This is a genomic window from Pseudoalteromonas distincta (assembly GCF_000814675.1).
Classification (GTDB): Bacteria; Pseudomonadota; Gammaproteobacteria; order Enterobacterales; family Alteromonadaceae; genus Pseudoalteromonas; species Pseudoalteromonas distincta.
Genome location: NZ_JWIG01000016.1, coordinates 1 through 57,671 on the forward strand (window position 1 = coordinate 1; position 57,671 = coordinate 57,671).

Genomic DNA, 57,671 nt, shown 5'->3' on the forward strand with positions numbered 1-57,671 from the left:
GAGAGTGGTGGCTTTATTGCTTCACCAAAATGAGCGATGAGTTGCGCATCAAGTTTATCTGTTTTTGCTTTTTGGCCAATAGCGCCTGCGAAACGTTTAATATTAACGGGATTAGCAACAACGAAAGGGATATTCGCTTGAGCACACGCCATAATAAAGGGGTGTTCAAGGCGCCCAGTTGCTTCAATAGTAACACGCGTTATTGGGTGCTTTTTTAGTGTTTTTATAGCGTGTTTAATGCCGCCGTCATTGTTTTCTACGGTGAAATATATATCTAACGGTCGGATGTAAATATCGAGTTGAGTTTTACCTGTATCGACACCGACGTTAATTTCATTTTGATTATTGAGTGTATTCATAATAAGCTGACTCTGCCTTGCGATTCGGGCTCGAGGCCCCGTTGACTATCCGAGTTTAATGCTTGGAGTTTATACAGCGTTCTTTCTTGTTATCGGTCTCTCAATAGAGGAGCCTTCAATCAATCGAACTACTGTATAAAAGGCTTTGGTTGCAGCCAAAGCTTGGGCCTCACATTACCCGAACTTGGTTAAAGTATTAATTAATTTATGGGTTTATTATCCATACAAGAAAATCAACAAGGACACGTAACAGTTGGCTACGCTTCGCTTCGCTACACAATTTTAGCCAACCATTACTTAGCCTGTTATTTAGGCGTTAGCTAACTTACCATACCGTTCAGCATTACATTTCAAATAAAAGGATTTAACTTGAAAAAAATAATACTATTCTGTCTACTTGCTTCTAATTCTGCTTTCTCTTCAGAGCGTGATCACGAAAAGTTTCTTTTAGAAGCAATAAAAATTGGAAATCAGGTTCAAGAAAAAACGAAAGGTAAAAGCTTAGTTGAGAAACTTCCAATCATTGAAAATTTTGCAAAAGAGTATACTGATAGCCCTGTTGCTTTAGATATTATAATGCAAGGCCTTGGTGTTAAATATTCGTTTGCTGGCTTACATAAAAAAGCGCTTGCTGCTAAAGATAGTACTGCTGAAAGTGAAACTTTAGCTCTTGAAGATTTAACAGACTACAAAGCAAAAAGCGCGGAAAGTGAAATATTAAAACGCTCGCAACTGCATCGGATTGTAATGTTCAATGAAGCTCACGATATTGCACAACATAGGGTGTTAACGTACCGTATGCTTTCAGGGCTATGGAAGCAAGGATATCGTTATTTTGCGGCTGAATCTTTAAATAGTTCAGCTTCATCACAACTTAATAAAGGATATGTTACTAACAATATTGGCTATTACACCCGTGAAAGTATCTATGCAAACTTAGTACTTAAAGCAAAAGAAATCGGTTTTGAAATAGTTTCTTATGATATGCATAAACCAAGTAAACTCAATACTACCGATGAACGGGAAACTAATTCTGCACTGACTTTAAAAGAAAAAGTATTTGATAAAGACCCTAATGCAAAAATCATCATCCATGTTGGTTATTCCCATATAAATGAAGAGGAATGGTTAGCGAGTAAACTTAAAAGTATTACCAACTTAGAAACACTTACTATTGACCAAACAACACGAATAGAACGAAGTAATACAGAATTTGAGCACCCAACATACACTAAAGCAGTTAATGAAGTGGGATTACAAGAACCATTTATCTTTGTAAAAGGTAATGAAACTTGGAGCTCTGATCCAAACAAATGGGATATATCTATTTTCTGGCCAAGAACAGGCTATTTAAATGGGCGTCCTAAATGGGCTTCTTTAAATAGAAAATCATATGAATTAGCCTCTATAGATTGTAATGATTTATACCCTTGCATGGTTGATGTCTTTAAGTTTAATCATACAGATGAAGTGCCCTTTGATAGAGTTATAATTTCGTCTAAAGAAGAGTTGAAATCAGTATTCTTGTCTAAAGGGAATAATATTGTTGTAACTAGTGATAGAAATGGAAAACAAATAAAAAAAATCACCATACAGAATTAAAGTTAGTTAACAACACGCCCTGAAGTGGGCAGCAAGCGCTAAAGCTCACTTTCCACCGCAAATTTTAATGGCGATGACCCCTTGCTTTTCAATGCCGTTAAATAAGTTGATTCATCATAGGGGGATGTGTTTTCCAGCACCTAAATAGTATTCTTATCCACTTGAATGCCAATGATCTGATGGTGGTATTATAGGGCTTTCCTTTGGCTCTTTGCTGCCAACTATCGTGGCCAAGTAGCGATGCTTTAGCCAAAAATAAATAACGTACAGATAATCTTGCTTATTCTAGAAAGAGTAAAAAAGGTACCCACACTAAATTTTTCAGCAATACCTTCCAAAACGTCAATTAAAACAACATCAAACACTTCTTTATATGCTGCGTAAAAGCACAGTAATCGATTGAACCAAAATAGGAACTCAGCTATGGTTTGTTTATCAATAAAAATAAATAAAAAAACGAGTTAATCTACAGGCTCGTTGGTACTAAAGGAGTATCTAGCATTGGATGATCTAATAACAAAAATCAAAAGTGTCCCTAACGAAATTTGGTGGAGAACACTTTCGTATATTATTTCCGCTTTTTTCCTTGTACCAAATATTACGATGATCATGTTTCTAATTTACATGGGAGAATATGACTTTTTCTCTTACGACTTCTTTACGGAGGGTGTATTTGGAATGAAATTGTTTTTCGTAACTACTGCTTTTTTCTTACTTATTAGTTCATTAGCAATATTTAGCCCTGTCTTATTGATTGTTGGAAAGGTTAAGAAAAAGAAAATCGATAAACAACTAATTGCCCTGAGTATTTTATTTACTTTAATTACTTGGTCGATCCTTATCTTAGAGTTTATTTCTGGTGCTGATACTGCTCGGATTTTCTTTGTATTAGGTATGTGTGCGGTTATTATTACTCATATTTCAGTGCTAATTTACTTCAAGGCTAAGGCACAATTTATCAGTTTAGGAGCTATTACTTTTTGTATAGTTTTTATGTCTTTTAATTGGTCTGCTCAATCCTCCAAAGTAATTTCAATTGGCTTACAGGCATTTGGCGTTGGTGGTGATTTATCAATAACAATAACTAATGCTCAATCTGGAGTTAAAACTAAAGGGAAACTAAAATTAATATCCCCAAAATTTATATACTTTACGCCTTCAACCGAAAAGGGCGTTGCTAGTTATTCTTTATCAAATGTAGGCTATTATGTTGTGGATAAAAAGTAGCTCTAACAAGTCGTAAAGCAGAACAAAAAAATCTGATTTTTACTGCTATGTCGCTTACTTTAGCAAATATATTTTGCCTATTTAAGGCAGCACTAGATATAAAAATATAAGGATGCATAATTGAATTATTTAAATTGGTTACAAAAGACATACCCAGAGCTAAATGAGATATCAAATGAAACTATTAACTCTCATATCGACAAAGCAAAGTCTGATACAGAGCTTTTTAGGGAATTCATTAAAGTACTAGGTAGCTTATTTTTTATTATCCCGTTCAACTTATACCTTTATATTTCGGGTATTCAGGCATCTAACAGCTCTTTATATTGGTTGTTGGTTGTGGCTTCAATTGCTGTTGGTGGTTTTATCGGGCTTTATTGCGAGCAAAAGGTAATTAAAAAACGTCTTAAAAAAATAATACAGTTAAAGGCGTTTTAAATGACTAATGATGAAGGGCAGTTAGGATGACCTTATTCTAACTGTTGCGGAAATTGTCAATTATAGAGTGGTAAACAACTTGGCTTTATTAAGCTTGATTCCTTTTAAAATAAAAAGCGGAATATTACGGTCAATAAAGGCATGAGTAAATTTATCTTAAGTTGATAGGAACTCAGCTATGTTTTGTTTATCAATAAAAAATAAAAAACGAGTTGTTCTACAGGCTCGTTAGTAGTTTAAGGAAATTCGACATGCAATTAATGGATTCGGTAATATTATTTTGTTTTATCATTAGTGCAATCTCTCTTTACTTTAGTTTTGGTTCAAAGTTTTACGATCCTGAAAAGGTTTTAATTGATATGGGCGATCAGGTGTTTATTTCGCACTTGCCCAAAGCTAGGTTACATAAAAAATATGGTAAAACTATTCCTAAATCTTTTGTTACCAAAATTCAATTAGCTGGAAATTATGTAACTTTATTCAATCACAGCGGTAATGCAATAGATATTTGGGCGCCTAAGGATAAATTAGCTAAACCCATATTTGAGCAAGCAAAAAGTATTTTTAAAAATGCAGAAGCGGTTGAATTAAACTGTTAATAAGCGGTTTAAGCAAAGCGACTACTAACTGTTTGCTTAGTTCTCTTTACTACACATTACGACAAGTTATCATCAGCCCCTTATGTAGGCATCGAGATTGTAGAATTTTTTTTTAAGAAAACAGCCTATTTTATTAGGGTTAATTGCTGGAGCTCGTTTTTAATTGAATTTGGCTATTGGAGTTATGCTTCAGTCTTGTTAAGCAACCAAGGATAGTTCAGTGTTAAAATGACCTACTAAGCATTTTATTACAGTATTGATTGCAAGTTCCCTTTCCACAATCCCCCCTAAAAAAATTAACTAAGGATCAAATAACAATACTTTAGTAAACGCTAGTTCATATTACGTCACGTAATATCCATACAGAACTTTAAGTTAAACATACGTTCGTGCAGCGTTCCCATTTTTATTTGACTCAATTTATTGGATATTCTTTTTATGAAATTAAAGTTATTTATCGCAATTATTTTTAGCACTTCGATGTCGTCTTACGCGACAGAAGCAGTAGATAAAACGGAGTTTTCATTCGAAGACTTAAAAGCCCTAGCAAAAGCCTCAGCCGAAAAGCCCTATACGCCAACTAAGGTGCCAGCGCCGGAGTTAATCGATAAAATTACGTATGACGAACATTGGAAAATACGCTTTAAAGAAGATGAAACCTTATACCCAAGTGGAAAAAAGGCACCTGTACAATTATTTTATCCTGGGCGATATTTTCCTGAGCCAGTAAGTATTTACATCAGAGACGATAAAAATCAGGTACAAAATGTACCTTTTAGTAATGATGTTTTTGATATGCCTGATGACAGCCCAGCTCACGATCTCCCAGAAGGGTTTGGATTTGCAGGCTTTAGAATAATGCGCCCAGATATGAAACCAGATTGGATATCTTTTTTAGGTGCGTCTTATTTTCGTACCGACGGGCCAGAGGGGCAATATGGACTGTCAGCCCGAGGTATCGCGATTAATACGGGCATGAATCAGCCAGAAGAATTTCCGCGCTTTTCTGCATTTTGGATTGGCCCCGCAGAGAAAAAAGGTGAAAGTGTGTCTGTTTGGGCATTGCTTGAAGGGCCTTCTATCACTGGTGCTTATCGATTTGGTTTAAGTAAAGATAACAAAGAAGCCAAAGGCCATATTACCTCAGTGAGCGCTAATTTGTATATGCGCGCCGATGTTGAACGCTTAGGCGTGGCACCGTTAACCAGTATGTATTGGTACTCACAAAAAGATAAAACAGAAGCTAAAGATTGGCGCCCAGAAATTCACGACAGCGATGGCCTGGCGATCCACACAGGAACGGGTCAATACGTTTGGCGCCCATTAAATAATCCTCAGTCGGTGTCGACCAATAGCTTTATTGATGAGAACCCAAAAGGGTTTGGTTTAATCCAAAGAGATCGTGACTTTAATAACTACCAAGACGATGGCGTATTTTACAATAAGCGTTCATCAGCGTGGATTAAACCTACTGACGATTGGGGAAAAGGCGCAGTACAGTTAATCGAAATTCCTACAAAAGATGAAACGTTCGACAATATTGTTGCCTATTGGGTGCCCGAAAAAGAGGCGCGCAAAGGTGATGAGTTTACCTTTTCTTATGATATTGAATGGCGTCCACTCGATCCAAAATCAAAAACGCTTGCAAGCGTTGTAAATACTCGCCAAGGCTTAGGCGGAATTCCCGGCCAGCCAATTCCTGAAGGCGTTAACAAAATGGTGATTGATTTTGAAGGTCCAGTATTTAAAGGCTTAGATAACAAAAGTGGTATAAAGCCGATTGTTGAAGCCAGCAACGGTGAAATACTAGAACCTATTGGAGTTTATCCGGTAGTTGGTACAAACCAATGGCGATTAGCGTTTGACTACAAACAAGCTAACAACAATCCGGTGAACATACGCGCGTATTTAGTTGATAAAAATGATGAAGCTATAACTGAAACATGGGTAAGTGATGCAAAGGTAACGATTAAATAAGACCTTAAATAAGCATTAAAGTAAAACGGGTGGCTATATTTTGATTTTCTGTCAATTATAGCCATCATAATGTCTTTTAAAACGCCAATCAAAACACCATTAAAACTCCCTTTTATATCCCACGTAATATACAGTAATCGATTGAATCAAAATATGAACTCGGCTATGGTTTGTTTATCAATAAAAATAAAAAAACGAGTTAACCTGCAGCTTGTTAGCTGTTTCGAGGGATTGTATGTTTTTTTTGAGTGAATTATTTTGTTGGGAGCGAGGCCGACAAAAATCAGGCTACGATAAAATGTTGATTTGTGGTGCTACGTGGCCAATTAAATTTGATACATATTTGCTTAAATTCCCACAAGGAAGTGAAATAGCACCACACACAGACAAAGTTGAATCTGGTAAACACTATCGATTGAATATAGTGCTTAAAAAAGCAAATTTAGGTGGTGAGTTTATTTGCAGTGATCCGATATTTGAAACAAAGCGAGTTAAGCTATTCCGCCCTGATGTAAGTGAGCATCAGGTATCAAAAGTTATAAAAGGTAATAGATATTTACTCAGCATTGGGTGGATAAAAGGGGGCTCTAAATGCTAGATTTAAGACCTAATTGTGAATGTTGTGATAAGAATCTACCTGCACAGTCCACAGAGGCTTTTATTTGTTCATTTGAATGCACATTTTGTTCTGGCTGTGCTCAAACGGTATTAAATAACGTGTGCCCAAACTGCTCAGGTAATTTGGTTCAGCGGCCAATTCGCCCTTTGGCTGCACTAAAAGATTACCCAGCATCGACTAAGCGGGTATTAAAAGAAAGTGGTTGTGCGCCAAACACATAAGAACACAAAGTATAATAATTACATTTCTGGGTATGGAGATCTGATGAGAAAATCCTTTGAATTTACTATTAAGTCAATCAAAGTTAAAATAATTAACACTTGGTTTAGTGGTGCTAAATTATATGTGAATGGTGACTTACGAGATACTGACAAAACTTTGTTAGCTATTAGGAATAATACTTTACTATCTGCAAATTTAGGTGAGTTGGGTGTTCTAGAAATCAAGCCATTATCGGGTTTAATTACCGTCGAAATGGATGCATATTTGGTTAATGGTACAAACATTCAACATGTATATAGCTCACATAAACGCCTTAGCCTAAAAGAGCAAAGGGCAGCCCGATAAAGCTACTTTAAATAACGTATATTCCTGCATTTACCTGCCTTCAGTAATAACCTCCAAATGACTTTGAGGAGGTTTAAGCCCCTAAGCATACCAAGTTAATATACTTGGTTTACTCGATTACCTTAAATCACTCACACTCTTTCACATAAAGTAAAAGCGCGCTGTACATTACACTGAGTGCCTTTGTTACATCGCTGTCGATAACCGCTTCTGCTGGGTGATGGCTTATACCGCCAGGGCTTCGTATAAACAACATGCCAACGGGGCAAATTGGAGCGATTGCCATTGCATCGTGCCCTGCGCCTGAGGCAAGTGAAGGCGATGCTTGGTTATTGAGTTTACATGCGCTTGAAAACAAATGCTGAATAGTGGTGTCGCACGCTACGGCATCGGCGGCATGCGTCCATTGCCAATCAAGCGTTAAATTGCGTTTGCTTGCTATAGATTGTGCGCTGCTTTGTATGGCGCTTAGTAAGTTAGCGAGATCGGTGTCGCTTTGTGCGCGTGCGTCTAGGCTAATGGTCGTTTTACCTGCAATCACGTTTGTAGCCCCAGGGCGAGACTGTATTTGCCCTACGGTGGCAACTTCGCCATTTTTAGCATTACTTGCTAGTTTTTCAATTTCGGTTACTAATTCAGCGCAGCCTGCTAGTGAATCCTGCCTCAAGTTCATTGGGGTTGTACCCGCATGACCGCTTTGGCCTGTTAGGGTAAGCATGGCGCGTTTTGCCCCTGCAATAGCCGTTACAACCCCTAACGCCTGATTAACCGATTCGAGTACAGGACCTTGTTCAATATGAGTTTCCCAGTAACCTAGTAATTCGTTTTTGTTTAGTGCGGCCTTTGCGTAGTCGTTAGGGTTTAGGCCAAAGTCGAGCATGGCTTGGCGCATAGTTATGCCGTTTGTGTCTTCAATGTTTAGCCACTGTGGGTCAAATTCGTTAGCGAGGGCTTTTGAGCCAATTAAAGTGGTGGCAAAGCGGGTGCCTTCTTCATCGCAAAAGCCCACTATATCTAAATGAAAGGGCAGGTCGAGCTTTAACTTATGTGCAAGCGCTGCAATTTCTATCCCTAGTAGTACACCTAAAATACCATCAAACGCACCTGCGTTTGGTACGGTGTCTAGGTGCGATCCTATAATTAAACGTTTAGCATGTGGGTTTGATGATTTTAGTCGCCCCCAAAGGTTGCCCACTTCGTCTTGCCACGATTGCATGCCTGCCTCAACCATCCAAGATGCAGTAACAGCGTTACACTCTTTGTGCTCTTTTGATAAGTACACGCGGTGAATACCGCCTTGCATTTGCGATAGTGCGCTGAGGGTTTTACAGCGAGATAAAGCGCGTGTTGCGTATTCATCAGCAAGTTCTTTATCTAATAAAGGGCAGTGTTGTGGGCTTACAATCGTCATGCTAAATCCTTTTTTTATTTATAATGGGCAAGGGCGGCAATAGCGGCTTCGCCTTTAGGGCCTTTATAACCGTTGGCATGCAAGCAAGCGTCTAAGCTTGCCAATGTTTGTAATACAGCATCTTTACGGGCGTTGTAACCCATGGTGCCAATACGCCAAATTTTGCCATGCAGTGGTCCAAATGAGGTGCCAATTTCTATTCCAAAATCGGTTAGCATTTGTCCGCGTACGTGATCGGCATTAATGCCCTCGGGTATATACACACCCAGTACGTTGTTCATTTTATGTGTTAAATCACCAAATACATTTAAGCCGAGCGCTTGAATACCCGTTAGCATGGCATCGCCATGTAATTTGTGGCGCGCTACGCAGTTATCCACGCCTTCTTCAATAACAATGCGAGCACATTCTGAGGCGCAATACAGCATGCTGGTGGCTTCGGTGTGGTGGTTGAGGCGCTCCTCTCCCCAGTAATTCATGATCATGCCTAAATCAAAGTAGTTTGAGCGTACAAATGGCTCGGTGCCGTCGGTATGGTCGGCCGTGCGAATACCTGCTTCTACCTTTTTACGTTTTTGGATCCACTCGGCGCATTTGTCGCTAAGCGTTAATGGCGCAGACCCAGAAGGACCGCCTAAACATTTTTGCAGGCCAACAGAAAGTGCATCGAGTTTCCATTCATCGGCAGGAAGTTCGTTACCCACAATAGAGGCGGTGGCATCGCAGTAAAATAGTACATCGTGCTTTTGGCAAATATCGCCAATATGCTCAAGAGGTTGGTTCATGGTGGTGGATGTATCGCCTTGTACCATAGCAAGTACATGGGGTTTTACATCAACAATGGCTTTTTCGATTTGCTCTGGCGTAAACACTTCGCCCCACGGTACTTCTATTGTGTGCACCTTTGCGCCAACGCGTTCTGCTATTTCAGCAAGTAGGTGGCCAAAGCGCCCCATAATTGGCACAAGTACTTTATCGCCTGGGCGTAAAATTGAGCATAATACGGCTTCAATCCCTGCGCGCGATGTGCCATCTATTAGCATGGTCCATTCGTTTTTAGTTTTAAAAATTTCGCGGTAACGTGCCATGGTTTCGTTCATAAAACCGGTCATTACTGGGTCGTATTGGCCTATAAGCTGCGCCGACATAGCACGTAAAACACGAGGGTCGGCATTAATTGGGCCTGGTCCCATTAATAAACGCTGTGGTGGGTTTAAGGTTTGAACTTGCGTGTTATTAAACATATTTTAGGCTCCCAGAGTCTGAATAAGCATGCGTATGCCGGTTATCATTAATACAACGGCAAAGGCGCGTTTTAGTTGTTTTTGATCCAGCTTGCTACCGATTTTTACGCCAATAGGCGCAAATAAAATAGTTAGCGGAATAATAAGAAAAAAGGCAGGGAGGTTAACCAACCCCCACGTACCTAGGGGAGCATCGGTTGGCGTTGTGCCAATACTTAATAAGGTAATAACGCCAGGTAGCGCAATCAATAAACCAAAAACGGCCGCAGTACCTACTGCAACATGAGCACGTACATTAAATGCGTTTAGCATAGGTACGCCAATAGTGCCGCCGCCTATGCCAATCATTACCGACAAACCACCTACAATACTTGCCATAACGCCTTGACCAAATTTACCTGGTAGTTGTTTTACAAGCGCGGGTGCGCCGGCTCTAAATAGCATGTTTAAACTGACTAAAATAGCAATACAGGCAAACATAAGTACCAGTGCATTACCGCGTATTGAGTGCGCTAAGTAGCTGCCTACAACGGCCATAACTAAAATAAATGGTGCCCAGTATTTTATTAGCGCAAGGTCAATATTCCCTTTGCTATGATGCGAGCGAATAGATGAAAGCGAAGTAGGTACTATGGTTGCAAGTGATGTAGCGGTGGCTATCATCATTGCCGATTCTGGGCTTACGCCAAAACCTTGCAGTAAAAAATACAGTACAGGGACGATAACAATACCGCCGCCTACACCAAAAAGTCCTGCTAAAATACCTGCAAAAATACCGGTTGCTATTAAGGCTACTATAATTGGCCATTGATTTATTATTTCTGACATTGTGTTCCTGCTGTAGTTACTGTTGCACGTCCATCTGAACGAGGATCTGTTGCAGCTTCAAGGCTTGTAGGTGTATCTAAAATAGCCCCAGCGTGCCCCATCATTTCGTTATTATTATCAACGCTTACCCAATCGTGGTCACGTTGATTTAATTCATGTTCTATATGAAAAACTAACTCTTTTTCAATTTTTAAATTTGTACTCGTATCGCCCCATGTGCGTCCAAGTAACCAACGAGGGTCGCTAATTGCTTGTTTTATAGATTTATTTCGCCACGCGTAGCCTGCAAAAACAGCGGCTTGAGTTTGTGGCTGCCCTTCACCGCCCATTGTTCCGTAAGCAAGTCGACGACCATCGCTAAACTTTGCCAGTGCTGGGTTAAGTGTATGAGCGGGCTTTTTATTTGGCGCAAGGGCATTATTATTGTTACTCGCAGCAATATCTTGATTGTTTAAACTAAAGCTTAAACCACGGTTATTCCACACAAAGCCGCCTTCACTCATTAATATTCCGCTGCCAAATTCCCAGTAAATACTTTGAATAAAGCTGACTAATTGCCCGTTTTTATCTCTGGCTGCCATCCACACAGTATCGCCAGGCTCTGCGTTAAATGGCCATTTTTTGGCTTTACTCATATCAATATTGTTAGCAAGTTCGCCTAAGCGATTATCGGTTAGTGCGTTTTTATAATCGTCTCCTAATGCTTCAGGGTCAGCCCAAAGGGTAGGGCGATGGGTAAAGCTTTGTTTAGTTGCCTCAACAATTAAATGTGTCCAGTCGGCATCGGTTTTAGCTAAATGCTTTAACTTATTTACGGCACCAATTATTTGTAGTGAATGCACGCCCTGTGTTGGCGCGGGTAAGTTGTAGCAATCAATACCACTGAGGTTTGCATTTAGCGCAGTAACTACCTCGGCTTTAGTATTTGCAATGTCACCTGCGGTGATTGAGCTGCCTGCTTTTGCTAAGTCGGCGGCAAATGAGTTGGCAAGTGCGCCTTCATAAAATGCGTTTAAACCATGCTTTGCTAGGTATTCAAACGTTGCTGCAAGTTTAGGATTTTTAAAATGCTGGCCTGCTTGTAAGGGCTTGCCATTGGGTATGTAGAGGTTTTTAAACGCGTCATTGGTATTGTTAGCAGCGGCTAGCTTTTCGCAGCCTGCTTGCAGGCTTTTTGTAACGGTAAAGCCCTCGCGCGCAAGTTCAATAGCGGGTGCTAAAATTTGTGACAGTGGTAGTGCCGCATGCTCATCTAGTTCAAGCGCTTTTTGCCAGCCGCGTATTGTGCCCGCTTGAGTAAGTGCGCTTAATCCGCCGCGCTCTGGTATTTGCGTGAGCGTGTTATAGGGCGTTGTATTAGTTGCTGCGCGGCCGCAGGCGTCAATAGCAGTGGGCGTTTTTTGATTTGGGTTATCGATAAGCCAAAAGCTGTCGCCACCAATTGAGTTCATATGTGGGTATACAACGCTAATAGCAGCGGCAGCCGCTACCATAGCCTCGGTAGCTGTACCGCCTTGTTTTAGTATATTTATACCCGCCTCAGTGGCCGAAAAATGAGACGTGGTAAATGCAATGTTGTGTGTGGTCATGCCAGTGTGTCCTGTTTAAAGTGTGCAGCTAGGTGCTTAACGCAAGCAAGTAGGCTTTTATCGTTACCGTGGCTCATCATTAATGAAAAACCATACGGATGATCATTTGCTAAATCAGCCAGCGGTAAATGCACTTGCGCTGAGCCACTAAGCCCTGCAATTGCCGAAAGCGTAATAATTTGCATGCGTAAGGCGCTTGTGTCGGCGCCTAATTTAGGTGCGGTTGTAGGTGTGGTTGGCAAAAATAAACAGCTGTTTGTATTTAGGTTTTTAGCTATTAGTGTTTGCCATTGGGTTTGTACTTTTAGTGCTTCTTGTTCTTCTTGATCAGTTAGGGCAAGCGCCATATTAAAACGTGCCGCAATTGCTGGAGCAAACTGGGGAAGTTGCCCCTGCAATTGAAGCCAATCTTTATGCGTTTTTGCGATTGCTCGCCCTTGCAGTACTCTAAAACTATCAGCAAGTTCATTTAATAAGCTGCTGTTAGGTAGTTCAAATTCTTTATGGTGCTTAAAATTAGGCTTGGTTTTTTCAAGCAATTGTTTAAGTGGGGCTTGTAAAGCAGGATCAACGAGTTCAAATAACGGCTCGCAAATAACTAAGGTATCAACGTTATTAATAGCTTGATTTGGTAGCAGTACATTACCTACATCGCTTAATAGCTCGGCGCTTTGGGTAAGCCAACCTATGGTATCAAAAGGGGGAGCCAACGGTATTAGGCCGTCTTTTTCAATAACGTTATGGCTTGGCCTTATGCCATATAAACCACAATAGCTGGCGGGTATTCTAATTGAGCCGCCGGTGTCGGTGCCTAAGCCAATATCAGCTAAGTTTGCAGCAACTGCAGCAGCAGACCCCATACTCGAACCACCGCAAGCATGCCCTTTTAATTTAGGATTTTGCGCAGCGCCATAATGTATATTATTACCCTCTAAGCTATAAGCTAGCTCGTCAGTATGGGTAAAGCCTATAAAGTTACAACCAGCGGTCATGAGCTTGTTAACCGAGCTTGCCGTATTTTGAGCCGGTTTAGCTGTTTTAAACCAGTGTGGGTTGCCTGCGCTGTTACGCTCGCCCTTTACTGCAAATACATCTTTTACAGCTAAGCGATTGTTTGCAAGCACTCCAGAGTGGTTTGTTTGCCACAGGGTAGGACCGTGATTGCAAAATATACCTTTGTTGTTTTTTTTATCACTCATTTGCAGCTCATTATCATAAAACTGACCAAGTACTTACTTATTAAGTTAAGAGTGATTAAAAAGCGGGCTGGTTATTATTATTATGAATACCAATTTTTTTAAAAACATGATCATTTTATCGGATTAAATAGCGCACTCACTGCGTCATTTTCTTCGCGTTATAATAGATCACTAATTTAATGTAATTGGTATAACTCCGCTTTTTAATCGGTAGTTTTGATTTTATAGTGCTTAGACTAAGCAAGAGGAATGCCATAAATTAAAATCCTGTCCAACTGGTCAGGTTTTGTTGGGTTATATGAGATTTGTAAATGTGGGCTATAGAAATAGTGAGATTAAAATGAGCTAAAACAAACCAATTTGGTGCGCAGATGCACCAAGTTGGTCTTTATTTATATGGTTTTGAGTGCTAAATAAGGGGCGTTTTACTGATGATTAAACCGTTAATATCGGCGTAAACCCAATCGTTAGGTTCTATGGTGGTGCTAAGCATGGTAATAGCTTGGTTTTTATCACCAAAGCCGCGCTTTAAGGTACTACGTGGTGTAGAGCCTAGCGCCATTACAGGTAAGTTCATCGTGGCAAGTATTTCTATATCTCGGCAACAGCCATTTATTATTACGCCTTCCCAGCCATTACTTAAGGCACGCTCAGCCATAATATCGCCTATAAACGCAAAGCGTTTGCTCGCAAACCCGTTTATAACCAATACTTTACCTTCACCATTTTCATGCAATATATCGGCGGCAAAAGAGTTGTCTTCTGGGCAGGTAACGGTAACTACTTTGCCATAAAACGTGGTTTTTTTACCAAAGTGATAAAGGCCGCTGTCTGCTACTTGCACGTTATCGCGATGATCGTCAAATAAATCGGGTGTAGTAAAGGATGTCATGGGTTAAGTCTCACTTTGCTCAGGTATTTTAAGACCAATACCTTTTAAAATTATGTGGGCAATTGATTGCGTAATTTGTGCCACATCGGTTTCGTCGTACTCTAATTTGTTCATTACGAGTAAAACCTCAGCCTGAAAGTCGGCGTAATATTGTGTGGTAGACCAAATAGTAAAGAGCAAATGGTAGGGGTCAATCTTATCCATTTTATCTGCGTCCATCCATGCTTGAAGTACATCAACCTTTTGTTTAACCCAAGGGCGGGTATTGGTTCTAAAGTAGTTTTGTAAATAGGGTGCACCGCGCAGTATTTCACTGGCAAATAAGCGAGATTGCATTGGCTGATTTACGGCCAGTATTACTTTGCTTTTAATATAGTTATAAAGCACGGTAGCTGGATCGTCGTTAATTGTGACGTTATCGAGCCCTAAGTTCCAATTAGCTATTATGCGGTCAATCACAGACTCGTACAGACCATCTTTACTTTTAAAGTAATACAAAATATTAGCTTTTGGCACCTGCGCTTCTTTAGCAACCATGCTCATACTTGCTCCGTCGTAACCTAATTGCGAAAACAATTGCTCGGCGGCATCTAAAATTAGTTTTTGGTTTTTCTCGCGTGTCACTTCTTTTTTATTTGGTTTTATTTGTGTGGTCATTATTGAGTTTGCGTGTTTAACGTATTGATTGATTGTAGCTTTACTGACCAAAAGGTCAATTACTAAAGAGGGTGAATGTTAAAAACAGGCGAGAGGTTTAAGCTATTAACTTTAGGGTCTGTTGATCTTTGCGGATTAAAATTTGTTCAAACTAGGGGCTATTTAATCGCGGCGCGAGATTTGTAACCTAGTGGGCTAAGTAAAAACCGAGCAACAAAGAGTAAGTAGCTCCTAGGAAGAACCCTTTGGGCAGCGCCTGTTTGGCATTAATGCTACGTTATCGCCCATTAATGGGGAATAACCACACTATATAGGCTCTGCCTTGCCTAAATACCAAACAGACTGCTGCAAATTTAACCTTGAAAGATCAACAGACCCTTATTGTTTAATTAAATAATTACTGTTAGTTTAGTTTCAAATTTACGAGTAGTACTTTTGGATTGGCAAATGGATTTTATAAGCAAAAATAAATACACGCTTTATGGAGTCGCGGCCATATTACTGTGGAGTTGCTTAGTTGCATTACTACGGGATATTTCTGAGTTGTTTAGCCCCATTGGTGGTGCGGCGGCTATGTATTCTGCCAGTGCGATATTTTTAATTTTGGTTATGGGAGTGCCCAAGTTTAGTGGGTTTTCAAAACGTTACTTGGTAATAGGTACTTTATTATTTGTATCGTACGAAATTTGTTTGGCGCTTTCTATTGGTATGGCAAATAGCCGTCATCAGGCAATGGAAATGGCGGTTATTAATTATTTATGGCCCACGCTGACTATACTGCTCTCTATTATTATTGGCCGTAAAAAAGTAAATTTCTGGGTTTACCCAAGCATGATCATTGCTTTTTTAGGCGTTGCTTGGTGTATTACGGGCGATCAAAAAATGTCACTCGATACGCTTGTTACTAACTTTGCTGATAATCCTGCTACTTACTTAATGGCATTAGCTGCAGCGTTTATATGGGCTATTTATTGCGTAGTAACGCAAAAGCTGAGTAATGGTAAAAATGCCATTACGTTATTTTCTACTATTATTTCGGCGTTGTATTTATCTATTACGCTGAGTGTTTCGTTTTGGCAGGGGGTTGTGCTGGTAACAGTGGGCTCGCTAATTTGCTACTTTGTAACGCGAGAAAAGCCTAAACAACCTCAAATAGCGTCTGCAACATAAGACTAATTTTATTAAAAATAAGCCCTATTATTTTAGGGCTTTTTGTTGCGTGCAGATTATTTTGCATTATTTACCTGCGCTAGTAACTCTATAACTTTTTGTTGACCAAATGTTTGTGCAAATTGCTCGGCTGTTTGACCTGCTTTGTTTTGATGCGCGTTATCGCAATCAAGTGATACGAGTGTTTTAGCTATACTAAATTCACCTCTAAAAATAGCGGCCATTAGCGCTGTGTTGCCACGGTTATCTTCTAAACAGGCATTAGCGCCTAAGTGTAAAAGTGTGTTAACCGTGTTTTTATTGCCATGGTAAGTAGCAATCATTAACGCGGTGTAGCCTTTATTGTTGTAGCTGTCGATAGGAATACCGGCATCTACAAATTGCTCTATTACAGCTGTGTCGTTTGTGCGTGCTGCGGCAAAGTAATAAGCAAATAAGCTATCGTATTGAGTTTTTGCAGAATGTTGGGTTTCAGATTGCGTACTGGGTGTTTGTGTATCTGATGTATTTTGAGCGTAAACGCTACTGGTAAAGCTCAGTAGTAGAGCGACTATAATTAATAAATTACGCATAACAATTGTCTCTTATAAAAGAGGAAGGGGTTTATTCCTTCCTCATGGTTGTGGTTTAAATAGCTATTTAGTTGGGACTAATTGCTTTTAACTAGTTGCTTATAAGTTAGCGGCTAGTTGTTTAACCATTTTAAGGTCGCCGTTTACAGCTTTAGTTAAGCGTGTACCGTACTCACTATCAGCTTTGTAAAAGTGACTAAGCATTTTGTGTTTAACACTGCTGTTTTGCACTTTGCCTAAATCGCCTGCTAGGTTATTAATTAGGTTTGTACGTTCTTGCTTGCTAAAACCACGGTATATAACACCTGCTTGCGCGAAGTTTTGCTGCTTTTTAATCGCGGCTTGTTGTACAAAGCCTTTTAGCTCTGTGTTACTTCTACGTGCAATTGGGTTTTCAGCTACGTTTTCTTGGCTTGGCTGGTAGTTCACATTGCTTGTAGTGTTACCAATATTCATTGCGCCGTCTTGGTTGTAGTTAACCACTTCAACTTTTGCACGGTTAATTGGCAGTTGCTGGTGGTTAGCACCTAGGCGGTACATTTGTGTATCAGCGTAAGAAAACATACGACCTTGTAATAGTCTGTCTTCTGATGGCTCAATACCTGGAATAATGTTTGCCGGTGCCATTGCTACTTGTTCTGTAGACTGGAAGAAGTTAGTTGGCATACGGTTTAGGGTCATTGTTCCTACTTTAGTTTCTTTAATGTCTAACCACATTTTTGTTGCATCTAATGGGTTGTAATCAAAGTCATCAAGCTGCGACGGATCAAGCGTTTTAATGTATAGATCCCACTTAGGGAAGTTGCCTTTACCAATTTCGCTGTAAAGGTCGCGTGTTAAGTGTTGGAAGTCTTGGCTTTGCACTTTAGCTACTTCTTTTGCGTCAAGGTTATCAATACCTTGTTGGCTTACCCAATGAAACTTAACGTATTTAACATCGCCCGATTTGTTAATCATTTTGTATGCATGTACACCCCAACCGTCCATTTTACGAAGACTTGCTGGTGTACCGTAGTCGCTGTAAACCCACGTTAGCATTTGTGTAGAACCTGGTTCGTGCGAGAAAAAATCGAATACGCGGTTAGGATCTTGAATGTTATCAACCGGTGATGGCTTTAACGAGTGAACCATGTCTGGAAATTTAATCGCATCGCGAATAAAGAACACCGGTAAGTTGTTACCTACTAAATCCCAGTTACCTTGGTCTGTGTAAAACTTAGTTGCAAAGCCACGTGGGTCACGCAGTGTTTCTGGGCTGCCTTTTGAGTGAATTACTGATGAAAAACGAACAAATACATCTGTTTCTTTACCAGCTTGTGCAAACGGTGCTGCAATTGTTAAATCGTCTAGCTCTTTTGATGCTACAAACACACCGTGTGCGCCGGTACCACGAGCATGCACAACACGCTCAGGAATACGCTCACGTGCAAAGCGTTGCAGTTTTTGAATTAGTTGCACGTCTTCTAGTAATACACTGCCACGTTCGCCAGCAGTAATTGAATTTTGGTTGTCGCCAACAGCTGCGCCGTTATCTTTAGTAAGAGTTGTTGCTGCGCTTGCCGGTAATGCCATCGCAAGTGCCAGTGCAGTTAGTGTTAATTTTGTTTTGTTTATTTGAGTATTCATTGTCGACCTCATCTATTTAAAAGTGCCGGCAGTGGTGCAGGCTGTTAATCTGTTAACGATAATATTAATTTTATTAACTTCGGTAAAACTGATTAATTAGATTGATGTGATTTGTAAAACAGATGAAATGAATTTGCAGATACACTTTTTACATTAATGTAATTTTTTTACTACGACCTTAGTCGCAATATGCTTTTATAAAATTTATTAAATACAAAGGTTTTTAGTTTTATCTGGCGGTATTTTCACCAAGCTGGTGCGTTTTATACTTACAGTGTGTTGACATATTCGCACAATAAAGGGAATATGCTCAACCAGTGAGCTTATGCTCATTGCTGAGTTGCACTAAAAAGTTGCACAATATTAATCGCGCTTAACTCGTTATACTTAAATTAGCTAAACCAAACAGTGTTAATAAGGTGACAAGATGAATACTAATATTGAGCTAGTGATATTTGATTGTGATGGCGTTGTTATTGATAGCGAAATTTTAAGCGCACAAGTACTCATTAATATGCTTGTTGAAAAAGGCGTTGAGATTGACCGCGCTTATGTACAGCAACACTTTTTAGGCTGCAACTTTAAAACAGTAAGCCAAAAAATAGCGGATGCATTTAATGTCACTCTTCCTGAAAGCTTTGAAGGTGACTACCGCGAGGCACTATTAAACGAATTTGAAACCGGACTAACCACGACTGATGGTATAGAAGACGTACTTAACAATTTAGCTGTGCCTATTTGTATAGCTACTAGCAGTAGCCCAGCACGCACCGCAAAAGCGTTGAGCGTAGTGAGTTTAAGTAAGTACTTTAGCGATACGGTTTTTACCAGCAGCGAAGTTAAGCGTGGTAAACCGGCGCCTGATTTATTTTTACATGCAGCTAAGCAAATGGGTGTAAAGCCAGAGCATTGCTTAGTAATTGAAGACAGTAAAGCCGGCGTAAATGCAGGAATTGACGCCAATATGCAAGTACTGCATTACAGCGGTGGGCAACATATGCAAGGCTCTGTTAATCATGTACACAGTGCTTACCCAAATGTTGATCATTTAACGCATTGGCAAGATTTTTTTAGTGCATACCCTGAACTTAAAAAGCAGTAAACACGCAGCTTTTTAAATACACAAAGTTTTAAACGCGATTTGCTCGCCTTACTCACTGACAGGCAAGCAAACGCAAAATATAAATGTAGATGGTTTTGCTTTACTAAAAATAAAACAAAACGTGGCAAAACATCATGCGTTTATAAACCAAATTATAAAAGGCAAAGTATTTAGGTATTAAATATTTTGCTGTTAACAATAGGAAATACCATGGCAACGAGTCCACACACACAAACATTTAAAGATGTAAACGAAGAGCAACTTCCTGTTGCTAATAATAAGCTTCACGGCTGGAAGCATTTTGCAGGGCTATATGCCGGCGAACATGTTGCGGCTACTGAATTTGTTATTGGTGCAACGTTTGTTGCATTAGGCGCTTCAACCATCGACATTCTACTGGGTTTATTAATAGGTAACCTGTTAGCAATGTGTTCTTGGTGGCTGATTACTGCACCCATTGCAGTAGAAACCCGCTTAAGTTTATATAACTACTTAAACAAAATTGCTGGTAACTCAATGACCAAGCTCTATAACTGGGCTAACGTGGTTATTTTTAGTGTTATATCGGCCGCGATGATCACGGTATCCTCCACCGCCGTGCGGTTTTTGTTTGATATACCTGCGCAACTTGATTGGTATCCAAATAGCTTTTGGTTTGTAGCCATTGTTTTAGCTGTTGGCTCTATTGTTGTATTTGTTGCGATGTATGGCTTTTCTACGGTTGCTGACTTTTCAAAGCTGTGTGCGCCGTGGCTATTTGTTATATTTATTGCAGGCTCGTTCGCGTTATTCCCTGAGCTTTCAAATCACGTACTAGGTTCTACCTCTTTAACTAGCTTTAGCGACTTTATGACCATAGGCGACTCCTCCATATGGACGGGCACCAATGCCGATGGTGAAAAGGGCATTGGCCTATTAGAAGTGATTGGCTTTGCATGGGCTGCTAACTCAATTACTCACTTTGGTTTAATCGACATGGCTATTTTTAGATTTGCTAAACGCAAAAGCTATGGTTTGTTTTCTGGTGTGGGCATGTTTTTTGGCCATTACTTAGCGTGGATCTCTGCCGGTATTATGGGCGCAGGTGTTGCGGTATTACTTAAAACAACTATTTCATCACTTGATCCGGGCGATGTTGCATACCATGCATTAGGTTGGACTGGTTTTGTTATTGTAATTATTGCCGGTTGGACTACAGCTAACGCAAACCTTTACCGTGCAGGCCTTGCAGCACAATCTATATTTGTTAATCAATCACGTGAACGCACAACCGCTATTGTAGGTGTTGTAACCGTAATTATTGCGTGTTTCCCGTTTGTATTTTCTCAAATGCTTCCGCTACTTACATACGCAGGCTTATTAGTTGTACCAGTAGGCGGCATTGTGTTTGCTGAGCATGTGTTATTTCCTAAAATTGGCCTAACACGTTACTGGGCTAAATATAAAAATATTACCCGCAGCGTACCGGCTATAGCATCTTGGGCGTTAGCACTTGTGTTTGGCTTTGGCTTAAACGCAATTGATGTAATGTCGTTTTACTACTTGTTTATTCCTACATGGATTTTCACCATTGTTGTTTACACGCTTTTAGCTAAAAAATACGGCGCTGGTGACGATTACACACAAGAAATTGCAGCAGAAAAGCAAGAGCAACGTGATATCAAAGAATATCAAGCAGCTGAGGCTAAAGACATTCCAAAGCCAGTAATTGACAGCTCTGTATTTACCAAAGTACTTAACGCGGTTTCTACTGTTTCATTGGTTATTATTTTTATATTTGCCAGCCAAGTGATGTTTTTCAGTGAAACTATGAGTATGTACAGCGCTAATAAATCGCAATTCGAAATAGCCTGTTTTATTTGTACAGTTATTTATTTTGTTACTGCGTACTGGTCGTTAAAGCGCCATAAAGTACTCAATACAGCATCGTAATTACTTATCGTAATACAGTATCGTAATTTATATTTTATCTTTGTTTAGTAAGGTCACACCATGACACAATACCAACACACTGACGCTCTAGTTACAGGGCTAAACCAACAGAGCTTGGCTCAATTACCAAGCCATGTTGATACACCAACCTACGACCGTAGCGCAGTTAAAGCCGGTATTGTACATATTGGTGTGGGCGGTTTTCATCGTGCTCACCAAGCAGTGTATGTTAACGAGCTTTTAAAAACTCCGGGCTCTGAGCAATGGGGTATATGTGGTGTTGGTCTTTTAGAGGGTAACCGTGGTCTGCGTGATATTTTAAAGCAGCAAGATTACCTTTACACGCTTACTGTTAGACACCCAGACGGTACAATAGATAACAAAGTAATTGGCTCAATGATCGACTTTTTGTTTGCTCCAGAGGACAAACAAGCGGTAATTAATAAGCTAGCGCACAGCGATACTAAAATTGTGTCGCTTACTATTACTGAAGGCGGTTACAACTTTAACCCTGCAACGGGCGAGTTTGATTACAGTAATCCAGATATTATTAACGACATTAATAACCCGAACGACCCAATTACAGCGTTTGGCTACATTACTGCTGCGTTAAAATTGCGTAAAGAGCAAGGCCTAGGCGCGTTTACAGTTCAGTCGTGCGATAACATTCAGCACAACGGTAACGTAACACGCAAAATGCTTTTAGCCTTTGCTACAGAACAAGACAAAGACCTAAGCGAGTGGATTGAGCAAAACGTATCGTTTCCAAATGCGATGGTTGACCGTATTACACCGGTATCTAAAAAGAGTGATATTGATTACGTGGTTGATGCATATGGTGTTAGCGACGAGTGGCCAATTACCTGTGAGTCGTTTACACAATGGGTAATAGAGGACACATTTAGTGACTCTCGTCCAAATTGGGATGTTGTTGGTGCACAGTTTGTTACTGATGTAACGCCTTATGAAACCATGAAAATACGTTTACTTAATGCAGGGCATTCTGTGCTTGGTTTATTAGGTTCAATCCATGGCTATGGCACTATTGACGAAACGGTATCGGATGAATTATTTGCCACATACCTACGTGCTTTTATGGATAAAGAAGTAACCCCAAATCTTGAACCACTTGAAGGCATTGACCTTGAAAGTTACAAAGATACGTTAATAGAGCGATTTGCTAATCCTAATATTAAAGACAGCCTAGCGCGTATCTGTAGTGAAAGCTCAGCTAAACTGCCTAAGTTTTTAATTGCCACAATTAACGAAAACCTAGTACAAGGTCGAGATGTATCACTGGCAACGCTTGTTATTGCTACTTGGTGTTTATACAGCGATAAAGGTTTAACTGAAAACGGCGAGCAACTTGAAATTCAAGATGCTATGCACAAAGAGCTTAATTCTTACGCGCAAGAGACTCAAACTAGCCCGATTGCATTTTTAAAGTTAACGAGCTTGTTTGGTAAGCTTGAGCATAACGAAACGTTTACTGCTGAATATAAAAAGTCGATTGCTGCGTTGTATGCACCTAATAGTAAAATTAAAGCCATTATGCAGGCTGTACTTGATCAAAAGAGTAACTAATTATGAGCATTTTAATTAATCATAAATCAGGCGAAAACGTAAGTGTTAGCTGTTTTGGCGAAGTGCTGTGGGATTGTTTTGATTCAGGTAAACGCTTAGGTGGCGCGCCACTTAACATGTGTGTACGTATTAACTCACTAGGCATTAAAGCCGACATGATCAGCGCTGTTGGTAACGACGAGTTAGGCGCTGAGTTACTAGGCGAAATTACTAGCAAAGGCGTAAGCTGCGAATACATTGCTATTAATAGTGACAAAAAAACTAGCACGGTTGAGGTAACGCTCGACAGTGGGGGCTCTGCAAGTTATGAAATAGTGGCAGACACTGCGTGGGATAATATAGCGCTTACCGATGAGTTGCTTAGTAAAGTTAAAAGTAGCGATGTATTTGTATTTGGCAGCCTAATTGGGCGAAGCGAAGCGTCTTTAGCTACGTTAAATCAACTAGTTGATGTAGCAAACTTTAAAGTATTTGACGTAAATCTACGTGCACCGCATTACAAGCTAGAAACACTTGTAGATTTAATGAATAAAGCAGACTTTATTAAGTTAAACGATGAAGAGCTATACGAAATTGCAAAAGCGATGGGTTGTAAGTTTCATTCGCTTGAACAAAATTTAGCGTTTATAGCACAGCAAACAAATACCGATTACTTATGTGTAACCAAAGGCAGCCACGGTGCTTTATTAACAATCAAAGGCGAAAATTTTTATAATTCAGGTTATTTAATTAGCGTAATTGACACTGTTGGCGCAGGGGATTCGTTTTTAGGTTCGTTAATTTATCAACTTTGTAGCAACGACGACGCGCAATATGCCGTTGACTTTGCATGTGCCGTTGGAGCAATGGTCGCCGAAAGTTCTGGTGCAACACCTACTTTAACGCATCAACAAATTAGTGAGTTTATGAACCCACTTTAAAAAAACATTGTGTGTGAAAGCGGTTATACGTAAAAGTTTAACCGCTTTTTTTGTGCCTAAAATAAGACATAGGCGATAAGTGAGTGTTAAGTGCGCAGGTTGCGTAAATAGTGGCTTATATCGATTATTGTATTAGCTAAACGTCTTATTGTTTGAGGGTTAAAGCTTTGTTATCGTTCGTCGATTATTCACGGATTGAAAAGGCGGGGCGACACACAATGCGCTCTATAACTAAAATACAAAAAGAGAAACGTGCTTTATGATCATCTTTTTTATCTGCCTCACTATTTTAATACTGGGCTATAAGTTTTACAGCCCATTTGTTGAAAAACAAGCCGGTTTGGATTCAACTGCTGACACACCACAAAAACGCTTTAGCGAAGGTGTTGATTACGTAGCTATTCACCCTGTACGAGCATTTTTAATTCAGTTTTTAAACATTGCTGGCGTAGGTCCAATATTTGGCCCAATTTTAGGTGCTTTATACGGACCCGTTGCACTAGTATGGATTGTACTTGGTAATGTTTTAGGTGGCGCTGTACACGACTTCTTCTCAGGTGTAATGAGTATAAAAGAAGACGGTAAAAGCCTACCAGAAATCGCAGGCCATTATTACAACGTCGTATTTAAAGGCTTTATGCTTGTATTTACTGCCATGCTACTGTTTTTTGTAGGTGTAGTATTTATTATGAGCCCTGCAGGTTTGCTAAGTAACCTTGATTTTTTTGAAGGTACAATACTGGCAAACAACACCTTTTGGGTACTTGCCATTTTAGCGTATTACTTTTTAGCTACCTTGCTACCAATTGATAAAATTATCACTAAGTTTTACCCAATTTTTGGTGCGCTAATGATTGTAATGACAGTGGCAATTGCTATTTCATTACTTATTAATGCGCCGCACTTACCTGTACCAAGTGACTTTTTAGCTTACTTTGAAGCTGATCACGCACATGACTTTTTAGAGCCAAATCCAGATGGATTACCAACATGGCCATTGTTATTTATAACAATTACCTGTGGTGCTATTAGTGGTTTTCACTCTACTCAAGCGCCAATTATTGCGCGCTGTTTAACTAACGAAAAATACGTACGTCCAGTTTACTACGGCGCTATGATGTGTGAAGGTATTGTAGGTTGTGTATGGGCACTTGCTGGTATTGCAGCGTTCCCAGATGGTTACGCTGGCTTAAAAGCATTGCTTGATCAAGGTGGTCCAGGTTTAGTTGTTAACCATGTAGCTAACAGTTACTTAGGTGTATTTGGCGGTATAATGGCAATTATTGCAGTAGCCGTTTTCCCAATTACTTCTGGTGATACAGCGTTCCGCTCATTACGTTTAACAGTTGTTGATGCGTTTAATATTCCACAAAGTTTACGTAATCGCTTATTAGTGGCGGTGCCTATACTTGCTATAGCGTACTTTATGACTAAGCTCGATTTCTCATTAATTTGGCGCTACTTTGCATTTTCAAACATGCTGCTTTCTACAAGCGTATTATGGCTTGCTACTAAGTACTTGTTTGACCGTGGTACATTCCATTGGATTGCCAGTGTTCCTGCTGTTATAGCAACAGCGGTAACGGTTTCTTATATTGGCACTGCAGCAATTGGTCTTAACTTATCAAGCGATTTAGGTAAACCTATTGGCGCTGTAGTAACAGTGATTGGCTTAATTGTTTTAGCGATTGTGCACTCTAAGCATAAAGTTAAACCAACAGCGGTTTAATAATCACATAAGTTATTTCAAGCATTAAAAAAGCGAGCTATTGATTATCAATAGCTCGCTTTTTTTGTGTACTAAATTTAGGTATTACTGAGTTGCAAGTTCAAAGTAGCTATTATCGTCGAGCGTTTTGCTTATCATCATAGCGCCCTCAAGCAGGCTCACTGTTTGAATAGCTGCTTGAGCGGGGTTAGGCTCACCATTAGCTAAGTGTGCAGCGCTAAGCCATGTTAGGTTTTGATTAAAAAAGCGCTTTACTTCAAGGCGTACTTTATCTGGAAGGCTATCGCTTTCGGCTCCTAGCAAACCACATAAACACATTTTTTTATCGGTTACTAATGCACGTCTAAAAAGCTGTGTGTACACATCAATAGGATTTTTACCGTTTGCTTTAAGCTCGCTTGGCTCGCCTAACGCTGCTAAAAAAGAATCAGTGTATTGATGAGCAAGCTCTGCACCTAAATCGGCCTTAGTCGGAAAGTGATAGTGCACACTGGCGCTTTTAATGCCGACTTCACAGGCGAGCTCTCTAAAACTAAAATTACTGTACCCGCCAAGTCGCACCTTGTTTTCAGCTGCTTTTAATAACGCTTCTTTTTTACTCATTTTTAATATTTCCTATCTACAGTAATACCAGTTTTATTAAAAACATGATCATTGTATCGCATTAAATAATTCACTAACTGCGTTAAAAATTATTCATACAGAATAACTAGATGTCATGATTTTCGCCTTGTTATTGCGCTATTTTCCTAGCGCAATAATGGATCACTTATTTAATGCAAATGGCACAGCAAAATTATCGACCAGTAGGTAGTTATTTACAAGCGTTTTTACTATTAAGCAACTCCATAATTTTATTATGAATTAAGTTAAATCCCATAAATCAGAAAAATTTAAACGTTGACTTAAATTTAGTTTAATATTATAAATTACCTATCGGTAGGTAGGTTGCTGCCATTAACTCACTTTTAAACAATAAAGATAGAGATTGCTATGAAAATTTATGATGTAGAAAACTTTCCAAATCCACTTCGTGTTCGTATCGCTTTAGCTGAAAAAAATGCCACTTCAAATGTTGAGTTTGTACCTGTTGATTTATTAAATGGTGAACACAGAACAAAAGCCTTTTTAGCTAAAAACCCCTTAGCAGGTGTACCCGTATTAGAGCTAGATGACGGCACGTTTATATCAGAAAGTACCGCTATTACTGAGTATATTGATACCGCATTTGAAGGCCCATCTTTAATGGGTGAAACCGCAAAAGAGCGTGCAGTAATTAACATGATGCAAAAGCGTGCAGAATCTATGGTGCTTGACGCTGTGGCAACTTACTTTCATCATGCAACTGATGGCTTAGGTCCTGAGCTTGAAACATATCAAAATGTGGCTTGGGGTGAAAAACAAGGCGAAAAAGCGCGCCAAGGGTTTAGCTATTTTAATGATGTACTAGCGCAATCGGCGTTTGTTGCTGGTGAGCAGTTTAGTATTGCTGATATTACATTGTATGCTGGGCTGGTATTTGCTGGATTTGCACAAATAGCAATCCCGAATGAGCTTACCCATTTAGTTGCATGGCAAGAAAAAGTAGCAAAACGCCCAAGTGTTGCGGCTTAATTAGGTTATTAGTTTAAAATTTAAGTGAAGTTACGCTTAGGAGCCAAATATGAAAATTGCTGCCGATTTTAGTAAACGAGTTGTGGTACATAGTGAATCGCTCCCGTGGGTTGCATCGCCAATGGCGGGTGTTGATAGACGAGCGCTCGATAGAGTGGGCGACGAAGTTGCTCGCGCAACGACCATTGTTCGTTATGCACCTGGCAGTGAGTTTTCGCCGCATGTACATACAGGCGGTGAAGAGTTTGTTGTGCTTGAAGGGGTATTTCAAGATGAACATGGTGACTTTGCGGCAGGTTCTTATATCCGTAATCCACCGCAATCAAAGCATAAACCGGGGTCTGAAAATGGCTGCGTTATATTTGTAAAGTTATGGCAGTTTCAACCAGATGATCGAACGCACGTGCGTTTGCAAACAAACTTGATGCAAAGTACGGTGCATCCTAGTTTCAAAAATGTTGCCGTAACCCCTTTATACAAAGACGACTTTGAAGAGGTAAGCTTGTTGCACTTTAAGCCCAACGTCTGCATGGTTATAAGCGCAAAAGGTGGAGCTGAGCTGCTAGTACTTGAAGGCTCATTTGATGAGCAAGCCGATACCCTTGTAAAAAACAGTTGGTTAAGAGTGCCTATTAATAGCTCCGTTAACGTTAAAGCGGGAAGTAATGGTGCAAAAATATGGCTTAAAACGGGTCATTTAACTGATGTAGAAAACCAGATATCTCGCGTACAAAATGCGTGATTGAGTCGTTTATTTGAGACTATTTATTGATTTAGTTCAGGACTAATTAATTTTAGAAGGTGTACTTTTACCACTCAGCCTATTTAAGGAGAGCAGTAATGGTACACACAACACATGGTTTATCTATTGGTCTTGAACGTGCAGGAAGAGAGTTTTTTTTAAAACTTAAAGCCGTTGGTACGCTTACTCACGACGACTACAAAATAATTACCCCAATGATAAACTCAGCTCTTGGCGAAGTTAAGCACCCAGTTGTGAATGCATTAATAGACGGTAGTGAACTTGAAGGTTGGGAACTACGCGCAGCGTGGGATGACTTAAAATTAGGTGTTAAACACTCTAAAGAATTTAAAAAAGTAGCTATTTACGGTAATAAAGAGTGGCAAGCTCGCATGGCCAAAATAGGTAACTGGTTTATTTCGGGTGAGGTTCAATACTTTGAAAATGCTACCGCAGCCATAGATTGGTTAGACGAATAATAAATCCCTTCTTTCAAAAAATAGCGCTTACAAAGCGCTATTTCAACTCTTAAATAAAGGACTTATAGCGAACGTTTAATAGTTTTCGCTTATTGTTAAGTATCAATTTTATCAAAATACGTTACTAAGCTGTCAATAAATGAACGAAGTGCAAGCGACTGATGTTTCCTAGAGCGGTAAATACCATATATGCTCAAAGTTTGTGGTTTAAGGTGTGGTAGTAAATGTATTAACTTTCCATTATTTATATATTTCTGCGCAGTAAACTTAGGTTGTAGAGTTATTCCTTGATTATTAAGAGCAGCTTTTAACAGTAAGCTCGAATCATTAGCACTGAAGTTACCAGCAATCGCTACAGATACGGGTTTTTCAGGGTGTGAAAAATGCCACATACTTTTTTCAAACCGTGAATAGTTTAAACAGTTATGGCGACTCAAGTCATCCGTAGTTATAGGCTTAGAGTTTTTTTCTAAATATTCTGGGCTTGCACATAATACTGAATGGCATTTCCCAAGTGGGCGAGCAATTATATTAGGATCTAAGTCATTGGTAATTCTAATTGCTAAATCTATTCGCTCTTCTACCAAATTTGTAACGTGATTACTAATTTGTACATCAATACTGACTTCGGGATGAGCGTGTAAGAATTGTTGCAACATATCTGGTAGTACATCATGTGCTAAAAAAGGCGAGCACGACAACCTAATTTGCCCGTTTAATCTGTTATTACTTTCTATCGGCGCACTAATGTTTTGGGCGATGGCAATGAGCTCTCGGCTGTGATTAAGTACTTTTTCACCCTCTGATGTGAGTGTTATTTTTCTTGTTGACCGATGGAGTAGTTGGGTATTTGCCCACTTTTCCATTTGATTCAAATACCGTGTAACGATAGATCTAGACATATCTAAAGCACGGGCAGCACCGGCTAGACTTTTCTGCTCTACAATTTTTATAAATACATCAGCTGCAATAATTCTATCCATTCACTTTGCCTATATGTTCGATTTATGCAACAGATAGTTGCATTCTGCCTAGTTTTTCATTCTTAAATTGCAACATACAATAGCCTCATCTTAACGAAATAACAAACAGGCTACTGAGAATGAAAAAAGTTAAACACGTATTAGCAGCAACAGCTTTATTAGCAAGCACATTAATGCAACCGGTATTAGCGCAAAGTGAATTAGTTGTTGATGTATATAACCCACAAGACAAAAGTATTTTTGCTGTTTCATCAAGCATTATAAGTGGTAATAACGAAGTGTTATTAGTGGATGCCCAATTTCAGCGTAATGATGCACAAGCATTGGTTAAAAAAATAAAAGCGAGCGGTAAAACATTAACAGCTGTTTATATTAGTCACAGCGACCCTGATTTTTACTTTGGTTTAGATGTAATTAAAGCTGCTTTTCCAAAAGCAAAGTTATTAGCGACTAAATCAACAGTAGAGAATATTAAACGCTCAATGCAAGGAAAGTTAAATTATTGGGGGCCTATTTTAAAGAGCAATGCACCTAAAGAACTTATTTTGCCAGAAGTAATGCTATCAAATAGCCTAACTATAGATGGGAAAGAAATTATTATTAAAAATTTACAGCATGATCCAAAGCATACTTACCTTTGGATCCCTTCTATAAAAACAGTGCTGGGTGGGGTTGTAGTATTTGATCAAATGCATGTGTGGTTAGCCGATTCGAGCACTGCTGCAGAGCGTCAAACTTGGCAGTCAACATTAGATAACATTGAGAATTTAAAACCTCAGATTGTTATTCCAGGTCACTTTTTACAGGGCAGTAAACAAGACCTTTCTGGTGTGTCATTCATGAAAGGGTACTTAAATAAAGCGGATAGCGCTGCAAAAAGTTCAAAAAACTCAGCTGAATTTGTAGAGAGTATGACTCAAGCTTACCCTGATTTAGGTGCAAGAAGCATTTTAGAGTTGGGCTCAAAAGTGGTTATGGGTGAGATGCAATGGCACTAAGTGCCCTTGCGTTAAGCAATTATTTAGATAGGAAATATTAATGAAAAACGTAACGTTACATATAATTGTTGACCCTTTATGTGGTTGGACTTACGGCAGCGTGCCCTTGATCACCGCTGCTGAAAATATTGATGGTTTAATTGTAAAAGTACACAGTGGAGGCATGCTAACAGGTGATAATGTAAAATTAGTGACTTCTGCATGGCGTGAATTTGCACTTAAAAACGACAGTGTCATAGCGAAGAAAACCGGTCAGGTATTTGGTAGTAACTATACTGATGGGCTTTTAAAAACCAACGATATTATACTCAACTCGGCTCCGGCTATTACCGCTATATTAGCAGCGCAAGAGCTTGGTATATCAGGTGGGAAAATGCTTAATAGTATTCAACATGCTTATTATGCTCAGGGTAAAAACATTATGCAGCTGCATGTACTGACTGATATTGCATTGGAGCTGGGTTTAAACAAGGCCTTATTTGAAACCCACTTTAATGCGCTAGAAGGCGATGCAACAGATCAACATATAGCACAAAGCCGCGGCTTATTGCACGATATTCATGGGCAAGGTTTTCCTAGTGCTGCATTTGAATTTGACACAGGTAAGTGGCAAAAAGCCGATATAGCCCATTATTATGGAAAAACTGAGCAGTGGGTTACCTACTTACAGCAATCAGTTGCGCTAGTATAGTGTGATGAAATTTCTAAATAATAAAGCTGTTTATATTACAGCTTTATTGAGCTTCCTTTTTATAGTGCAAGGGTGTGCAAAAATGAGCAACATAGACATAATTAAAAGTACGTATGAAGGCAAAACATCACAAGAGAATGGGCAAAATTTAGTTGCTCATGCAAGTGATACTATTACTTGGAAAGAGGCTGACGGTTTTGCTTATGCTGGTACATACCATGGTATGAATGATATTACTGAACATGTTTTTCAAAAGCTTGTAAGCGAGTGGTATAACTACACGTTTACGCCACAAAACTACTTATCCCAAGATAATACTGTTGTAGTGTATGGCACGTACTCTGGTACTTATATTAAAACGGGTAAAAAAATGCAAGCTAGGGTCGCGCATATTTGGCAGCTTAAAAATCAAAAAATAACGCACTTTGAACAAATAGTGGATAGTAAAATGGTGTTTGATGCTATGCAGTAACTACGCGTTGCTGCATATATTTGAACTTAAAAAACATTAGGTCTATTAAAGTACATCAGCCAACACAGGTAATGCCGGAAATGCCCCTTTAGCTAAACACGCTTTAGAGCCACATTTAAGAGCAAAGTGCAGGGCGCCTTTTACGCTCGCTTTATCATTTAGTTTATCTGCTAGTGGTAAATCACTTCCTAAGTTATTTAAGTAGTATAAAACCCCCGCTATAAATGCATCACCTGCGCTTGTTGTATCTACGGCGTTTATTTTTGGTGCCGATTCGTTAAGTGTAAATGCGCTGTGGTAAACCGTGGCAGGCTCTGGTCCATCGGTTAAAAACACCAGTTTTACTCCGGTATTTAATAGCATTTGAATGTAATCATCGCTCGTTGTATCGCTATGCTGAGCTAAAAAATTAAGTTCGTCACGCGAGAGTTTTACTATGTCACAATAGGTGTAACAGGCTTTTACATTGCTTGCTATATCGTTTGTGTTTTCCCACAAGCTGTAGCGTAAATTTACATCAAAACTGACGAGCTTATTATTCGCTTTTGCAAGTTCTAGCGCTTTAACCGTTGTGTTGGCAATTGCTGATTCGGTTAATGTGTTTGAACAAAAGTGTAGTGTGCTTATTTCTTGCCAATTTATATGCGCTAAATGCGCCTGGGTTAATAGTACATCGGCTGTATTATGGCGATAAAAGCCAAAACTACGCTCGCCGGTTTCATCAAGGCTTACTATAACCATGGCGGTTTGTGAGCCTGCAATGGTAAATAAATAGTCTGTATTTACATTGTATTGCGCTAATGCATTACTTAATTGATTGGCAAAATGATCGTCCCCTTTACCACCACAAAATGCAGCTTCTGCGCCGAGTTTTGCGTAGCCAACAGCTACATTGGCAGGCGCGCCACCAGGTATAGGTAAATAGGCTGAGTTATTAGCATCTTGTGGCAGCATATCAATTAATAGCTCGCCTAAGCACAGGAGTTTAGTCATTTGGAATATCCTAAAAAGCCTAGCAAGGCTAGGCTAAAAAACGTGAAGGGTGTTATTTATTCATACTTTAAAAGGCGCTACAGTGACTACTCACCGCAGCGCAATACACACATTTAGTTAAAAGCGTATTTTAAAGTTACCGACGTTGTGCGGCCGTTAATAGTACGGGCACGGATAATGTTATTTTCAGGTACTGAACCTTCTTCTGCTTCTGTAATACCTACTGTATCAAATAGGTTATTCACATTAAGCGCAATATTAAGGTTTTCAGATAAGTCATAGCTTACAAAGCCATTTACCTGTGTGTAGCCGTCAAATTGCAAGTCGTTATTATCTTGAGCGTATGCATCGGTAGTACCAATGAAACTTACCCCTGCAGCGCCTTTTTCATAGTTGTAACGTGCCATTAATGAGTAAATTAAATCGGCTTGACGACGTGGCGTATTACCTACAACATCTGGGTTAAGCGCATCTTTTGCTATTTCTGCATCGGTCCAAGTTAAATTACCGCGAAAATCCCATGCATCAATAAAGTAAGTAGATTCTATTTCAATCCCTTTTGCTTCGTATTCACGGTCAAAAAACGTTTGTGATGTTGCTTCAAAATTTTGCTCTTCAGTTTCGGCAAAAAACGCAGTAGCAAACACTGATAATGAATCAAAGCGCTTTTTAACACCAAACTCAAACTGGTTTACTTCATCAACAGCGTCTTCTTTTGCAACAGAGCCGTCGGCGCGTACTTTACCAAATAAAAGACGGTCAGCATTTGCACGCCCACCTTTACTAATACGTGCAAACGTAGCAAGGCTTGGGTCAATTTGATAATTAGCACCAATTGAATAAGAAGAATAGTTCCAGTCGTAATTTACTGGGCTGGCGTTTGCTGTATCAATTCCAGCAACGTTTTGCTCAGGGATTGATATTTCACCGTCGCGGTTCATATCTACAGTTGATGTTACGGCACCTGCATAGTTACCGCGAGCTTCGCCACTGTCGTAACGGGCACTTGCATCAATGCTTACGTCGCCTAATTTAGTAGAGAATGCAACGTATGGTGCACGGGTGTCGTACTCTGTGTCGTAATCACGTTGGCAACAGTTTCCCCAGTAAGGTGTGCCATATGCATATAAACCATTTTCTGAAAATTCAGTACCGTCAGCTGCAGTAACATTTAATAATGCTGCATTGTCGCCTTTAAGCTCCATAAGGTATGAATTCCATAACCACGACATAGCAATGTTTTGAGTTGACGCGTAATAACCAAAGGTAATGCTGGTGTCATCATCAAACGATTTAGTTAGTTTAAAGTCGTTTACTAATGAATCGAAGTCGTTCATTGTTACGTCAAAGGTATGAATTCGCATAGCGAGGTCGTCGTTAAATGCAGCGCCCGTGTTTGCGTTACTGAGTGTTGCGCCTACACCACCAATGCTCTGTGCAATAGATGATGCGCTGCCAACCTCAGCAGGAATAAGCGAGTTAAAGTTGCCGCTTATTGATGATTTACGAAAACGGTTTTCGATACGCCAATCGTTATCTAAATCAAATACAGCTTCAAAACCAACAGAGTCAACCTTTGGATTCATACCATCGCGAATATCGCCGCTACTGATTTGGTTTTCACCATTTAAACGTACTGTTTTAGTAAATAACGCTGAATGAGGTGTGTCTGATTGCGCATCAAATCCAGCAATAGAGTCACCATTTGAGTACATTGGCATTGGAAGGTAGCCAACACTCTTATCGTCTAAGTGTTTGTAGTAAAGGCGAACGTAACCGTTGTCGAAATCTTTTGTAAGGTTAGCTTTTATTTGGCCACCTTTATTAGACGTGTAACCTGTTTCGCGCGGGCCTTCCCCTTGTCGAACAAAACCACCAACATGAAAACGCACGCTATCGGTTAAGTAAGTGCCGTATTCAAAGTCTGTACGAACGCTGTCGTAATCTAAGCCAAGTGTTGTAGATACACTGCCAGATTCGTTTTCGCCATTTTTAGAGATAAAGTTAATAATGCCACCAGGTGCATTACTTGCTGCAGTAGATGCTGAGCCACCACGAATCGATTCGATAGTTTGCACAGTGTTATCTAATCGCATAAAAATATCTGAATTACCAAAAGCGATATCACCGTATTGCAGTACAGGTAAACCATCTTCTTGTAATTGTAAAAATTTTGCACCGCCTGAAGCAACTGGCAGGCCACGAACAGCAATATTTGCATTACCTTCGCCACCTGTCGATTCTGCACGAATACCAGGAATGATTCTAAAAGCCTCGGCTGTTGAGCGAGGAGTAGACACCTGAACTTGTTCAAGTGATACGCTACTAACTGAAACGCTTGAAGCCATGATTGTTGTTCGACGTGGTACGCCGGTTACAACTATTGTTTCAAGACCTTTGTTTTGTGATGCTTCAGGTGTTGCTTGGTCTGTTTCTTGTGCGTTAACGCCTTGACTTACGGCAAGTGCTAAAGCGCTGATTAAATATAAAGGTGTATTGTGTGTTGTCATGTGAACGCCTCGTTGTGTTGAACCCAGTAGGATTTGTTATTTTTACTTAATCGATTAAGTAAAAATAACAAATATTTTACAATAAGCAAATCATTTTGTGTTTAATTTGCTCTTTTATTATTCATATGTTGATTTTCAAAGTGTTTTTTATTGTATTGAGATACAAGTTTTTAAGCTGTTGGGTTATTTTCTTGTAAAGCACTCATTGATGGGTCGCGTAAATAATTGAACAACATAGCTACAAATAAAATCACGGCAAACCCTGTTGCTAAGTAAAAGCCATAGCGCACATGGCCAAAGTAATCGCTGATCATACCCATAAATAAAGGAGCTAAAGCAGCCGATAATGCGGTAAAAAATAATATAACGCCGGCTACGGCTCCATGGCGCTCAGCAGGAAAACACGATATACCTTTAGAGTTTAAAGTTGGATAAACCATAGACATAAATAAACCTGAAAGAGGTAATAACCCTACAGCCCAGTCAACGCCACCAATAAGTGTACCCACATAACAAAGCGCAATACCTAAGCTTAAATAAGCCATAACACCTTGCCAGCTATAACGATTTAGTAACCATACGGCAATAAAACGACCTGCAGCACGTAGTATAAAAAATATAGTAAGTGCATAAGTGGCAAGGAGCGGCCAAGAGCCTGTGTAGTCCTTTAATAGCGTCGGCATCCATACATAAATAGCCACTTCAGTCGCTACATAAAGTGCAATAGCTAAAGAAAAGCCAAGTGCATAAGGGTTTTTTACCATTTTCATGGTGGTTGCCAAAGAGGCTGGCTTTTCAGTTGTTTTAACTACGTCAGGGTAGTCTGCGCGCCATGCTAATAAAGCAAGGATTAAACACATTACACCCGCAGTAATATACAGGTATGTCCAACTAACGTTTTGCACTAATAAAACACCAACTAGGGCAGGGCCTACAATAGCGCCAATGCCAAAAAAGCCCTCAACCTTGTTCATAGTTTTAGTATGGTCGTCGTTACTATGCGAAATATCGCCAAGCAATGCCAGTGCGCCGGTTTTAAATAAACCAATGGCCAGGCCTATGCAGCAAAGCAATACTAAAAAGAAGGTAAAACTGGTGCTAAATGCAAATAAAAAACAACTCGCAGAAAATATTAATAGACCTAGCATAATGGTTTTTTTACGGCCAAGGCTGTCAGCTAAAAATCCTAAAAATAATCCACTAAAGGCTATTAATGCCATGGGAGCGTAATGAAATGCACTAGCTTGAGTCATACTCAAACCGAAATCTTTTATAAGTTCGGGGATTATCATGCCGACTGCGTCAGAGGTCATGGCAAACATAAAAAACATCATGTATGTAAGCCAGCGTATTTGTTGCAGTGGGTCGCTGCTTACGTGTGTGTGTGATTTTGTCATGTGTTTATTCCTCGTTAAATTCTTTATTAACACTTCGTAAGTCAGTCAGTTGCTTACTGTAGTATTACGTGAGACACGAAATTTGTATGTAAAATTATTAAAAATTACTTGTAAATTCTTACTCGCTAGTTAAAGATATATCTTAATCGATTAAGTTTCAACATGGTAATCACACAATGATGAAGAATAAAGTTCAATTGATCACATATGCTGATCGAATCACTGGCCAAAATATAGGCGCGCTAACCACACTTTTAAACGGCCCTTTAAAAGGCGTATTTGGTGGTGTGCACTTATTGCCATTTTACAATCCTATTGATGGCAGCGATGCTGGCTTTGACCCTATTGATCATAGTGAAGTTGATTCTAGAATAGGCACTTGGGAAGACATACAAGTATTAGGTAAAGATCTCGACTTAATGGCAGACCTAATTGTTAACCATGTATCGGCACAGTCTTTTCAGTTTCAAGATGTACTAGCAAAGGGTAAGCAATCAGAATTTTGGGATTTGTTTTTAACCAAAGATGATGTATTTCCAAATGGTATGAGCGAAGCTGAGCAAAAAGCAATTTACCGCCCACGTCCTGGTAGTTGCTTTACCCCAATGAAATGTGGTGATGGTAAAACGTATGATTTTTGGACCACTTTTACCGATAACCAAATTGACATAAACGTAAAAGTAGAAGCCGGTGTTGCGTATTTAAATAACGTACTTACTAAATTTTCGGCTAACAATGTAAATATTATTCGTTTAGATGCGGCGGGTTACGCTATTAAGCAAGCAGGCACTAACTGCTTTATGCTTGATGAAACGTTTGGCTACCTAGATAACTTATCTAAGCAAGCAAACGATTTAGGCATGGAAACCATTGCAGAAATTCATAGCCATTATCAAACTCAGGTAGAAGTGGCAAAACGCGTAAATATGGTTTACGACTTTGCGTTACCACCGCTTATTTTACACAGCTTATTTAACAACGATGTAGATGCACTGCTCAAATGGTTACAAATTTCGCCACGTAATTGCTTAACTGTACTTGATACACACGACGGTATTGGCATTATTGACGCAGGTCCAATGGGCGACAAACCGGGGCTATTAAATGCACAGCAGATTGATAATCTAGTCGAAACAATGCACGCCAACAGCAACAACCAAAGCCGCCAAGCTACGGGCGCTGCGGCGAGTAATGTCGACTTATATCAAGTTAACTGTACGTACTACAACGCATTAGGCGCTAAAGACTTTGATTACTTACTGTCGCGTGCAATTCAATTTTTTGCACCTGGTGTACCACAAGTTTATTACGGCGGCCTATTTGCTTGCGAAAACGACATGGAATTACTGACAAATACAAATGTAGGCCGTGATATTAACCGCCCATATTTAGACGCAAATATAATCGACAAGGCCTTAAATAAGCCTGTAGTAAAAGGTTTAATTGAATTAATTAAAATTCGCAATTCACACCCTGCATTTGCAGGTGAATTTAGTGCCCAAGGTGAAGGCAGTATGTGTTGTTTATCGTGGCAACTAGATGAGCAAACTATTTCACTTACTGTTGATTTTAAATTACGCCATGCACTTATTACGCAAGTAAACGGTGATGAAGAAACAACGATTAACTTAAATTCATTTTTAGCTTAATGTTAAAAGAGTAATTTACAAACGTCATGTAAAGCAAAAGCCAAGCTACTTAAGCTTGGCTTTTTAACACATAAAACTATTACAAGGTTTGTAAGCTAACTACTCGCACCAATCTCTAATTCGTAACTGACTTCCTTAGTTTTTTCTTCTTTAGAAATAAATAATTCAGCGGCTATAACGCCTTTTTCTTGGCTGTTTTGATGAATAGTGGTGAGGCGAGGTACAAACCGGGCTGCTTCATCAATACCATCAAAGCCCACAATACGCAGTTCTTCACCTATTTTTATGCCTTGTTTTATTGCTTCTCGCATTGTGGCAAGCGCAATTAAATCACTCATACAAATAATAACGTTAGGGCGAGGAGAGGCACTGAGCACTTCTTTTGCGGCAATATTGGCAAAACGCTCGCTACTTTCAGGAATGTTCCAAATACGATCGTCAGCCACCGTAATATTTGCCTCGCTTAAAGCGCGTTGATACCCGCGTAAACGTTGATGCGAAATAGATTGCCCGGTTTCAAATTCGTGATGCTCATACACGCGGCACAATACGTTTTCATCAAGTAGCCTAAGCCCTAATATAGCCACTTTATCGTTTTGATTATGTAGTACGTGTTTAGCAATTTCGTAACTTGCTTGCTCGTTATTAATATTTACAGAGGCATTGCGAGCAATATCAAAATCAATTGTCACTACATGTTTAGACACTGTTTTTAACTGCTCAACTAACGCGTTATTACGAGGGCGGCCATAACAAATAAAGCCATCTACAAAGTCGACCACGTTGTTAAGGTTATCGCTATTACCTGAAAACAATAAAACATTAATGCCATTTTTTTCAAGCACCGAGGTAACACCGCGCATAAAGCTACTAGCCACAGGGTCCGACACCATGTATTCCACACTATCGGGCAGCACTAAAGCGACAATATTAAATGTGCCATTACGCAACGATTGCGCGGCCTTATTAGGCCCGTAATAGCCCAAAGTTTTACACGCTGCAAGAATATCGTCTCGGCGTTTAGCCGATAGCTGATCAGGGCGATTAAACGCATTAGATACTGTCGCGTTAGACACACCTAACTCTTTAGCAATACTTTTAAGGGTCCAGCGGGTTTGCTTACTCATACCAATTCTTTACTCAATACTCATGTTAATAAACTAACATATTCAGGGCGTTAGCAAAGTAAAAATTAAGAGTATTTACCTTAGGTGCTTTTATCGTACTTTTTACAACCCGTTTAACACCTCCTTAGAGCACAGGTGCTTTTTGAAAAGTATGTAAAGATGATTATATGAGCAAGTTTTTATAGTTTATTCGCTTTGTTCAAGAGGAAATTTTGCTTATCTGGAATATTATTTATCTTCTCCATTTTGGTGTGTTTTTACAATTAACATATCAATTCGCACTTAACTATTTGTTTACACAAATTTATTTGATGACTAAGATAAATGTATCGCAATATTTGGATATTTGTCGGTTTAGTAAAACGACAAATGTCGTAGATAAAATTGTCAGGTACGAATGTTAAGCTCAAGGGGTTGACGTTTTTTCTGTCACTTATGATAAGGATGTTTAAATGAAAAAATTTATTATTTTTGTGTTGATGATTGCTTTTAATTCGCAGGCAGTTGTTAAGCGCCATGATATTAAGCCTGAGCTGTACGAACTAAAAAATGCTCCAGAATACTATGTAGATATGCCCTTTGAAGGGACAGCTGTTTTAATAGATAAAAATTGGTTGTTAGCTCCCGCACATGTAATTTACACATTTTATTATGATTATCTTGGAAAACCTATAGAAGTAGGTGGTATCGAAAATAAAATCGATAAAATAATTTTTCACCCAGAATATGTCCAAGACCAAACTGACTGGGGGGATAGTGATCCTCAACCATTGATGGATTTTTTAAATAGCCATAGCGATATAGCATTAATTAAACTTACCGATTCAGTAGATCATATTAATCCAATTAGACGTTTTTCTGGAAAAACTGAATTAGGCCTCGAAGTTACTGTATACGGTAAGGGAGCGGTAGGTAATGGTTTAACTGGAGAATTAAGAGAGACAAAAAACGCCGGTTTTTTAGAAAAAGTTTACAACTGGTTTCGACAAAAATTTACAGACTTGGCACCGACTCAAGAATTTAGGCAGCTTAATTATTACAACAATGTTATCACTAAAGTTGATGAACGCTGGATTAGATTTAAATTTGACGCAGACGAAACTGCTCTACCTTTGGAGGGGACTATTGGCTCTGGGGATAGTGGAGGTCCTGCAGTCATATTTACCGAAGATAAGCCAATCTTAGTAGGTTTAGCCAGCTGGGTGGAAATAGACTCTGCGTTAAATCAATTCATTCCCGGAAAATATGATTCAGTCGCAGTTTTTGTCAGAGTGTCATCCTTTAATGAATGGATCGATAAAGTAATAATAGAAAATGGCCATTAAGGTACAGAGTTGCAATAACATTGCACCGGCAAGAAGATTAAAAGGAAAAATATAAATGGCTAATTTTACGTCGTTCCATATTATAACCGATCTTGTATTGCTCTGCGCTTTACTACTATCACTAATTATAAATGCTGCACAAGAACCCATTCTACCTACTACCCTGAGCAGTGCCGCCGCAATGTGCGAGTGCTTGTTTAGATGCGCTTGATAAGTTTAAGCTTTTTGAAAATACAACGTTATTTGGTGCACCAAGTAGCGCTGATTCTATGTATATGGATGTACGCTTAGCCGATTTACCTTCAGGGTTGGGGAAAGTGATTGTATCTAACAAAGTATACGTAAACAGAGCCCGTGGGGCAGGGGGTTTTTACAAACCCGATGTGGCGTATAACGGCCTTGATTGGACAACCAATGTGTTGCTTGAGCAAATAAAAACGCTATAAAAAAAGCCGCTTGTTGTAACAAGCGGCTTAACCTTCTAACTAGGAAATAGTTTAGAACGTGTAACGTGCACCAATTGAGTAACGAGGACCGTATTGATTAGCAAATAAGAACTGCTCTTCGTAACGTCCGTAACCTTCTTCGGTGGCATTATTTAAGTTTATGCCATCAAAAAATACCGTTACGTTTTCGTTTACATCGTAGTTAACGCTCATATCCCATTGGCCATACGCTTTAGCATATTGCGGAGGCGCATCGGCTGAGCCTTGTGCTTGGCCAACACCAATTAGGTATGAGTCGCGCCATGCGTAAGTAATTTTAACTGATAGGCCGTCTTTTTCGTAAAAGCCTTGGAAGTTAGCTGAGTCACTTAAGCCTGTAAGCGGTGCTTGTTGATCAAGGCTTTCGCTATCAAATTCAACGTCGCCATCTACAAACGTTGCGTTAACACCAACACCAAAACCGGTTTCACCAATTAAGTGCTGAACAGCTACTTCAAAACCATCTACCGATTTACTGTCGGTGTTTTGTGGTTGGCTAATATTCCATGTAATTAGCGGATCGTCGCTGTTTGGTTCAATAACGCCATTTGCATTGCCGTAACCGCTGGCAATCATTTGTGCAAAAATAGCGTCGGTTGTTGCTTGCTCACCACGTGATTCAATATCGCTTACGGCTTGTAAGTAACGAGGGCCGTTTAAAATATCGTGCAAGCCATCAATAGTAGTTTGCGTAATAGTGGTTTGAATAAAGTTATCAACGTCTTTTTTAAAGTAACCAACAGATGCGTAGCTGCCTTCTGCGTAGTAATACTCAAGTGATAAATCAAGGTTTGTTGATTCAAACGGCAATAAGTTTGTATTACCTTGGCTACCTGTACGAGAACCAGGTTTTGGGCTGCCTGTTAAGCTGCGGCCACCGGCTAAATTACCTAGTGGTGCACGCGACATTGTTTTACCCCAAGATACGCGGGCTACTACGTCTTCAGTTAAATCAACACTTACGTCGATTGAAGGCAGTAAAACATCGTAATCACCTTGTTGCTCTAAGAAGTTATCATCGCCGCCAGCAGCGTATTGCATGATCCACTCTGAAGCGCTGATCCAATTAACTTGATCTTCAACGCGTTGGCGCACAGTACTGGTTACGTCTGTTTGCTCATAGCGTAGGCCTGCATTTACTTTTACGTAGTAGTTACTTACGTCAAATTCCCAGCTTGATTGAACGTAAAAGCTATTAGTGATTTCTTCTACGTAGCTCTCGCTATCTATTCCGTCTGCGTATGCATTAGCAGCATATGCATCGCCACCTGTTACATCTGCTGTTAAGTAAGCAATTTGGCGTGCAACAGCTTCGTCAAAATCGTAGGTATAGTAGTAACCAGGTTGTAAGTTGCTGCCGCCCCCTTCAAATTGATCTAAAAGGCTCGATGTATCGTGGCGAGTAAACATGCTATCTGGGAATATTTCTGTATACGATGGGTTGAAGCCTGGACCACCTACTAAACCACTCCATGCGGTGTAACCACCGGTGTTTTGTTCTGTACGTGATGCGCCAAATTTTACTTTAACTAAACCAATGTCATAACTTTCGTTATACCATGTTGTATGTAGCTGTAATTGCTCAATGTTTGACTCACCTGGCGAGTGGGTAAACTGACTAAAGTTTGAATCAATTTCGCCAGGCGTTAATTCACTTGTGCCATTTAACCAATTAACTTGTGCACTGGGTACTTCGCCCGTGCGGTAATCATAAATTTTATTAGCTAGCTGATCAGAACCTAAAATTACTTGGCCGGCACTTCCCAGCCCATTGTCGGCGCCGTTATCAGTTTCGTTTTTAGAGTCGTGGTAATCAAGCTCTACGTGCCACGTGTCGCTAATTTCCCAATCTAGGTTTAAACCAAGTGAGCGTGCTTTTACTTCTGAAGTTCCTTTATTAGCTGTGAATGACGCATCGTTACCGCTAATATCAGCATAAACAGCTGTACCATTTTCATCTAGCTCGTAGCCATTAATATTGCTACCAAAGTCGTTCCAAATACCCCAACCAATGCTTTGAGAGCCAGTTACAGCTTTACTTGCAGTGTAATCAAGTGTTGCTACAAAGCCATCTACCGGTGCGTATTGAAAAGTAACTTGTCCGTTTGTACGTTCACGTTCTACATCTTCAATAGAGTAGTTCATGTCTTTAGGGAAGTAGTAGTTACCTGCAGGGTCTGTGCGGTTATCAACGACGTTGCTGCTATCTAATTCAGGTAAGTCTACGTTTGCCTGCCAGCCTTGAATATTGGCACTTTGTTTTTGAAAGTCACGCTCTTGGTGCGAAAATGAAAAACCAAAACCAAAAGTGTCATCTACAAAAGTATTGCTGTAAACAGTAGAAAACTCTGGTGTTACGTCATCACCAGCTTCGTTTGACGAGTCGTGGTTTGCTTTAACGGTAGCTGAAAAGTTTTGACCCGGCTTTTGAAAAGGGCGCGCAGTAGAAATATTAACTGTTGCACCTAAGCCACCGCTTGGCACGTCTGCACGTGCAGTTTTAAACACTTCAAGGGCACTTACGCCCTCAGAGGCAACGTTTTCAAGATTATACGAACGTGTATAACCTGTGCCCGGCATTTGGCGGCCATTTAAGGTTATTAAGTTAAACTCAGGACCAAAACCACGTACTGTAATTTGGCTACCTTCACCGTTTGCGCGGCTCACCGATACGCCGGTAATACGTTGTAATGATTCTGCTAAGTTGGTATCTGGGAATTTACCCATTTCTTCAGATGAAATGGCATCTACAATACCAGAAGAGTCGCGTTTCATATCCATAGAACGAATAAGTGAACCACGAATACCTTTTACTTCAATAACTTCTACATCAGATGAAACGCTTGTTTGTGCTTCTGCCGCAATAGCTGTGTTTAATGTGCTCGCAGCAATGATGAGAGACACAGAAGCCGCAAGTTGGCTCTTTTTAAAATTGAATGTGTTCATAATAGCTCTGCTTTATAAAATGTTGTTCAAGAGTGAAGGTGCTGTGTAATACCAATTTTATTAAAAATATGATCATTCTATCGCATTAAATAACTCACTAACTGCGTTAAAAATTATTTATATAGAACAACTATATGTCACAATTTTCGCCTTGTTATTGTGCTATTTTCTTAGCGCTATAATAGGTCTCTTGTTTAATGCAATTGGTATAAACACCTAAAATTTTGTCAGTGAAATCTAAATTATGGGTTTGAAATTTTTACATTATCAACACGGTATACTGCGCCAGCGCCTTGGCCCCAATTAGGAAAAATCATTAATACATCTATCGCACTTACATCTAAACCGGCAGCCGATAAGTCAGAAAGCGTATAAGTATATGTTTGCCATTCGTTTAAAATAGGGGCAATGCCTTCAACACTTTCAGTAAGTGCAAGCTCTACGGCAGAGTCACCTTCGTTTGATTCAACTTTGAAAAACCATGGGGCATCGGGTGTGCTTGGCATACTCGTAACTTTCATATCAAACGTAATTTGACCAACCGTTATGATAGCGCTTGCATCAAATGCTTCGCCGCTTCCGCCAACAGATGTACGGCTATTAAAGCCCATTACGGTAGGCGTATCATTTATAGTAAATTCTGCTGTTATACCATGTTTTTCATCATCCATTGCTTCCACTGGCGTAGAGCCGCTACAGCAGTCCCACATTGGCCAGTCAAGATTTTGGGTATCAGAGAACACATCAAGTTCAGGGAAATCTTGCGTAATTTTTACATCATCAACTCTATAAACAGCACCATTACCAGTTCCCCAAGCAGGGAAAATCATAACTACATCAATAGCACTAATATCTAAGTTTGCAGCAACAAGATCGGTTAATTTAAATGTGTATGTTTGCCATTGACCTACAACAGGCGCAATACCTTCAACGCTTTGGGTAATAGGCAATTCGGCTGCCGTAGGGGCGTCTCCTGCGCTTTCAAGCTTAACAACCCATGTAGAGTTTGAATCAGCAGGTGCGCTAGTTACTTTCATTTTAAACTGAAAATACCCTTGTGCTAACAGGGGGGTTGCATCAAAAGGGGAAGCTACACCAGCTTCATCAGTAATGTTTGCCGCTCTTGAAATAAAACCGTTTACAGTTGGGTTTTCACCAACACTAAATTCAACTGTATTACCTTGCTGTTCATCAACAACTACTGCAGGAGTTGAGCCTCCGCAACAATCCCACGCAGGCCAATTAATATTAAAAGAATCACCAAATATAGTTAATGGAGTAACTCCTCCAGCTATAGGTACTGGTGCATCGCCCTCAAGTAAGGCATCGTTTAAGTTATCGTAACCTGGGCGAATGGTTTCACAACCTTTACCTGTATCAGGGTTTGATGCACATTGATAAACACGTACGTAATCAATAGCAAAGGTTTGGCCGTTTTCAAATGCGCTAGCGTCTACACCTAAATCATTAACGTTTTCAGGCCAGTCACCGCCTACTGCTAGGTTTAGTAATAAGTGAAAGTCTTTATCAAATGGTGCGCTATCCCAATGCGTTGTAAGTTCGCCAGAACCTTGTTCAAAGTATTCTGCAAACCAACCACGATGTTTTAAGCCCGCAGGCTCATTTTTGGAATTATATAAAACCTCAGATTGACGCTGAGTTGCATAAAGGTAACCGTCTACGTACCAGCGAATTTCACCTTCTTGCCATTCAACAGCATACGTGTGGAAATCATCTGCTGGATTAGTATCTTCAGGGAATTTGTATTCTTGCCCTGTGTAGCTGTTATCTGGCCACGCGCGTCCGTAATGAAGGGTGCCGTGGATACTGGACTCTATACCGCCGTCTTCATCTGGTGTTTTAAGGTTTACTGATTCTAAAACATCTATTTCGCCAGAACGAGGCCAAGTGCCGTAAACTTCATCAGTTGGCAGCATCCAAAATGCTGGCCAGCTACCTTGTCCTGATGGAAGTTTGGCGCGCACTTCAAAGCGACCATACGTAAAGTCAGCGTTGTAACGCGTATTTAAGCGCGCTGAAGTGTAAGGTTTTTCTGCACCTTCTTCAGCGGGTAGGGCAACAATGTTTAACACACCGTCTGCAATAAATGCATTTTGCTCGCTGTCGGTGTAACACTGTTTCTCGTTGTTACCACCGCCATCGCAGTTTAATTCATAGTTCCATTTGTTTGTATCAATGGCTGAACCTTCAAACTCGTCGCTCCAAACCATTTGCCAATCTGATACTGGCTCAGAGGCATCTACATTTTCAAAATTTGATTTAGTGGCAGAGTCACCACCACAGCCAGCTAACGTAACTAAAGAGATAGCGGCAAGTAAACGTGTAATGTGCGTTGTTTCAATGTTCATAACTGAACCCCGGTTTCAACAGATTATTGTCAGATTAATTGTTTTTTGAGCTTTGTTTTCTCATACTGTAAGCGCTTACATTTTGATATGTGTTTTGTAAGCGCTTACAAATGATATTGTGGAGTACGCAAATGGTCAACATATTTGTTTATTTTATTTACAATTAGTTTACGGTAAGACCAGTTTACCAATTTGAGACTGTACATAAATTGCATTTTATACACATGGTTACGTTGTTTGTATTTTTTGATGGGAGCAAGAACGGAATATTTTTTACGACTAAAAGTAGGAAAGGACTTAACAATTAAAAGGTTAGTTACAGGTATATTTATAGTATTTAAAGAGTATTTTGTTTATACCAATCTACATAAAAGTAATTTTAAGTGGATTGGTATCGTATGAGATAAAATATGCTTGTCTTTACTTGTTTTTAAAAGGCATTGAAAGTAATCCCCAAAGCGAGGCATTTTGCTTTTGGCTTGGGTATTCTTTTAAGCCAATATTTATATCTGCGTCGGCTTTTTTTGCTTTATCTTTGTAGCTACCAAATAATTTATCCCACCAAATTACACTAAAACCATAGTTTGAGTTGGTTTCACTAACCACTTGGCTATGGTGAATTCGATGCAATATTTGCGTCATTAATATTAAACGCAGTGGTTTTTCAATGGCATTAGGTAGGCGTATATTTGCATGATTAAATAATGCTAGACCATTAAGTGCTATTTCAAAAATAAGTACTGCAATGGCAGGTATGCCAAGAGCTGTTACTGCAATGAGTTTTATAAGTATGCTCAGTACAATTTCGATAGGGTGAAAGCGCAAGCCCGTACTTGTATCAACATGCGCATCGGCGTGGTGAACGCGGTGCAAGCGCCATAAAATAGGCACTTGATGAAATAATCTATGCTGCCAATAAATTAATATATCGAGTAAAAGTATGCTCAATATAATAATTAAACTGCTTGGTAGGGCTATTTGATTAAATAAGCCAATGCCGTGCTCTTGATTGTAAAGTGCAACAGCGGTTAACCCAATGGGTACAACTAAGCGTGCAATAAGCGACGAGGCAAACACTAACCCAAAATTAGCAAACCAACGTGTACTGCTTTTAATAGGTGCTTGGCGAGCTGGCTTTTGCCATTCAAGCAGCATCATTATAATTAAAATGCTAAAAAAGCAGCCGAGTCGCCACCATACTTCATTAGTCATTTATTACCTCAGAATTTGCACTGTTAGGCACGTTTTCAGCTGCTTTGTTAGCATCGGCTTCTTGTTGCTTAAGCGTGTGATAACCGCCATGTATACGGGTAAAAATAGTTATGCCACACGCAATAGCAAAAATGCTCGCCATAACCGCAAAGTGCTGCGGCCAAATACAAAATGCAATAAATAGCGCTATTGTTTCAGTGCCTTCGGTTAAGCCGTTTAAGTAGTAAAAGCTTTTATATTTAAATTGCGGTTTTTCGAGTTTAAATTTTTCGGCGGCAATCGCAAAAGCTAAAAAGCTTGAGCCCGTACCAATAAAAGTGGCAAGTAATAAGGAGCCCGCTATCGCGTTTTGCTCAGGGTTTGCCAAAATAAAGCCAAGCGGAATAGCCGCGTAAAATAAAAAGTCGAGTGTGATATCTAAAAAGCCACCCGCGCTTGAACTTTGGTTTGCATAACGTGCTAATGCGCCATCAAGTCCATCTAAAATTCGATTTAAAGCAATGGCCACTAATGCGCCGTACCACATTTCAAATGCCAGTAATGGCACGGCTAATAAGCCAACTAAAAAGCCTACAACAGTGAGCTGATCGGCGGTTATGCCGCGTTTATGCATAAGCATAACCACAGGTGTTAAAAGTGGCTTAATTACAGGGGTGATAAATTTGTCTAGCATGTTTATTGCCTTATGCGTTTAAAGCTATGTATTTAAAGTGCGCTATTTAAAGTAATGAGTTGGCCATTTGCAGCGTCGGCGTCGCTATGGTCATGAGTTACCATAATTGCAGGTAGCTTATGATCGCGTATTTGGCTAAACACGAGTTCGCGTGTATCAACACGCAGTTGGGTGTCGAGTTTGCTAAAGGGTTCGTCGAGTAAAATGGCTTTAGGTTCGCTCAGCAGCATACGTAATAATGCAACACGGGCTTGCTGCCCGCCCGATAAGTTATCGGGGTGGCGATTACCCATGTCTTTAAGACCGACTTGCTCAAGTGCGTGTTCTATTTTTTCAAGGCGTTGTTTTTTATTACCTTTGGGCATTGCAAATGCAATGTTACCAGCAACAGTTAAATGCGAAAACAATAAAGCGTCTTGATAGAGCACTCCAATATGGCGCAAGTGTGGAGGGGTATTATCGATATTTTGACCATTAAGCCACACCTCTCCATTGGCCTTAAAACTACTTGGTAAAGTACCCGTAAGCCAATTTAATAAGCTTGATTTACCACTGCCTGATGGGCCCATAATAGTCAGAATTTCACCGCCATTAACTTGCTCGTTTAAGCTAAGTAGCAGCTCATTTTGGCGATAAAGCTGACAATTTTTAATCTGTAACGATGACTGCATTAAAAAACCTTAACCCTGATAGTGTTAAACATGGGTGCTTTAAATATGTGCACTTTTAAGCACGTGCACTTTTGAAAAAATATTTAGGTAAACCCCATGCCAGTATAAATCCAATAAGTGGCAACGCCATTTGCATAATAGCGTACACGGCACTGGTGCGTCTGCTTGCGCCATTGGCAAGCGTAACAGCTTCGGTTGTTATTGTGGCTATGCGCCCGCCGCCAGCTAATAGCGTGGGGAGGTATTGTCCAAAACTAATTGCTAAGCCCAGTGCGGCTGCAATTAAAATAGGGGCAAACAACTGAGGTAGTTTTACTTTAAAAAACACCTTGCATGGCGCTGCGCCTAGGCTTGCTGCAACATGAGCAAAACGAGGATCTAAGCGCCTATAACTGCTCGCAAGTGACAAAAACACATAAGGCAACACAAACAGTAAATGCGTAAGTACCACATTAAAAAATGCGGCTTGGTTATTTACCAATTGTTGTATCCATACTAGCCCAAACAAAAAGGCAATACTGGGTACTAATAACGGTAAGTAAATAATTAAACTGGTAAAACGAGAAATCGGTTTGTCGCTCAATTGCTCTGATTCTAAACACAATAAAGTAAGAATAATGGCAAATAATGTGGTTACTAAACCGATTGCTAGGGTATTAAAAAGCGGGCTGCTCATTTGCATTAGCGCACTTTTAAAATGCAGTAGTGTAAATTGCTCAGGCATTGCATCTGGAAAGCGCCAAAAGCCTGCAACCGACCACATAACTAAACCAATAAGCGACAACAGTATAAAGCCAATTACTAATGTGGTGAGTACGACCGTTATTTTTTGCCAATAAAATCCGCCGTATTCGCGCACTCCATTAGTGAGGGAGTCGCTAAATAGCACTTTTACGGCCTTTTCTGCGCCAAGCCAAAGGGCTAATAACCCACCTGTAACAGCCAGTTGTAATAAAGCACCCGCTGAGGCTTTAATACGCAGATTTAAATCAACATCGTTAAACCAATGCATTATTGCAACGGCTAACGTGGGTGGTGTATTTGGGCCTAAAATGAGTGGCATTTCTACACTGGCACTTGCATAGGCAAGCACGGCTAAAAGGGGTAAACGCAGCAGCGGATAAAGGCTTGGCAGTATTACTTTAAAAAAGGCGGTCATTGGGCAATAACCCAAGTTAAGCGCAACCTTATGTTGTTGGCGTAATTTTTTGCCAAGCTCAGGTTGTGCAAGTACGCCCAGTGCCATTAGTAATAAAAAGGGAAGCTCTTTGAGTGTTAAGCCTAAAATAATACTAATACCGAATGAATCATGCGGAAACATGCCGTTTGGCGCAAGTTCCCAGCCGCTTAACCAAGGCGACGCTAAGCGTGAAATCATACCTGAAGGGGCAATTAAAAACCCTACTGCAATAGCCGCGGCGGCATGAGGTATAACTAATATAGGGCTCAATAAACGCTGAATTCGGTTAAGCCACGGGCTATTAAAAAACGCAGCTAAAATCATTAAAGTAATGATAAATGCAAGCAGAGTACTTATTAAGCCCGTTGCAACGCTTAAGGTAACCATTTGAGTAAGGCCAGGTGTTTGCCAAAGGGCATTAAAACCTTGCAAGCTAAATGTTGTTTGCTCAAGTACGGGCGCATAACCAAAGGCAGGCAGCAATACGCTAATTAAGCCACCAAGTACGGGTAGTATAAGTAAAGCGAGTAAAAATCGCGGGCTAAATTTTACAATGCGCGTAAACATATCGGTGCTGCACTGCGTTGTTGCTTTGGTATTAATCTGTACACTTTTTGAAATAACGCTCATTGGCTTACTCCATAACGGGTTTGCCAACCTTGCATAATGGCGTTTACCCAGCTTGGATGAGGTTCACTCAATGTGCGTTTAATACTGTTTAAAGGCAGTGCACTTGGATGTGGTTTAGCTGTTTTAAATAAGGCTTGCTCATCAGGCGTTAACGTTGATTGAATAAGTACGCTTTTATCGCCCCATATATGCGCTTTTTGTTTTTGAGCTTGCGCCTCAGGGCTGAGTAAAAAATTAGCCACTAATTGCGCACTTTGCTGGTGGCTTGCATTGTAAGGGATTGCCACAAAATGGGTATTACTTAAACTGCCATCACTCATTGCGTAACTGCGAATGCTGTTTGGTAAGTCATAGCGTTTTACAGCTGCCGGTACTTCAGGTGCTGAAAAAGTAAAGGCTAAACTCAGCTCTGTATCGTCCACAAGGCGGCGCATTTGAGCACCACTTTGCATAAAATGAGTGCCACCACGCCAAAGAGTTGGGTGTAGTTTATCTAAAAAGTCCCACAGTGGATTTAACACTTGCGCCGTATTTTTAGTTGTAGCTGGTTGGTTTAGCTGCGCTTTAATGTTTTCGCTGCTGTGCTTATGCAGCACAACTAAGGCGTATTTTAAAAAGCTCATACCTAAAAAGTCAGGCGGCTTTGGGTAACTAAAGCGGCCAGGGTTTTGTGCGCTCCAGTTTAATAATTCGTTTAATGTCGTCGGCAATTTATTGTTTGCCTTACCATTTATTGCAATGCTGTCGTAATAAAACGTAAGTGACGCTTGCCCCCATGGCGCCTCCATCCCATTGGTAGGTAAACCAAAATCAAATGTTACAGCAGGGTTATTAGCCGGATCGGTTAATGCAAAGTAGGGGAGTTTATTTGCCCATTGCTTTAAAAGCAGAGAGTGCTCACTCATGGTGGCAAAGTTAGCTCCGTTGATCCACATTAAATCTACGCTGCCTTGGTTGTTATTGTTTGCTGATTTTTCGGCAAGTACACGGCTTACTGCTTCGCTGGTGTCACTTAATTTTACATGTACCAGGTTAATGTTGTACTTAGTTTTAACTTGCTGCGCTGCCCATTGAATATAAGCATTTATTTGCGCGTCGCCGCCCCATGCATAAAAGTATACATCTTGATTGCGACCAAGTGTTTGAACTTGTTGCCAGCGAGATTGCTGTTGTGTGTTTATTACTAAATTACTTTTACTATTTGAGTTAATAACGGTATTAGCAAACGCAGTGCTCGAAAAAGCAGCTAAATTTGCGATTGCACAAACGCAAAACGCGACACAGCAAAAGCTGTATCGCGCCAGTGTTTGCCAAAACTTAATGGCGAACATTTAAATCCCAGTTATAGTCTAAAAATTTAACTTTCATGTCATCATTTTTAAGTGCTTTTTGCTGAGCGGGTATCAGTTTAAGTGCATCACTGTATTGCAGGAAAAACTGCTGTAGCGTGTTTGCACCTCTAAAACCTTTTTCAAAGTCATCGCCGTACCATTTAAATATTGAAGACACGCTTAGCGTATTTTCTTGAGCCATATTGCGTGTCATATCTGATAAAAAGCGCACTGTTTGCTCTTGCAGTTGGCTCTCTAAATCAGTGGTTGTATAGGCTTCTTCTCGAAGCGCTGGGCAACCAATACTCGCGCAATTTACTGCAAAGTGAATACGTGGGTCGTTGTATTTACCGCTGCCACGTATTAAACCATGCTCTATATCATCAAGGCTGCGAGTTTTGCCAAGTAATGGCACAAACTCTTTACTCCATGGTGAGCTAAAAAAGCTCCCTAAGTCTTTAATTGACTTAATATCAGGGTACTTAGTCAATATAAGTTCAACAGTCCACGCATTATAAGCATTGATTAAAAAAGCGAGTTGCTTAGGCTTTTCCCACGCGTCAAATTCGCTTTGCGTTACAGCCGTTAACGAATCTAAATACGTTTTTAGCTGTGCATGCTCACGTTTTATAGCAGCGTAATCAACCTCAGTACTGTGATTATGATTAATAGCGACAACATGCTTATTTAGCAATGCATTCCAGCTATCGTGCATGTTTTGGGCTTGGGTCGAAAATGATGTTGCAAACGATGTTACAACTAAAGCCGAACCAAGTAGCAATGCTTTTAGAGGTGTTTTAAACATAATTAACCTCGACGCCAAGTGTGGTATTTTTCAAGCAAGTTAAGCACTTTTTCAGGTGCATGAGCGCGTTTCCACTCACCTGCTGCGTATTTATTACCTTCAGCCCAAGTAGGGTAGCTGTGTATAGTACCGAGTATTTTGTTAAGGCCTAAACCGTGTTTCATTGCCAGTACAAACTCAGCAATTAAATCGCCAGCGTGTTCAGATACTACAGTAACGCCCAATATTTTGTCTTTGCCTTTGGGTGTAATCACTTTAATAAAGCCTTTTGTAGCGCTGTCGGTAATTGCACGGTCTAGCTCTTCAAATTCAAAGCGAGTAATTTCGTAATCTATGCCTTTGTCTTTTGCGTCTTGCTCGTTTAAGCCAACACGTGCTACTTCTGGGTCAATAAACGTAGTCCACGGAATAACACGGTAATCTACTTTAAACTTTTTAAGGTGACCAAATAAGCCATTTACCGCTGCGTACCAACCCTGATGGGCTGCCACATGTGTAAACTGGTATGGACCTACAATATCGCCTGCTGCAAAAATATTAGGGTAGAGTGTTTCTAGGTATTCGTTAGTTACTACCGTGCGGTTTGTTTCAATGCCTAGCTCTTCAAGACCGTAACCTTTAAGGCGTGCACTTCTACCAACGGCACATAATAGCTCGTCGTATTCAATATCTATTTCTTTGTCGTTATGTTTAACAACAATATATTTTTTACCATCGCGAGCTTCACAGCGAAGTGCTTGGTGCGATGTTAAAATATTAACGCCACTTTCGGTTAACGCTTCGTGAGCAAAAGTAGACACTTCAAGATCTTCTTTGATCATGATGCGCTCCGCCATTTCAATTTGCGTAACGCTTGAACCTAAACGTGCAAAGCTTTGTGCTAATTCACTACCAATTGGACCACCACCTAGTACTACAAGTTTTTTAGGTGCCTCATCTAGCTCTGCAAATTTATTCCACAATGTATCGCTTGTTACATAGCCTGTTTCTTCAATACCAGGTAGTGGCGGTACAAACGGGCGTGCGCCAGTGGCAATAACAATAGTGCGTGCCGTGAGTGTTTGCGTGCCACCGTCGTTAAGTTTAATTTCTACAGTCCACGGGTCGATTAATTTACCGTAGCCTTTTACAACATCTACGCCTAAGTCTGTGTAGCGCTCAACACTGTCGTGTGGTGCTACATCTGCAATTACTTTGTGTACACGTGCCATTACTTTTTTGAACGAAAACTGCGGTGTCGCATTTTCTAGGCCGTAGTTTTCACCATGGCGAATTTGTTCTGCAATTTTAGCGCTTTTAATAACTGCTTTACTTGGAACACAACCATAGTTTAAACAGTCTCCGCCCATTTCGCCCGCTTCAATAAGGGTTACTTTTGCTTTAACAGCAGCGGCTATATAACTTGTTACCAAACCACCTGCGCCTGCGCCAATAACAATCATGTTACGGTCGAATTTTTTAGGCTTAGTGTAGTTTTTGTATACGCGACGTTTTTTAAACACGTTTAAGATTCCTTTTGCAATGAATGGGAATATACCCAATAAAGCGAATGATAAGATTAAGTTGAATGATAAAATTCCAGATAAGCTCTCTATTTGCGCCAATTGTGTACCTGCGTTAACAAATACAAATGTACCGGCGAGCATACCTGCTTGGCTTACCCAGTAGTAAGTCCATGACTTTATTGAAGTAACACCCATTAGTAAGTTAATTAAAAAGAACGGAAACACCGGCACTAAACGAAGGGTAAATAAGTAAAATCCACCTTCTTTTTCAACGCCTGCATCAATGGCGGCTAAGCGCTCAGGAAAACGTTGTTTAATAGTGTCTCGTAGTAAGTAACGCGATACTAAAAAGGCAAGTGTTGCGCCAATAGTTGAGGCAAAAGATGCAACCAATAAGCCTTCAACTAAGCCAAACAATGCACCTGCGGCAAGTGTTAAAATAGCGGCGCCTGGTAAAGAGAGAGCAGTTACTACTACATATAGTAAAAAGAACCCACCAATAACTAGTAATGGTGACTGCTCTTTGTATTGGTTAAACTGATCCATCGATCCTTTTAAGCCATCAAGCGTAAGTAGTTGGTGTAAGTCAAAATGAAAGAACAGACCGACGGCGGCCGCTGCAATCAATAATAGAAATATTTTTTTAATCATGTTCTCTCTCTTTCAAACTTGTCTTTAAAAATTATGGGTAAGCGTAAGCTTGGCGTTTATTGGCAACTCAGGAAAAGCTAAAGTTGCACCAAAGTAACCGCCTTCAAATACTGGGCGCCAGTTTTTTTGATTCGTCACGTTGTTTACATCTAATCGTAACTTGGTACTAGGCGTAAAAGCATAGCTAGTATTTACGTTTAGTGTGTACTGATCACGAATTTTTACTGTCGCCAAAAAGTCTAATGGGTAACTCTTTGTATATAGACCTGAAAAACCCGTTTGCCATTTCGAATTAATTGAATAATTTCCGTTAAAGCTGAAAGATTGCTCAGGGATGCCCTGTACACGGGTGTTTGAAGGTGCAAACGCGGTAAAGCTAGGTGCGCCAACACTGGTACCTGCAATAATATCTGGACGTGAGTTGTCAAATGCATCTGCTACTTGCGCTGAGTCTTGGCTACTTGCAGAATTATCGTAGCGAGCATCAATATAGCTGTAGCCAGCACTTAGCCAATAAGGGTAAGCATCATAAAATACTTGGCTTTCAAAGCCGGTAGTACGAATGCCGGTATTACTACCATCGCGATTACGTAAACTACGACGTTGGCTGAATACTGCTCCATCGGCGTACCAATCACTGTCGGTTGGTGCGTATTTCAAACCAAATTCAACTAAGGTGTTTTCGGTTGAAAAGTTTTGTGCGCTAATCGTGTTGTCGCTACCAAGAGATGTGCCGCCAGCCATGCTATTTGATGTGGCTTCGTTGTAACTTGCTGCACCATAAGTGGTGTAATCACCATTTAATCGGTAATTAAAGCTTATTTGCCCCGAATGTAGTTTATCGTTAATGCTATCGCGAGCTGCAATTTCACCCTCTGGTGCTATTGGGTCGTGCGCGTCTACGTCATAAAAATCTATGCGGTAACCAACACTTGTATGAAACTTATCTGTCCAATCAGAATCTTGCTGAATAGCAAAACCCGTTTGCCATGAGCGCGAATCGGTAGTGTCTGATAAGTTAAAGTCGCCGCTGCCATCGTTATTAATATCGTATTGACCACCAGGGGATACAAATACACCTGGACTAATTTCAATTAAACGCGCTTGTTGTGCATCAGTTAAAGGAATACGGCGATTTGAAATTGGGCCAGTTAAATCAATAGGTAAGTCGGCTTCTGTTGTAAATTGGCTGTAGCCTAGCACGCGGTTGTAACGCACATCAAAAGCAAAAATTGTTTGCTGTTCGTTACTCCATTGGTAAGTCAGTTCGGTACGGTTTTGCGCGGTATCGGCACCATCTATAATTTCAACAAAGCTATTTTGTGCAATTTCTTCGCGTTGTAAGTGCTGAAAATAAGTAATGTTTTTTATTGATGCGTTGTTTGAAAGTTCACGCTTATAAATACTGTGTAGTAAATAAGTAGTGGCTTCGTTTTGATTGTCAGGGTCGGTAAGTACTGTACTACGGTCTATTTTTACTTGCCCAGTAGGTGAAACAATAGAACCTGCCGCTGGAACTGTACTGCCATTTGCTTGAACGCCTTGGCCGGTAATATAAAGGCCATTATCTATTAGCGCTTGAGTAGGGCGGTTAATACCTGCGTTATCGGTAAATTCAACTTGGTATAACTCAAAGTTAATATCCCAGCTGCTCTTGTCATCAGGTAACACCCTAAGTGCTGCAAATAGGCTGTCGCTTTTCGTGCCCGAAAAGTCGTAGTAGCTGCCGTTATCAATGTGTTCAGCGCTTACTCTAAAACCTACTTTGTCTTTTACTATAGGTGCACTGTAATCAACTAAAACACTGTACTGATCCCATCGTCCTGCAGATACCGTTGCTTTGCCTTTACTGTCGTCAGTTGATGCTTTTTTAGAATGTAAGTTTACAAAACCACCGTTGCGTTGGCTTGAACCAAATAATACCGGTGGCGCGCCTTTTACTACATCTATTTGTTCTATAGAGTTGAACGATAACGGCACACCAAAGCCATTATTACCTGCTTGGCGGCGTGTACCATCTTGGAAAAGCTCACCGAGTTGACCACGAATAGTAGGTAAACTCGGTGCTCCAAAACCACTGGCTGAATAGGTATTAGGACTTACTGCAAGTACATCTTGTAAAGTCGTAATATTGAGTTGTTCTATTAACTCGCTTGAAATTGGTGTTACTGAACGGGCTATATCTTGTAGAGCTAAGTTGTCGCCAAAAGGGCCGTCTACAGTGGCATTTTTAACCGAAAGACCTTGAGATTTAATAACTTGGCCTGCCACCTCAATACGCTCAATTGCGCCTTCTTTTGCTGTTTTTGATTCTTCGGCTGCAAAAGCATTAAGTGGTGTATTTAATATGGTGGCTAGGGAAAGTGCTAAATATGCGTGTTTCAAACGTT

At 40.1% G+C, this 57,671-nt stretch carries 48 protein-coding genes and 2 pseudogenes; 23 read left to right on the forward strand and 27 right to left on the reverse strand.

Features of this window, described 5'->3' with window-relative positions; all coding sequences use genetic code 11:
• On the reverse strand, positions 1–359 hold a 359-nt coding region (locus QT16_RS10615), incomplete at its 3' end, for an IS110 family transposase (protein ID WP_039488369.1).
• Positions 360–728: 369 nt separating this feature from the next.
• Between QT16_RS10615 and QT16_RS10620 the strand changes: the two genes are divergently transcribed.
• Positions 729–1,961 carry a hypothetical protein gene (locus QT16_RS10620; protein ID WP_039488370.1) on the forward strand — a complete coding sequence of 411 codons (1,233 nt, stop codon included), beginning with the start codon at positions 729–731 and terminating at the stop codon, positions 1,959–1,961.
• A 38-nt stretch (positions 1,962–1,999) separates the two neighbouring features.
• Here QT16_RS10620 and QT16_RS21140 read toward each other — a convergent pair.
• A pseudogene (locus QT16_RS21140) lies at positions 2,000–2,241 on the reverse strand (IS110 family transposase); the annotation flags it as partial.
• Between the two features lie 221 nt (positions 2,242–2,462).
• Between QT16_RS21140 and QT16_RS10625 the strand changes: the two are divergent.
• The 7 genes from QT16_RS10625 to QT16_RS10655 all read left to right on the forward strand — a co-directional run bounded on the left by QT16_RS10625 (position 2,463) and on the right by QT16_RS10655 (position 7,388).
• Positions 2,463–3,188, forward strand: coding sequence for a hypothetical protein (locus QT16_RS10625; RefSeq protein WP_039488371.1), 726 nt, complete (start codon positions 2,463–2,465; stop codon positions 3,186–3,188).
• 120 nt (positions 3,189–3,308) lie between these two features.
• Positions 3,309–3,626 carry a hypothetical protein gene (locus QT16_RS10630; RefSeq protein WP_010553581.1) on the forward strand — a complete coding sequence of 106 codons (318 nt, stop codon included), beginning with the start codon at positions 3,309–3,311 and terminating at the stop codon, positions 3,624–3,626.
• 251 nt (positions 3,627–3,877) lie between these two features.
• A complete protein-coding gene (locus tag QT16_RS20440; protein ID WP_052201215.1) occupies positions 3,878–4,225 on the forward strand; it encodes a hypothetical protein in 348 nt (115 codons plus the stop codon).
• Positions 4,226–4,663: 438 nt separating this feature from the next.
• Positions 4,664–6,202, forward strand: a complete 1,539-nt coding sequence (locus tag QT16_RS10640; RefSeq protein WP_039488372.1) for an OpgD/OpgG family glucan biosynthesis protein — start codon at positions 4,664–4,666, stop codon at positions 6,200–6,202.
• A 235-nt stretch (positions 6,203–6,437) separates the two neighbouring features.
• Positions 6,438–6,800: a 2OG-Fe(II) oxygenase gene (locus tag QT16_RS10645; protein ID WP_039488373.1), complete on the forward strand. Its 363-nt coding sequence runs from the start codon at positions 6,438–6,440 to the stop codon at positions 6,798–6,800.
• Entirely contained in the window at positions 6,794–7,042 is a 249-nt protein-coding gene (locus QT16_RS10650) for a DUF1272 domain-containing protein (protein ID WP_033028490.1), read from the forward strand. Before QT16_RS10645 ends, QT16_RS10650 begins: the two co-directional genes overlap by 7 nt.
• A 43-nt stretch (positions 7,043–7,085) precedes the next feature.
• Positions 7,086–7,388 (forward strand): hypothetical protein, encoded by a 303-nt coding sequence (locus QT16_RS10655; protein WP_004334655.1) that lies wholly within the window; start codon positions 7,086–7,088, stop codon positions 7,386–7,388.
• A gap of 127 nt (positions 7,389–7,515) precedes the next feature.
• Here QT16_RS10655 and QT16_RS10660 read toward each other — a convergent pair whose 3' ends face one another.
• The 7 genes from QT16_RS10660 to QT16_RS10690 all read right to left on the reverse strand — a co-directional run bounded on the left by QT16_RS10660 (position 7,516) and on the right by QT16_RS10690 (position 15,208).
• On the reverse strand, positions 7,516–8,799 hold the full coding sequence (locus tag QT16_RS10660) for an allantoate amidohydrolase (RefSeq protein WP_039488374.1): 1,284 nt from the start codon (positions 8,797–8,799) through the stop codon (positions 7,516–7,518).
• A 14-nt stretch (positions 8,800–8,813) separates the two neighbouring features.
• Positions 8,814–10,043 carry a pyridoxal-phosphate-dependent aminotransferase family protein gene (locus tag QT16_RS10665; RefSeq protein WP_004334657.1) on the reverse strand — a complete coding sequence of 410 codons (1,230 nt, stop codon included), beginning with the start codon at positions 10,041–10,043 and terminating at the stop codon, positions 8,814–8,816.
• Positions 10,044–10,046: 3 nt separating this feature from the next.
• Positions 10,047–10,871 (reverse strand): sulfite exporter TauE/SafE family protein, encoded by an 825-nt coding sequence (locus QT16_RS10670; RefSeq protein ID WP_007378545.1) that lies wholly within the window; start codon positions 10,869–10,871, stop codon positions 10,047–10,049.
• Positions 10,859–12,460 (reverse strand): gamma-glutamyltransferase family protein, encoded by a 1,602-nt coding sequence (locus QT16_RS10675; RefSeq protein WP_039488375.1) that lies wholly within the window; start codon positions 12,458–12,460, stop codon positions 10,859–10,861. Before QT16_RS10675 ends, QT16_RS10670 begins: the two co-directional genes overlap by 13 nt.
• Complete coding sequence (locus QT16_RS10680) at positions 12,457–13,659, reverse strand: amidase family protein (protein WP_039488376.1); 1,203 nt, start codon at positions 13,657–13,659, stop codon at positions 12,457–12,459. Before QT16_RS10680 ends, QT16_RS10675 begins: the two co-directional genes overlap by 4 nt.
• 409 nt (positions 13,660–14,068) lie before the next feature.
• On the reverse strand, positions 14,069–14,551 hold the full coding sequence (locus tag QT16_RS10685; RefSeq protein WP_039488377.1) for a putative 4-hydroxy-4-methyl-2-oxoglutarate aldolase: 483 nt from the start codon (positions 14,549–14,551) through the stop codon (positions 14,069–14,071).
• A gap of 3 nt (positions 14,552–14,554) precedes the next feature.
• On the reverse strand, positions 14,555–15,208 hold the full coding sequence (locus tag QT16_RS10690; RefSeq protein ID WP_039488378.1) for a TetR/AcrR family transcriptional regulator: 654 nt from the start codon (positions 15,206–15,208) through the stop codon (positions 14,555–14,557).
• Positions 15,209–15,655: 447 nt separating this feature from the next.
• On the opposite strand from QT16_RS10690, the gene yddG reads away from it, so the two are divergent.
• Positions 15,656–16,378: an aromatic amino acid DMT transporter YddG gene (yddG, locus tag QT16_RS10695; RefSeq protein ID WP_039488379.1), complete on the forward strand. Its 723-nt coding sequence runs from the start codon at positions 15,656–15,658 to the stop codon at positions 16,376–16,378.
• A 56-nt stretch (positions 16,379–16,434) separates the two neighbouring features.
• Here the strand turns inward: yddG and QT16_RS10700 are convergent, their stop codons facing one another.
• On the reverse strand, positions 16,435–16,950 hold the full coding sequence (locus tag QT16_RS10700; protein WP_039488380.1) for an ankyrin repeat domain-containing protein: 516 nt from the start codon (positions 16,948–16,950) through the stop codon (positions 16,435–16,437).
• Between the two features lie 99 nt (positions 16,951–17,049).
• On the reverse strand, positions 17,050–18,576 hold the full coding sequence (locus tag QT16_RS10705) for a catalase (protein ID WP_039488381.1): 1,527 nt from the start codon (positions 18,574–18,576) through the stop codon (positions 17,050–17,052).
• A gap of 427 nt (positions 18,577–19,003) precedes the next feature.
• On the opposite strand from QT16_RS10705, the gene QT16_RS10710 reads away from it, so the two are divergent.
• From QT16_RS10710 to QT16_RS10730, 5 genes are all read left to right on the forward strand, one after another.
• Positions 19,004–19,678, forward strand: a complete 675-nt coding sequence (locus QT16_RS10710) for an HAD family hydrolase (RefSeq protein WP_004334681.1) — start codon at positions 19,004–19,006, stop codon at positions 19,676–19,678.
• A 210-nt stretch (positions 19,679–19,888) separates the two neighbouring features.
• Positions 19,889–21,610 (forward strand): purine-cytosine permease family protein, encoded by a 1,722-nt coding sequence (locus QT16_RS10715; RefSeq protein ID WP_004334683.1) that lies wholly within the window; start codon positions 19,889–19,891, stop codon positions 21,608–21,610.
• A gap of 60 nt (positions 21,611–21,670) precedes the next feature.
• Complete coding sequence (locus QT16_RS10720; RefSeq protein ID WP_039488382.1) at positions 21,671–23,194, forward strand: mannitol dehydrogenase family protein; 1,524 nt, start codon at positions 21,671–21,673, stop codon at positions 23,192–23,194.
• 2 nt (positions 23,195–23,196) lie between these two features.
• Positions 23,197–24,114 (forward strand): carbohydrate kinase family protein, encoded by a 918-nt coding sequence (locus tag QT16_RS10725; RefSeq protein ID WP_007584308.1) that lies wholly within the window; start codon positions 23,197–23,199, stop codon positions 24,112–24,114.
• Between the two features lie 259 nt (positions 24,115–24,373).
• Positions 24,374–25,843, forward strand: coding sequence for a carbon starvation CstA family protein (locus QT16_RS10730; protein WP_004334688.1), 1,470 nt, complete (start codon positions 24,374–24,376; stop codon positions 25,841–25,843).
• Between the two features lie 84 nt (positions 25,844–25,927).
• Here QT16_RS10730 and QT16_RS10735 read toward each other — a convergent pair whose 3' ends face one another.
• A complete protein-coding gene (locus QT16_RS10735) occupies positions 25,928–26,446 on the reverse strand; it encodes a TetR/AcrR family transcriptional regulator (RefSeq protein ID WP_002960086.1) in 519 nt (172 codons plus the stop codon).
• 390 nt (positions 26,447–26,836) lie between these two features.
• On the opposite strand from QT16_RS10735, the gene QT16_RS10740 reads away from it, so the two are divergent.
• From QT16_RS10740 to QT16_RS10750, 3 genes are all read left to right on the forward strand, one after another.
• Complete coding sequence (locus QT16_RS10740; protein ID WP_039488383.1) at positions 26,837–27,457, forward strand: glutathione S-transferase family protein; 621 nt, start codon at positions 26,837–26,839, stop codon at positions 27,455–27,457.
• A gap of 49 nt (positions 27,458–27,506) precedes the next feature.
• A complete protein-coding gene (locus QT16_RS10745; protein ID WP_039488385.1) occupies positions 27,507–28,199 on the forward strand; it encodes a cupin domain-containing protein in 693 nt (230 codons plus the stop codon).
• Between the two features lie 98 nt (positions 28,200–28,297).
• Positions 28,298–28,678: a SpoIIAA family protein gene (locus QT16_RS10750; protein WP_002960091.1), complete on the forward strand. Its 381-nt coding sequence runs from the start codon at positions 28,298–28,300 to the stop codon at positions 28,676–28,678.
• Positions 28,679–28,773: 95 nt separating this feature from the next.
• Here QT16_RS10750 and QT16_RS10755 read toward each other — a convergent pair whose 3' ends face one another.
• On the reverse strand, positions 28,774–29,661 hold the full coding sequence (locus QT16_RS10755) for a LysR family transcriptional regulator (RefSeq protein ID WP_039488386.1): 888 nt from the start codon (positions 29,659–29,661) through the stop codon (positions 28,774–28,776).
• A gap of 119 nt (positions 29,662–29,780) precedes the next feature.
• On the opposite strand from QT16_RS10755, the gene QT16_RS10760 reads away from it, so the two are divergent.
• The 3 genes from QT16_RS10760 to QT16_RS10770 all read left to right on the forward strand — a co-directional run bounded on the left by QT16_RS10760 (position 29,781) and on the right by QT16_RS10770 (position 31,822).
• Complete coding sequence (locus QT16_RS10760; RefSeq protein ID WP_039488387.1) at positions 29,781–30,659, forward strand: MBL fold metallo-hydrolase; 879 nt, start codon at positions 29,781–29,783, stop codon at positions 30,657–30,659.
• 40 nt (positions 30,660–30,699) lie between these two features.
• A complete protein-coding gene (locus QT16_RS10765; protein WP_039488388.1) occupies positions 30,700–31,350 on the forward strand; it encodes a DsbA family protein in 651 nt (216 codons plus the stop codon).
• 82 nt (positions 31,351–31,432) lie between these two features.
• Positions 31,433–31,822, forward strand: a complete 390-nt coding sequence (locus QT16_RS10770) for a nuclear transport factor 2 family protein (RefSeq protein ID WP_039488510.1) — start codon at positions 31,433–31,435, stop codon at positions 31,820–31,822.
• A gap of 45 nt (positions 31,823–31,867) precedes the next feature.
• On the opposite strand, the gene QT16_RS10775 is transcribed toward QT16_RS10770, so the two are convergent.
• The 3 genes from QT16_RS10775 to QT16_RS10785 all read right to left on the reverse strand — a co-directional run bounded on the left by QT16_RS10775 (position 31,868) and on the right by QT16_RS10785 (position 36,722).
• Positions 31,868–32,815: a carbohydrate kinase family protein gene (locus QT16_RS10775; RefSeq protein ID WP_039488389.1), complete on the reverse strand. Its 948-nt coding sequence runs from the start codon at positions 32,813–32,815 to the stop codon at positions 31,868–31,870.
• A 113-nt stretch (positions 32,816–32,928) separates the two neighbouring features.
• Complete coding sequence (locus QT16_RS10780) at positions 32,929–35,325, reverse strand: TonB-dependent siderophore receptor (RefSeq protein ID WP_024596984.1); 2,397 nt, start codon at positions 35,323–35,325, stop codon at positions 32,929–32,931.
• A 170-nt stretch (positions 35,326–35,495) separates the two neighbouring features.
• Positions 35,496–36,722 carry an MFS transporter gene (locus QT16_RS10785; protein WP_039488390.1) on the reverse strand — a complete coding sequence of 409 codons (1,227 nt, stop codon included), beginning with the start codon at positions 36,720–36,722 and terminating at the stop codon, positions 35,496–35,498.
• 176 nt (positions 36,723–36,898) lie between these two features.
• Between QT16_RS10785 and gtfA the strand changes: the two genes are divergently transcribed.
• Positions 36,899–38,371, forward strand: coding sequence for a sucrose phosphorylase (gene gtfA / locus QT16_RS10790; RefSeq protein ID WP_002960098.1), 1,473 nt, complete (start codon positions 36,899–36,901; stop codon positions 38,369–38,371).
• Positions 38,372–38,466: 95 nt separating this feature from the next.
• Here the strand turns inward: gtfA and QT16_RS10795 are convergent, their stop codons facing one another.
• Positions 38,467–39,498: a LacI family DNA-binding transcriptional regulator gene (locus QT16_RS10795; protein ID WP_039488391.1), complete on the reverse strand. Its 1,032-nt coding sequence runs from the start codon at positions 39,496–39,498 to the stop codon at positions 38,467–38,469.
• A 452-nt stretch (positions 39,499–39,950) separates the two neighbouring features.
• Between QT16_RS10795 and QT16_RS10800 the strand changes: the two genes are divergently transcribed.
• Both QT16_RS10800 and QT16_RS10805 read left to right on the forward strand, forming a co-directional pair.
• A complete protein-coding gene (locus QT16_RS10800) occupies positions 39,951–40,823 on the forward strand; it encodes a trypsin-like serine protease (RefSeq protein ID WP_002960100.1) in 873 nt (290 codons plus the stop codon).
• Between the two features lie 170 nt (positions 40,824–40,993).
• A pseudogene (locus tag QT16_RS10805) lies at positions 40,994–41,269 on the forward strand (S41 family peptidase); the annotation flags it as partial.
• Between the two features lie 51 nt (positions 41,270–41,320).
• Here QT16_RS10805 and QT16_RS10810 read toward each other — a convergent pair.
• From QT16_RS10810 to QT16_RS10855, 10 genes are all read right to left on the reverse strand, one after another.
• Entirely contained in the window at positions 41,321–44,254 is a 2,934-nt protein-coding gene (locus QT16_RS10810; protein ID WP_039488392.1) for a TonB-dependent receptor, read from the reverse strand.
• 242 nt (positions 44,255–44,496) lie between these two features.
• On the reverse strand, positions 44,497–46,623 hold the full coding sequence (locus QT16_RS10815) for a glycoside hydrolase family 16 protein (RefSeq protein ID WP_039488393.1): 2,127 nt from the start codon (positions 46,621–46,623) through the stop codon (positions 44,497–44,499).
• A gap of 420 nt (positions 46,624–47,043) precedes the next feature.
• A complete protein-coding gene (locus QT16_RS10820) occupies positions 47,044–47,835 on the reverse strand; it encodes a sterol desaturase family protein (protein WP_039488394.1) in 792 nt (263 codons plus the stop codon).
• Positions 47,828–48,508, reverse strand: coding sequence for a CDP-alcohol phosphatidyltransferase family protein (locus QT16_RS10825; RefSeq protein WP_039488395.1), 681 nt, complete (start codon positions 48,506–48,508; stop codon positions 47,828–47,830). The genes QT16_RS10820 and QT16_RS10825 overlap by 8 nt, the downstream gene beginning before the upstream one ends.
• A 32-nt stretch (positions 48,509–48,540) precedes the next feature.
• Positions 48,541–49,179: an ATP-binding cassette domain-containing protein gene (locus QT16_RS10830; protein ID WP_039488396.1), complete on the reverse strand. Its 639-nt coding sequence runs from the start codon at positions 49,177–49,179 to the stop codon at positions 48,541–48,543.
• A 55-nt stretch (positions 49,180–49,234) separates the two neighbouring features.
• Positions 49,235–50,989 (reverse strand): ABC transporter permease, encoded by a 1,755-nt coding sequence (locus tag QT16_RS10835; protein ID WP_039488397.1) that lies wholly within the window; start codon positions 50,987–50,989, stop codon positions 49,235–49,237.
• On the reverse strand, positions 50,986–52,320 hold the full coding sequence (locus tag QT16_RS10840; protein WP_039488398.1) for an ABC transporter substrate-binding protein: 1,335 nt from the start codon (positions 52,318–52,320) through the stop codon (positions 50,986–50,988). Before QT16_RS10840 ends, QT16_RS10835 begins: the two co-directional genes overlap by 4 nt.
• On the reverse strand, positions 52,307–53,125 hold the full coding sequence (locus QT16_RS10845; RefSeq protein ID WP_039488399.1) for a DUF547 domain-containing protein: 819 nt from the start codon (positions 53,123–53,125) through the stop codon (positions 52,307–52,309). Before QT16_RS10845 ends, QT16_RS10840 begins: the two co-directional genes overlap by 14 nt.
• A gap of 2 nt (positions 53,126–53,127) precedes the next feature.
• On the reverse strand, positions 53,128–55,281 hold the full coding sequence (locus QT16_RS10850; RefSeq protein WP_039488400.1) for a dihydrolipoyl dehydrogenase family protein: 2,154 nt from the start codon (positions 55,279–55,281) through the stop codon (positions 53,128–53,130).
• A gap of 24 nt (positions 55,282–55,305) precedes the next feature.
• Positions 55,306–57,666, reverse strand: coding sequence for a TonB-dependent receptor (locus QT16_RS10855; RefSeq protein WP_039488401.1), 2,361 nt, complete (start codon positions 57,664–57,666; stop codon positions 55,306–55,308).
• Between the last annotated feature and the right edge of the window lie 5 nt (positions 57,667–57,671).

Coding starts and splice junctions, on each gene's coding strand:
- QT16_RS20440 (WP_052201215.1), top strand. CDS start 3,878: ATGCAATTAATGGATTCGGTAATATTATTTTGTTTTATCATTAGTGCA.
- QT16_RS10640 (WP_039488372.1), top strand. CDS start 4,664: ATGAAATTAAAGTTATTTATCGCAATTATTTTTAGCACTTCGATGTCG.
- QT16_RS10645 (WP_039488373.1), top strand. CDS start 6,438: ATGTTTTTTTTGAGTGAATTATTTTGTTGGGAGCGAGGCCGACAAAAA.
- QT16_RS10650 (WP_033028490.1), top strand. CDS start 6,794: ATGCTAGATTTAAGACCTAATTGTGAATGTTGTGATAAGAATCTACCT.
- QT16_RS10655 (WP_004334655.1), top strand. CDS start 7,086: ATGAGAAAATCCTTTGAATTTACTATTAAGTCAATCAAAGTTAAAATA.
- QT16_RS10660 (WP_039488374.1), bottom strand. CDS start 8,799: ATGACGATTGTAAGCCCACAACACTGCCCTTTATTAGATAAAGAACTT.
- QT16_RS10665 (WP_004334657.1), bottom strand. CDS start 10,043: ATGTTTAATAACACGCAAGTTCAAACCTTAAACCCACCACAGCGTTTA.
- QT16_RS10670 (WP_007378545.1), bottom strand. CDS start 10,871: ATGTCAGAAATAATAAATCAATGGCCAATTATAGTAGCCTTAATAGCA.
- QT16_RS10675 (WP_039488375.1), bottom strand. CDS start 12,460: ATGACCACACACAACATTGCATTTACCACGTCTCATTTTTCGGCCACT.
- QT16_RS10680 (WP_039488376.1), bottom strand. CDS start 13,659: ATGAGTGATAAAAAAAACAACAAAGGTATATTTTGCAATCACGGTCCT.
- QT16_RS10685 (WP_039488377.1), bottom strand. CDS start 14,551: ATGACATCCTTTACTACACCCGATTTATTTGACGATCATCGCGATAAC.
- QT16_RS10690 (WP_039488378.1), bottom strand. CDS start 15,208: ATGACCACACAAATAAAACCAAATAAAAAAGAAGTGACACGCGAGAAA.
- yddG (WP_039488379.1), top strand. CDS start 15,656: ATGGATTTTATAAGCAAAAATAAATACACGCTTTATGGAGTCGCGGCC.
- QT16_RS10700 (WP_039488380.1), bottom strand. CDS start 16,950: ATGCGTAATTTATTAATTATAGTCGCTCTACTACTGAGCTTTACCAGT.
- QT16_RS10705 (WP_039488381.1), bottom strand. CDS start 18,576: ATGAATACTCAAATAAACAAAACAAAATTAACACTAACTGCACTGGCA.
- QT16_RS10710 (WP_004334681.1), top strand. CDS start 19,004: ATGAATACTAATATTGAGCTAGTGATATTTGATTGTGATGGCGTTGTT.
- QT16_RS10715 (WP_004334683.1), top strand. CDS start 19,889: ATGGCAACGAGTCCACACACACAAACATTTAAAGATGTAAACGAAGAG.
- QT16_RS10720 (WP_039488382.1), top strand. CDS start 21,671: ATGACACAATACCAACACACTGACGCTCTAGTTACAGGGCTAAACCAA.
- QT16_RS10725 (WP_007584308.1), top strand. CDS start 23,197: ATGAGCATTTTAATTAATCATAAATCAGGCGAAAACGTAAGTGTTAGC.
- QT16_RS10730 (WP_004334688.1), top strand. CDS start 24,374: ATGATCATCTTTTTTATCTGCCTCACTATTTTAATACTGGGCTATAAG.
- QT16_RS10735 (WP_002960086.1), bottom strand. CDS start 26,446: ATGAGTAAAAAAGAAGCGTTATTAAAAGCAGCTGAAAACAAGGTGCGA.
- QT16_RS10740 (WP_039488383.1), top strand. CDS start 26,837: ATGAAAATTTATGATGTAGAAAACTTTCCAAATCCACTTCGTGTTCGT.
- QT16_RS10745 (WP_039488385.1), top strand. CDS start 27,507: ATGAAAATTGCTGCCGATTTTAGTAAACGAGTTGTGGTACATAGTGAA.
- QT16_RS10750 (WP_002960091.1), top strand. CDS start 28,298: ATGGTACACACAACACATGGTTTATCTATTGGTCTTGAACGTGCAGGA.
- QT16_RS10755 (WP_039488386.1), bottom strand. CDS start 29,661: ATGGATAGAATTATTGCAGCTGATGTATTTATAAAAATTGTAGAGCAG.
- QT16_RS10760 (WP_039488387.1), top strand. CDS start 29,781: ATGAAAAAAGTTAAACACGTATTAGCAGCAACAGCTTTATTAGCAAGC.
- QT16_RS10765 (WP_039488388.1), top strand. CDS start 30,700: ATGAAAAACGTAACGTTACATATAATTGTTGACCCTTTATGTGGTTGG.
- QT16_RS10770 (WP_039488510.1), top strand. CDS start 31,433: ATGAGCAACATAGACATAATTAAAAGTACGTATGAAGGCAAAACATCA.
- QT16_RS10775 (WP_039488389.1), bottom strand. CDS start 32,815: ATGACTAAACTCCTGTGCTTAGGCGAGCTATTAATTGATATGCTGCCA.
- QT16_RS10780 (WP_024596984.1), bottom strand. CDS start 35,325: ATGACAACACACAATACACCTTTATATTTAATCAGCGCTTTAGCACTT.
- QT16_RS10785 (WP_039488390.1), bottom strand. CDS start 36,722: ATGACAAAATCACACACACACGTAAGCAGCGACCCACTGCAACAAATA.
- gtfA (WP_002960098.1), top strand. CDS start 36,899: ATGATGAAGAATAAAGTTCAATTGATCACATATGCTGATCGAATCACT.
- QT16_RS10795 (WP_039488391.1), bottom strand. CDS start 39,498: ATGAGTAAGCAAACCCGCTGGACCCTTAAAAGTATTGCTAAAGAGTTA.
- QT16_RS10800 (WP_002960100.1), top strand. CDS start 39,951: ATGAAAAAATTTATTATTTTTGTGTTGATGATTGCTTTTAATTCGCAG.
- QT16_RS10810 (WP_039488392.1), bottom strand. CDS start 44,254: ATGAACACATTCAATTTTAAAAAGAGCCAACTTGCGGCTTCTGTGTCT.
- QT16_RS10815 (WP_039488393.1), bottom strand. CDS start 46,623: ATGAACATTGAAACAACGCACATTACACGTTTACTTGCCGCTATCTCT.
- QT16_RS10820 (WP_039488394.1), bottom strand. CDS start 47,835: ATGACTAATGAAGTATGGTGGCGACTCGGCTGCTTTTTTAGCATTTTA.
- QT16_RS10825 (WP_039488395.1), bottom strand. CDS start 48,508: ATGCTAGACAAATTTATCACCCCTGTAATTAAGCCACTTTTAACACCT.
- QT16_RS10830 (WP_039488396.1), bottom strand. CDS start 49,179: ATGCAGTCATCGTTACAGATTAAAAATTGTCAGCTTTATCGCCAAAAT.
- QT16_RS10835 (WP_039488397.1), bottom strand. CDS start 50,989: ATGAGCGTTATTTCAAAAAGTGTACAGATTAATACCAAAGCAACAACG.
- QT16_RS10840 (WP_039488398.1), bottom strand. CDS start 52,320: ATGTTCGCCATTAAGTTTTGGCAAACACTGGCGCGATACAGCTTTTGC.
- QT16_RS10845 (WP_039488399.1), bottom strand. CDS start 53,125: ATGTTTAAAACACCTCTAAAAGCATTGCTACTTGGTTCGGCTTTAGTT.
- QT16_RS10850 (WP_039488400.1), bottom strand. CDS start 55,281: ATGATTAAAAAAATATTTCTATTATTGATTGCAGCGGCCGCCGTCGGT.